Source organism: Brenneria sp. L4-2C (assembly GCF_040240335.1).
GTDB lineage: Bacteria > Pseudomonadota > Gammaproteobacteria > Enterobacterales > Enterobacteriaceae > Brenneria.
In genome coordinates this window covers 173,015-230,685 of record NZ_JBEIAC010000007.1, presented here as the reverse complement: position 1 = coordinate 230,685, position 57,671 = coordinate 173,015, and the positions used below count along the sequence as shown (strand labels likewise).

The 57,671-nt window shown below is 55.0% G+C and carries 49 protein-coding genes and 1 pseudogene (2 of these 50 running past the window's edge); 12 read left to right on the top strand and 38 right to left on the bottom strand.

Going from position 1 to position 57,671, the window contains the following annotated elements; translation table 11 throughout:
• From metN to proS, 6 genes are all read left to right on the top strand, one after another.
• On the top strand, positions 1 to 140 hold the final stretch of the coding sequence (gene metN / locus ABRZ26_RS13080; RefSeq protein ID WP_319604568.1) for a methionine ABC transporter ATP-binding protein MetN. The gene continues 892 nt to the left of window position 1, outside the view; 140 of the gene's 1,032 nt are visible here — the last part of the coding sequence; its start codon lies off the left edge, out of view; its stop codon occupies positions 138 to 140.
• A complete protein-coding gene (locus ABRZ26_RS13075; protein ID WP_319604567.1) occupies positions 133 to 786 on the top strand; it encodes a methionine ABC transporter permease MetI in 654 nt (217 codons plus the stop codon). Before metN ends, ABRZ26_RS13075 begins: the two co-directional genes overlap by 8 nt.
• A gap of 72 nt (positions 787 to 858) precedes the next feature.
• Positions 859 to 1,674 (top strand): MetQ/NlpA family lipoprotein, encoded by an 816-nt coding sequence (locus ABRZ26_RS13070; protein WP_319604566.1) that lies wholly within the window; start codon positions 859 to 861, stop codon positions 1,672 to 1,674.
• Between the two features lie 115 nt (positions 1,675 to 1,789).
• The gene (gene rcsF, locus ABRZ26_RS13065; protein WP_319604565.1) at positions 1,790 to 2,200 is read left to right on the top strand and encodes an envelope stress sensor lipoprotein RcsF; all 411 of its coding nucleotides are present in this window, start codon (positions 1,790 to 1,792) and stop codon (positions 2,198 to 2,200) included.
• Complete coding sequence (gene tsaA / locus ABRZ26_RS13060; RefSeq protein ID WP_319604564.1) at positions 2,197 to 2,904, top strand: tRNA (N6-threonylcarbamoyladenosine(37)-N6)-methyltransferase TrmO; 708 nt, start codon at positions 2,197 to 2,199, stop codon at positions 2,902 to 2,904. The genes rcsF and tsaA overlap by 4 nt, the downstream gene beginning before the upstream one ends.
• Positions 2,905 to 3,090: 186 nt before the next feature.
• A complete protein-coding gene (gene proS / locus ABRZ26_RS13055) occupies positions 3,091 to 4,809 on the top strand; it encodes a proline--tRNA ligase (protein WP_319604563.1) in 1,719 nt (572 codons plus the stop codon).
• A 134-nt stretch (positions 4,810 to 4,943) separates the two neighbouring features.
• Here proS and rpoS read toward each other — a convergent pair whose 3' ends face one another.
• The 17 genes and pseudogenes from rpoS to cysJ form a co-directional block, all read right to left on the bottom strand.
• A complete protein-coding gene (rpoS, locus tag ABRZ26_RS13050; RefSeq protein WP_319604562.1) occupies positions 4,944 to 5,936 on the bottom strand; it encodes an RNA polymerase sigma factor RpoS in 993 nt (330 codons plus the stop codon).
• A gap of 53 nt (positions 5,937 to 5,989) precedes the next feature.
• Positions 5,990 to 7,018: a murein hydrolase activator NlpD gene (gene nlpD, locus ABRZ26_RS13045; protein WP_319604581.1), complete on the bottom strand. Its 1,029-nt coding sequence runs from the start codon at positions 7,016 to 7,018 to the stop codon at positions 5,990 to 5,992.
• 273 nt (positions 7,019 to 7,291) lie between these two features.
• On the bottom strand, positions 7,292 to 7,918 hold the full coding sequence (locus ABRZ26_RS13040) for a protein-L-isoaspartate(D-aspartate) O-methyltransferase (protein ID WP_319604561.1): 627 nt from the start codon (positions 7,916 to 7,918) through the stop codon (positions 7,292 to 7,294).
• Positions 7,919 to 8,046: 128 nt separating this feature from the next.
• Positions 8,047 to 9,093 (bottom strand): tRNA pseudouridine(13) synthase TruD, encoded by a 1,047-nt coding sequence (gene truD, locus ABRZ26_RS13035; protein WP_319604580.1) that lies wholly within the window; start codon positions 9,091 to 9,093, stop codon positions 8,047 to 8,049.
• Between the two features lie 2 nt (positions 9,094 to 9,095).
• On the bottom strand, positions 9,096 to 9,593 hold the full coding sequence (gene ispF, locus ABRZ26_RS13030) for a 2-C-methyl-D-erythritol 2,4-cyclodiphosphate synthase (RefSeq protein ID WP_319604579.1): 498 nt from the start codon (positions 9,591 to 9,593) through the stop codon (positions 9,096 to 9,098).
• A gap of 40 nt (positions 9,594 to 9,633) precedes the next feature.
• The gene (ispD, locus tag ABRZ26_RS13025) at positions 9,634 to 10,350 is read right to left on the bottom strand and encodes a 2-C-methyl-D-erythritol 4-phosphate cytidylyltransferase (RefSeq protein WP_319604559.1); all 717 of its coding nucleotides are present in this window, start codon (positions 10,348 to 10,350) and stop codon (positions 9,634 to 9,636) included.
• Positions 10,351 to 10,353: 3 nt separating this feature from the next.
• Positions 10,354 to 10,683 carry a cell division protein FtsB gene (ftsB, locus tag ABRZ26_RS13020; protein WP_319604558.1) on the bottom strand — a complete coding sequence of 110 codons (330 nt, stop codon included), beginning with the start codon at positions 10,681 to 10,683 and terminating at the stop codon, positions 10,354 to 10,356.
• 160 nt (positions 10,684 to 10,843) lie between these two features.
• The gene (locus tag ABRZ26_RS13015) at positions 10,844 to 11,446 is read right to left on the bottom strand and encodes a hypothetical protein (protein WP_319604557.1); all 603 of its coding nucleotides are present in this window, start codon (positions 11,444 to 11,446) and stop codon (positions 10,844 to 10,846) included.
• A 10-nt stretch (positions 11,447 to 11,456) separates the two neighbouring features.
• A pseudogene (locus tag ABRZ26_RS13010) lies at positions 11,457 to 11,744 on the bottom strand (hypothetical protein); the annotation flags it as partial.
• 68 nt (positions 11,745 to 11,812) lie between these two features.
• On the bottom strand, positions 11,813 to 12,142 hold the full coding sequence (locus ABRZ26_RS13005; RefSeq protein ID WP_319604556.1) for a DUF3561 family protein: 330 nt from the start codon (positions 12,140 to 12,142) through the stop codon (positions 11,813 to 11,815).
• A 52-nt stretch (positions 12,143 to 12,194) separates the two neighbouring features.
• Entirely contained in the window at positions 12,195 to 12,824 is a 630-nt protein-coding gene (cysC, locus tag ABRZ26_RS13000; RefSeq protein ID WP_413556217.1) for an adenylyl-sulfate kinase, read from the bottom strand.
• A 1-nt stretch (position 12,825) separates the two neighbouring features.
• On the bottom strand, positions 12,826 to 14,271 hold the full coding sequence (gene cysN, locus ABRZ26_RS12995; protein ID WP_319604553.1) for a sulfate adenylyltransferase subunit CysN: 1,446 nt from the start codon (positions 14,269 to 14,271) through the stop codon (positions 12,826 to 12,828).
• Between the two features lie 11 nt (positions 14,272 to 14,282).
• Positions 14,283 to 15,191: a sulfate adenylyltransferase subunit CysD gene (gene cysD / locus ABRZ26_RS12990; RefSeq protein ID WP_319604552.1), complete on the bottom strand. Its 909-nt coding sequence runs from the start codon at positions 15,189 to 15,191 to the stop codon at positions 14,283 to 14,285.
• A gap of 9 nt (positions 15,192 to 15,200) precedes the next feature.
• Positions 15,201 to 16,643 carry a siroheme synthase CysG gene (cysG, locus tag ABRZ26_RS12985; protein ID WP_319604551.1) on the bottom strand — a complete coding sequence of 481 codons (1,443 nt, stop codon included), beginning with the start codon at positions 16,641 to 16,643 and terminating at the stop codon, positions 15,201 to 15,203.
• A gap of 138 nt (positions 16,644 to 16,781) precedes the next feature.
• Positions 16,782 to 17,516 carry a phosphoadenylyl-sulfate reductase gene (locus tag ABRZ26_RS12980; protein ID WP_319604550.1) on the bottom strand — a complete coding sequence of 245 codons (735 nt, stop codon included), beginning with the start codon at positions 17,514 to 17,516 and terminating at the stop codon, positions 16,782 to 16,784.
• Between the two features lie 12 nt (positions 17,517 to 17,528).
• Entirely contained in the window at positions 17,529 to 19,280 is a 1,752-nt protein-coding gene (gene cysI, locus ABRZ26_RS12975; RefSeq protein WP_319604549.1) for an assimilatory sulfite reductase (NADPH) hemoprotein subunit, read from the bottom strand.
• Entirely contained in the window at positions 19,280 to 21,118 is a 1,839-nt protein-coding gene (gene cysJ / locus ABRZ26_RS12970; protein WP_319604548.1) for an NADPH-dependent assimilatory sulfite reductase flavoprotein subunit, read from the bottom strand. The genes cysI and cysJ overlap by 1 nt, the downstream gene beginning before the upstream one ends.
• Positions 21,119 to 21,466: 348 nt before the next feature.
• On the opposite strand from cysJ, the gene queD reads away from it, so the two are divergent.
• On the top strand, positions 21,467 to 21,829 hold the full coding sequence (gene queD, locus ABRZ26_RS12965) for a 6-carboxytetrahydropterin synthase QueD (protein WP_319604578.1): 363 nt from the start codon (positions 21,467 to 21,469) through the stop codon (positions 21,827 to 21,829).
• Positions 21,830 to 22,271: 442 nt separating this feature from the next.
• On the opposite strand, the gene queE is transcribed toward queD, so the two are convergent.
• The 11 genes from queE to rlmD form a co-directional block, all read right to left on the bottom strand.
• Positions 22,272 to 22,943, bottom strand: a complete 672-nt coding sequence (queE, locus tag ABRZ26_RS12960; RefSeq protein WP_319604547.1) for a 7-carboxy-7-deazaguanine synthase QueE — start codon at positions 22,941 to 22,943, stop codon at positions 22,272 to 22,274.
• 189 nt (positions 22,944 to 23,132) lie between these two features.
• Positions 23,133 to 24,272, bottom strand: coding sequence for a beta-galactosidase BglB (gene bglB / locus ABRZ26_RS12955; protein ID WP_319604546.1), 1,140 nt, complete (start codon positions 24,270 to 24,272; stop codon positions 23,133 to 23,135).
• A gap of 43 nt (positions 24,273 to 24,315) precedes the next feature.
• Positions 24,316 to 25,872 carry an MFS transporter gene (locus ABRZ26_RS12950; RefSeq protein WP_319604545.1) on the bottom strand — a complete coding sequence of 519 codons (1,557 nt, stop codon included), beginning with the start codon at positions 25,870 to 25,872 and terminating at the stop codon, positions 24,316 to 24,318.
• A 359-nt stretch (positions 25,873 to 26,231) separates the two neighbouring features.
• Positions 26,232 to 27,539: a TRAP transporter large permease gene (locus tag ABRZ26_RS12945; RefSeq protein WP_319604544.1), complete on the bottom strand. Its 1,308-nt coding sequence runs from the start codon at positions 27,537 to 27,539 to the stop codon at positions 26,232 to 26,234.
• Positions 27,532 to 28,059 carry a TRAP transporter small permease gene (locus tag ABRZ26_RS12940; RefSeq protein WP_319604543.1) on the bottom strand — a complete coding sequence of 176 codons (528 nt, stop codon included), beginning with the start codon at positions 28,057 to 28,059 and terminating at the stop codon, positions 27,532 to 27,534. The genes ABRZ26_RS12945 and ABRZ26_RS12940 overlap by 8 nt, the downstream gene beginning before the upstream one ends.
• Positions 28,060 to 28,115: 56 nt before the next feature.
• Complete coding sequence (locus tag ABRZ26_RS12935; protein ID WP_319604542.1) at positions 28,116 to 29,108, bottom strand: TRAP transporter substrate-binding protein; 993 nt, start codon at positions 29,106 to 29,108, stop codon at positions 28,116 to 28,118.
• A gap of 370 nt (positions 29,109 to 29,478) precedes the next feature.
• Entirely contained in the window at positions 29,479 to 30,780 is a 1,302-nt protein-coding gene (gene eno, locus ABRZ26_RS12930; protein WP_319604541.1) for a phosphopyruvate hydratase, read from the bottom strand.
• 79 nt (positions 30,781 to 30,859) lie between these two features.
• Positions 30,860 to 32,497, bottom strand: a complete 1,638-nt coding sequence (gene pyrG / locus ABRZ26_RS12925; RefSeq protein WP_319604540.1) for a glutamine hydrolyzing CTP synthase — start codon at positions 32,495 to 32,497, stop codon at positions 30,860 to 30,862.
• A gap of 261 nt (positions 32,498 to 32,758) precedes the next feature.
• Complete coding sequence (mazG, locus tag ABRZ26_RS12920; RefSeq protein ID WP_319604539.1) at positions 32,759 to 33,559, bottom strand: nucleoside triphosphate pyrophosphohydrolase; 801 nt, start codon at positions 33,557 to 33,559, stop codon at positions 32,759 to 32,761.
• 447 nt (positions 33,560 to 34,006) lie between these two features.
• Positions 34,007 to 36,238, bottom strand: a complete 2,232-nt coding sequence (gene relA, locus ABRZ26_RS12915; RefSeq protein ID WP_319604538.1) for a GTP diphosphokinase — start codon at positions 36,236 to 36,238, stop codon at positions 34,007 to 34,009.
• Between the two features lie 74 nt (positions 36,239 to 36,312).
• The gene (rlmD, locus tag ABRZ26_RS12910; protein WP_319604537.1) at positions 36,313 to 37,650 is read right to left on the bottom strand and encodes a 23S rRNA (uracil(1939)-C(5))-methyltransferase RlmD; all 1,338 of its coding nucleotides are present in this window, start codon (positions 37,648 to 37,650) and stop codon (positions 36,313 to 36,315) included.
• Positions 37,651 to 37,758: 108 nt separating this feature from the next.
• Here rlmD and barA point away from each other — a divergent pair, with 108 nt between their 5' ends.
• Entirely contained in the window at positions 37,759 to 40,545 is a 2,787-nt protein-coding gene (gene barA / locus ABRZ26_RS12905) for a two-component sensor histidine kinase BarA (protein WP_319604536.1), read from the top strand.
• A 30-nt stretch (positions 40,546 to 40,575) separates the two neighbouring features.
• Here barA and ABRZ26_RS12900 read toward each other — a convergent pair whose 3' ends face one another.
• The 6 genes from ABRZ26_RS12900 to ABRZ26_RS12875 all read right to left on the bottom strand — a co-directional run bounded on the left by ABRZ26_RS12900 (position 40,576) and on the right by ABRZ26_RS12875 (position 48,185).
• Entirely contained in the window at positions 40,576 to 41,724 is a 1,149-nt protein-coding gene (locus tag ABRZ26_RS12900) for a glycerate kinase (protein WP_319604535.1), read from the bottom strand.
• A 143-nt stretch (positions 41,725 to 41,867) separates the two neighbouring features.
• Positions 41,868 to 42,752, bottom strand: a complete 885-nt coding sequence (gene garR, locus ABRZ26_RS12895; protein ID WP_319604534.1) for a 2-hydroxy-3-oxopropionate reductase — start codon at positions 42,750 to 42,752, stop codon at positions 41,868 to 41,870.
• 50 nt (positions 42,753 to 42,802) lie between these two features.
• Positions 42,803 to 43,573, bottom strand: coding sequence for a 2-dehydro-3-deoxyglucarate aldolase (garL, locus tag ABRZ26_RS12890; RefSeq protein ID WP_319604533.1), 771 nt, complete (start codon positions 43,571 to 43,573; stop codon positions 42,803 to 42,805).
• A 71-nt stretch (positions 43,574 to 43,644) separates the two neighbouring features.
• Positions 43,645 to 44,985 carry a glucarate dehydratase gene (gene gudD / locus ABRZ26_RS12885; protein ID WP_319604532.1) on the bottom strand — a complete coding sequence of 447 codons (1,341 nt, stop codon included), beginning with the start codon at positions 44,983 to 44,985 and terminating at the stop codon, positions 43,645 to 43,647.
• Positions 44,986 to 45,020: 35 nt separating this feature from the next.
• On the bottom strand, positions 45,021 to 46,364 hold the full coding sequence (locus ABRZ26_RS12880; protein WP_319604531.1) for an enolase C-terminal domain-like protein: 1,344 nt from the start codon (positions 46,362 to 46,364) through the stop codon (positions 45,021 to 45,023).
• Between the two features lie 471 nt (positions 46,365 to 46,835).
• Complete coding sequence (locus ABRZ26_RS12875; protein WP_319604530.1) at positions 46,836 to 48,185, bottom strand: MFS transporter; 1,350 nt, start codon at positions 48,183 to 48,185, stop codon at positions 46,836 to 46,838.
• A 531-nt stretch (positions 48,186 to 48,716) separates the two neighbouring features.
• On the opposite strand from ABRZ26_RS12875, the gene garD reads away from it, so the two are divergent.
• The 4 genes from garD to ABRZ26_RS12855 all read left to right on the top strand — a co-directional run bounded on the left by garD (position 48,717) and on the right by ABRZ26_RS12855 (position 53,446).
• The gene (gene garD, locus ABRZ26_RS12870; protein ID WP_319604529.1) at positions 48,717 to 50,291 is read left to right on the top strand and encodes a galactarate dehydratase; all 1,575 of its coding nucleotides are present in this window, start codon (positions 48,717 to 48,719) and stop codon (positions 50,289 to 50,291) included.
• Between the two features lie 631 nt (positions 50,292 to 50,922).
• Entirely contained in the window at positions 50,923 to 52,458 is a 1,536-nt protein-coding gene (locus tag ABRZ26_RS12865; protein WP_319604528.1) for a methyl-accepting chemotaxis protein, read from the top strand.
• A gap of 87 nt (positions 52,459 to 52,545) precedes the next feature.
• Positions 52,546 to 52,887: a FlxA-like family protein gene (locus tag ABRZ26_RS12860; protein ID WP_319604527.1), complete on the top strand. Its 342-nt coding sequence runs from the start codon at positions 52,546 to 52,548 to the stop codon at positions 52,885 to 52,887.
• Positions 52,888 to 53,107: 220 nt separating this feature from the next.
• Positions 53,108 to 53,446 (top strand): FlxA-like family protein, encoded by a 339-nt coding sequence (locus tag ABRZ26_RS12855; RefSeq protein WP_319604526.1) that lies wholly within the window; start codon positions 53,108 to 53,110, stop codon positions 53,444 to 53,446.
• Between the two features lie 27 nt (positions 53,447 to 53,473).
• Here the strand turns inward: ABRZ26_RS12855 and ABRZ26_RS12850 are convergent, their stop codons facing one another.
• From ABRZ26_RS12850 to glnE, 4 genes are all read right to left on the bottom strand, one after another.
• On the bottom strand, positions 53,474 to 53,698 hold the full coding sequence (locus ABRZ26_RS12850; RefSeq protein WP_319604525.1) for a DUF3820 family protein: 225 nt from the start codon (positions 53,696 to 53,698) through the stop codon (positions 53,474 to 53,476).
• Positions 53,699 to 53,701: 3 nt separating this feature from the next.
• Complete coding sequence (gene ligA / locus ABRZ26_RS12845) at positions 53,702 to 55,756, bottom strand: NAD-dependent DNA ligase LigA (protein ID WP_319604524.1); 2,055 nt, start codon at positions 55,754 to 55,756, stop codon at positions 53,702 to 53,704.
• 15 nt (positions 55,757 to 55,771) lie between these two features.
• Positions 55,772 to 57,205 carry a bifunctional D-glycero-beta-D-manno-heptose-7-phosphate kinase/D-glycero-beta-D-manno-heptose 1-phosphate adenylyltransferase HldE gene (gene hldE, locus ABRZ26_RS12840; RefSeq protein WP_319604523.1) on the bottom strand — a complete coding sequence of 478 codons (1,434 nt, stop codon included), beginning with the start codon at positions 57,203 to 57,205 and terminating at the stop codon, positions 55,772 to 55,774.
• Between the two features lie 103 nt (positions 57,206 to 57,308).
• Positions 57,309 to 57,671: the final stretch of a bifunctional [glutamate--ammonia ligase]-adenylyl-L-tyrosine phosphorylase/[glutamate--ammonia-ligase] adenylyltransferase gene (glnE, locus tag ABRZ26_RS12835; RefSeq protein ID WP_319604522.1), read on the bottom strand. Its footprint extends 2,490 nt past the window's final position; 363 of the gene's 2,853 nt are visible here — the last part of the coding sequence; the start codon falls outside the window, past its right edge — the gene reads right to left on this strand; the stop codon is at positions 57,309 to 57,311.

Below are 57,671 nucleotides of genomic sequence, written 5' to 3'. Positions count from 1 at the left end.
GCGCGCAGATGGATTATGCAGGCGGCGTAAAATTCGGCATTATGCTGGCGGAAATGCACGGCCAGGAGGCGGATACCCAGGCAGCAATAAAATTCCTGCAAGATCACCATGCAAATATCGAGGTATTAGGTTATGTCTGAAGCCATGATGTGGCTAATGGCCCGTGGTGTATGGGAAACAGTGGCAATGACATTGGTTTCCGGCTTTTTTGGTTTTGTGTTGGGTCTACCGGTCGGAGTATTGCTTTACGTCACCCGACCGGGGCAGATTATCGCCAACCCCAAACTTTACCGGGTGCTTTCAGCACTGGTGAATATTTTCCGCTCCATTCCTTTTATTATTTTACTGGTATGGATGATCCCCTTTACCCGCATTATTGTCAGCACATCCATCGGCCTACAGGCGGCGATGGTCCCATTAACCGTCGGCGCCGCGCCCTTTATCGCCCGTATGGTGGAAAATACCCTGCTGGAAATTCCAACAGGACTGATTGAGGCTTCACGGGCCATGGGCGCGACCCCCATGCAAATCGTCAGAAAAATCCTGCTGCCGGAAGCATTACCGGGTTTGATTAATGCCGCGACCATCACGCTCATCACCCTTGTTGGCTATTCCGCCATGGGCGGGGCGGTGGGCGCCGGCGGTCTGGGTCAAATTGGTTATCAATATGGTTACATTGGTTATAACGCGACGGTAATGAATACGGTATTGGTCTTGCTGGTTATTCTGGTTTATCTGATTCAATTCTGTGGCGATCGGGCAGTAAAAGCCGTCACGCATAAGTAAGCGTTAAAAACAGGCATGAGCTTATTCCAGGCCCATGTCACGAAGACTTTTAATTATAATTAGAGGAAGGATATGGCTATCAAATTGAAATCCATCGCAGCCATCGGCGCATTGATTGGCGCACTGGCTGTAGCGGGATGTGGTCAGGAAGAAAAAGATCCTAATCATATCAAGGTAGGCATCATTGTCGGCGCAGAGCAGCAGGTTGCGGAAGTTGCGCAAAAAGTAGCGAAAGACAAATACGGTTTGGACGTTGAGTTAGTCACTTTCAATGATTATGTCTTGCCAAACGAGGCGTTGAGCAAAGGCGATATCGACCTGAACGCTTTCCAACACAAACCTTACCTGGACCAGCAAATTAAAGATCGCGGCTATAAGCTGGTCTCCGTAGGCAACACCTTCGTTTACCCGATTGCCGGTTACTCTAAGAAAATAAAGTCGCTGGATGAATTGCAGGATGGTTCTCAGGTAGCGGTGCCAAACGACCCGACCAACCTGGGCCGGACGTTACTGCTGTTGCAGAAAGTGGGGCTGATTAAACTCAAAGAAAACGTTGGCCTGCTGCCAACCGTGCTGGACGTAACGGAAAATCCGAAAAACCTGAAGCTGGTCGAACTGGAAGCGCCGCAGTTGCCGCGTTCGCTGGATGACGCCCAGATCGCTTTGGCGGTTATCAATACCACTTATGCCAGCCAAATCAACCTGACGCCGACCAAAGACGGGATTTTTATCGAAGATAAAGAGTCTCCCTATGTCAACCTGCTGGTTGCACGCGAAGACAATAAAGATGCCGACAATGTGAAAAAATTCGTCCAGGCCTATCAGTCTGAGGAAGTAAACGCCGCGGCAAATAAGATCTTTAACGGCGGTGCGGTTAAAGGCTGGTAGACCATTATTACCACCTTTACAAAATATATCGCTAAGACGGGCCTCGGCCCGTCTTGTTATTTGTGCAATAGCTTGCTTCAATATCCGCTCTTGGAGAAAGAACTGAGGAAATCATATGCGCGCCCTACCGCTTATTCTGTTGGCAATGTCGCTAACAGGATGTTCTCTATTGCAGAAGCCATCCGCTCCAAAACATCACCCCACTAGCGAAGCGAAAGTAGAACCGACGGCTAAGCCCAAGCCGACGACACGACCGCTCGCGCCGGCGGTGTTATACAAAAGCGCGGAAGAGCTGGTTGGCAGCCCATTCCGTGATATGGGAGAAGTTTCCGGCTCGTCTTGTCAGGTCAGCGCTCAGGATGCGCCGCCGAACATCGCCAACGCCCGCCGGAGAATGCAGAACCGGGCTACGGCCATTAGGGCCAATGCGGTCCTGCTGCATGACTGTCAGATTATCAGCGGCGTCGCCGGCTGTTATCGTCAGGCGGTTTGCCAAGGCACGGCATTACAAGTCTCTAATCAATGAAACCGTTTTTGTTCAATCAGATCGGCGTTATTCGCTCTCCTTATAAAGAAAAATTCGCCATTCCGCGACAACCAGGTCTGATTGAAGATGGCGGAGGCGAACTCCAGCTATTACCGCCATACAATCAGGCGGAATGCGTACGCGGGCTGTCTGACTTCAGTCATATCTGGGTTCTGTTTGTTTTCCATCAAACAATGGAAGGCGGCTGGCGCCCTACGGTTCGGCCTCCCAGATTAGGCGGAAATGCGCGCGTAGGCGTCTTCGCCACGCGTTCGACCTTTCGGCCCAATCCCATCGGCATGTCGCTGGTGGAACTGAAAGCGATTCACATCAAAGGCGATACGGTGAAGCTGGCATTGGGAAGTCTTGATTTGGTGGATGGGACGCCGGTAATGGATATCAAACCCTATCTGCCATTTGCGGAAAGTCAGCCTCATGCCCGGGCGGGTTTTGCCCAGTCGGCTCCGGAAGCCGCAATGCCGGTTGTTTTTTCACCGCAGGCTGAACAGCAAATCGCCGGGCATCAGGACAAGCATCCCCACTTAAAACGTTTTATCACCCAGGTATTAGCGCAGGATCCGCGCCCGGCCTATCGCAAAGGTGAGGACGACGAGAGAGAATATGCCGTTTTGCTGCTGGAATTTAACGTCCGCTGGCGGGTATCGGCGCAGCGAACGGAAGTGCTGTGTCTTGAAACGCGCTAAAAACGCGGCGACCTTTTCTAGCGCCAAGGATGGTCGACCATAAGCAGCGAACCGCGCTAACCGGCATAAAATTGTTCGGAGTCTCTTTTGACGAACGGCGCACACTGGTAAACTAAGCCACTTTTTATATCTTCGGCTGCATTGGCAGCCTGATGCCATTCTTTGTTCTAACGGAACTAAAACACCATGCGTACTAGCCAATACCTGCTCTCCACACTGAAGGAGACGCCTGCCGATGCGGAAGTCATCAGCCATCAGTTGATGCTTCGCGCGGGAATGATCCGCAAACTGGCCTCCGGCCTTTATACCTGGCTGCCAACCGGCTTACGGGTTTTGAAAAAAGTTGAAAACATCGTTCGGGAAGAAATGAACAACGCGGGCGCGATCGAAGTGTCCATGCCCGTTGTGCAACCCGCCGATCTCTGGGTTGAAAGCGGTCGCTGGGAGCAGTATGGTCCGGAATTACTGCGTTTCGTCGATCGCGGCGAACGCCCATTCGTCCTCGGCCCGACGCATGAGGAAGTCATTACCGATTTGATTCGTAATGAAATCAGCTCATATAAACAGCTGCCGTTGAACTTCTTTCAGATTCAAACCAAATTCCGGGATGAAGTGCGCCCTCGCTTCGGCGTAATGCGCTCGCGCGAGTTCCTGATGAAAGATGCCTATTCTTTCCATACGTCCCAGGAATCATTGCAGGCAACGTACGATACGATGTACGCCGCCTATAGCAAGATCTTCAGCCGCATGGGGTTGGATTTCAGAGCGGTTCAGGCGGATACCGGCTCTATCGGCGGGAACGCCTCCCATGAGTTCCAGGTGCTGGCGGCCAGTGGCGAAGACGATATCGTTTTCTCTACCGGATCCGACTATGCGGCGAACATTGAGTTTGCAGAGGCCGTTGCGCCTGAATTAGGCCGGGCCGAAGCAACCGAAGAACTGCGTCTGGTTGATACGCCAAATGCCAAAACCATCGCGGAGCTGATTGAGCAATTCAAACTGCCGGTTGAGAAAACCGTTAAAACGTTGCTGGTGAAAGCCACCGAGGAAAGCGGCCATAAGCTGGTTGCACTGCTGGTTCGCGGCGATCACGAACTGAATGAAGTTAAAGCCGAAAAACTTGAACTGGTCGCCAGTCCGCTGACGTTTGCCGCTGAAGAAGAGATCCGTGCCATTGTCGGCGCAGGCCCCGGCTCGCTGGGTCCGGTTAACCTGCCGATCCCGGTCGTAGTCGATCGCTCCGTTGCGGCGATGAGTGATTTCGGCGCCGGCGCCAACGTTGACGGCAAACACTACTTTGGCATCAACTGGGAGCGCGACGTCGCGCTGCCGCTGGTTGCCGATATTCGTAATGTGATGGAAGGCGATGCCAGCCCCGATGGAAAAGGCACGCTGCAAATCAAGCGCGGTATTGAAGTCGGCCATATTTTCCAATTGGGCAGCAAGTACTCCGAAGCCCTGAAGGCAACCGTCCAGGGTGAAGACGGACGTAATCAGATTCTGACGATGGGTTGCTATGGTATCGGCGTGACCCGCGTGGTGGCGGCGGCTATTGAACAGAACCATGACGACCGCGGCATTATCTGGCCTGACGCTATCGCGCCTTTCCACGTCGCTATTCTGCCGATGAATATGCACAAATCTTTCCGCGTGAAAGAAGTTGCTGAAGATATCTATCAGCAATTACGGGCGAAAGGTATCGAAGTGCTGCTGGATGACCGTAAAGAGCGTCCGGGCGTGATGTTCGCCGATATGGAACTGATTGGCGTACCGCACACCATCGTCATTGGCGATCGCAATCTGGATAATGAAGAGATTGAATATAAAAGTCGTCGCGGCGGTGAGAAACAGATGATCAAAACCAGCGAAATCGTTGATTTCCTGGCGGCGAACGTTGTTCGCTAATCGTCTGTGGGCTGTCCTTTCCGCATAGGGAAGGACGCTGTGCGTCGTAACGTCATCGTCTGGCGCTAAAGCGACATAAAAAAATGGTGGGGCGACCCCACCATTTTTTGTTCCATTAAACTCTGCCAGCGGCATTATTCACGGAACAATTCTTCAATATCCAGCCCTTGCACCTGTAGGATTTCCCGCAGACGACGCAAGCCTTCCACCTGAATCTGACGAACACGCTCGCGTGTCAGGCCGATTTCCCGGCCGACATCTTCCAGCGTGGCCGCTTCATATCCCAACAGACCGAAACGACGAGCCAACACTTCACGCTGCTTAGCGTTAAGTTCAAACAGCCACTTAACAATATTCTGTTTCATATCGTTGTTTTGAGTGGTGTCTTCCGGCCCATTGTCTTTTTCATCCGCCAGGATATCCAACAGCGCTTTTTCCGAATCACCCCCTAACGGGGTATCAACCGAGGTTATGCGCTCATTCAGGCGCAACATGCGATTGACATCGTCGACAGGCTTATCAAGCTGTTCGGCGATCTCTTCCGCACTCGGTTCGTGATCCAGTTTATGAGAAAGTTCGCGCGCGGTACGCAGATAGACATTGAGTTCTTTAACGATATGGATCGGCAGTCGAATAGTACGGGTCTGGTTCATGATCGCCCGTTCTATCGTCTGTCGAATCCACCATGTGGCATACGTTGAAAAACGAAACCCCTTCTCAGGATCGAATTTCTCAACGGCACGAATCAGACCAAGATTACCTTCTTCAATCAGATCCAATAGCGCCAGACCACGATTGTTGTAACGGCGAGCGATCTTGACCACCAACCGCAGGTTACTCTCGATCATCCGGCGGCGCGACGGCAAATCGCCACGCAACGCGCGCCGGGCAAAATAGACTTCTTCTTCGGCAGTTAAAAGCGGTGAATAACCAATTTCTCCCAAATAGAGCTGAGTCGCATCTAAAACACGCTGCGGAACCCCTTGTGATAATAACTCTTCTTCTGTTGAGTCATTATCACTGGTTTCTTCCTCTACCAGCGCCTTGTCTTCAAAAACGCCAAGTCCATTCTCTTCAAAATCAGCATCTTCATGTAACTCGTTAACTTTCAGCGTATTTTGGCTCATAAGTGGCTCCTACCCGTGATCCCAAGGCAGAATACCGAAATACTCCGCCCGATTTATCGCTGCGGAAGAAAACGCAGCGGGTTTACGGATTTCCCCTTGTAACGAATTTCAAAATGCAAACGAACTGAACTGGTGCCGGTGCTACCCATGGTAGCTATTTTCTGCCCCGCCGTGACCTCTTGTTGCTCCCGGACCAGCATACTTTCATTATGAGCGTAGGCACTTAGGTAGTCATCATTATGCTTGATGATTATCAGATTACCGTAACCTCGCAAAGCGTTGCCCGCATACACTACACGCCCACCGGCGGTAGCAACAACGGATTGTCCACGAGAGCCGGCGATATCAATCCCTTTATTTCCCCCTTCCGAATCGGAGAAACTATCAATGACTTTCCCATCTGTGGGCCAACGCCAACTGCCGACAGCAACAGTGGCACTGCTGCTGGCAACAGCCGCTGGTGCGGTAACAGGAGCGGTCGTAGCAGCCCCTGCCGTAGGTAACATCTTACCTACATTCTGTTTACCCGAGTTATCAGAATACGCGTTAGTCGACTGAGAAGCAACCGGCATAGTTTGCATTTGATTAGTTTGGATTTGACTATTAGACGGCGGAACCGGCACGCCCCCCCCGGCAGCGCCCGTCGTCGCCAGCATTCCGCCGCCTGACGAGCCGCCGGTGTTCACGCTGGTGCCCAACGCCAGCGTCTGACCGACATTCAGACTATACGGCTCAGGAATATGGTTACGCTGAGCCAGGTCCCGATAATCGTTGCCGGTGATCCAGGCGATATAAAAGAGCGTGTCGCCACGCTTGACCGTATAGGTATTCCCGCCGTTATAACTCCCTTTCGGGATATTGTCATAGCTGCGGTTATAAACGATTCGACCATCGCGCGTGGCCACTTTCGACTCGGAGGATGTCGTGATCTGCGACGGAGGGGGAGTCGACACGCCGCTTCTGCCGCCGCCCGAATTTCCGCCGACGCTGCTGATCGGCGCGGATTGGGTATTATCGTGAGAACATCCGGCTAACCCTAAGACAACAAACGTACAAGCAGCGATCTGACGCAAATTCATCATTCGGCTTCCCATGCGCCTTACTCCCCTATAACTATAAAATTCAGTAATCAGTTCAGACATTTGTGGCTCATATCCATTGTAGCGTAGCTGAGTTCAGGTATTTTTCGTCAGTCAGAATGAGAAAGATCGCCATTTCTTCATCTCTGACGCATAAGCGGCATCGGAGAGACAAAATCCTTATCTGATGCTAGCAATATCAGCACGTTCATACCATAAACCCGTTGTATTGAAATCTTCAATTCCCGACGACTAGCTGGAGTCGTCGCCACCGTATCAGGCTAATTCGCCTTTGACTAGCGGAACAAACCGAACTGCTTCAACCGTTTGGATAATGAACTCACCCGCGAGACGCTTTACCACCTGTAACGTTTGTGATTGCTCGCCGACCGGCAGCACCATCACGCCCCCTTCATCCAACTGTTCCAGCAAGGCGCGGGGGATCTCCGGCGGCGCGGCCGTGACAATAATGGCATCAAAAGGGCCGCGCGACGCCCAGCCCTGCCAGCCATCGCCATGGCGGGTAGAAACATTATGCAAATCAAGCTGTTTAAGACGGCGCTTAGCCTGCCACTGGAGTCCTTTAATACGCTCGACGGAGCAGACGTGCTTAACCAAATTCGCCAGAATCGCCGTTTGATAGCCCGAACCGGTGCCTATCTCCAGGACGCGGGAAACCGGCGTCAAATGTAGCAATTCCGTCATTTTCGCCACCATGTAAGGCTGCGAAATCGTTTGGCCGGAACCTATCGGCAACGCCGTATTCTCATAGGCTTTATGCTCAAAAGCCTCATCGACAAAACGTTCTCTGGGTACGGCGGCTATCGCCTGTAGCAGGCGCTCATCCTGTATTCCCTGCTGACGCAATAGCGCCAGCAGCGTTTGCACGCGTTTATTTACCATACCCCGCTAACCTCAGCTTTGGTTAACCTCGTCGTCGATACACTCATTTTCCCCCGCGGGGTGAAAATTGCAGCCACAGTCATTATTGTCACAGGCGTCCGTTCAAGAAAAAAAGAAACCGCGGTACATCAGGCGCTGATGTCCACGTCCTGCTGCGGGTTTAGTATTTCACGCACGACGCTGGTGGCGTAACTTCCCGCCGGCAGCCAGAATTTCAGTTCAACCGTCGCGTCATCCCGCCAGTCCCAGCTCATCTGCTGCGGATACAATAATATCGAACGACGGGCCGACTCGACCCGCTCACGCTGCAATAAAGACAGCAACGTTTCCTGGCCGATAAGATTCTCTTGTTCAAAAACCAGCGCGGCATCCTGCGTGCCTAACGCGCCATCCCCCGGCAACGGCGCCGTTACCTGAAGCTCGCCGCCATCCAGACGCGCCTGTAAAACAGACAGCTCATCGGGCCTGGCGACAAACCAACTGCCCCGCCCCGTCAATTGTAATGCATCGCCGCATAACACGGTTTTAGCCGACTGCTGCGCCAGACGCGCGCTGGCGACCTGATTAAACAGCGCGCTGCGGCTGGCGGAAAGATAAAAGCTTCGCTTATTGCGCGCCTTAACCTGAATTTCATTATTAGCCCAAAGACGCGCCTGTTCCAGATTATTGCCGTTTTTACCAAATCGCTGGCTGCCGAAATAATTGGGTACGCCGTCTTGCGCAATCCGCTGCAAACGGGCATTCACCTCTTCCCGATCGCTGATTTCACGCAACACCAGCGTAAACGCGTTCCCCTGCAATGCGCCAATACGCAATTTACGGCGATGGCGGGCAAATTCAAGCACCTCACAACCTTCCAGTGAGAAATCGTTTAAGTCAGGGGCGGTTTTACCCGGAATATGCAGGCAAAACCATTGCTCGGTAACCGCATGGCGGTCCTTCAGACCCGCATAACTCACCGCGCGTTGCGGCAGACGGGCAAATTTCGCCAGCGCCTCCGCCACAAATTGCGTGTTGCAGCCGCGCTTACGGATGCGCGCCAGGATATGCTCGCCTTCGCCGTCCGGCTGAAAACCCAAATCCTCGATAACGCTGAAATCTTCCGCGCTGGACTTCAGTACGCCCGACGCCCGAGGTTCGCCATGCAGCCAGGTCAGCGACGCCTGCTTTTCCATCCCTACCATGCGACGATCCCGCCCGCGTCATTTTTCACCAGGAGCGCGACGGATTCACAGGCGATGCCCTCGCCGCGCCCGGTAAATCCGAGTTGTTCGGTTGTGGTGGCCTTAACGTTCACATCATCCATGTGACATTGCAGATCTTCGGCCAGATTGACGCGCATTTGCGGAATGTGGGAAGCCATCTTCGGCGCCTGAGCAATAATCGTGACATCCAGATTGCCCAGTCGATAGCCTTTTTCGGTGACGCGCCGCCACGCCTCTCGCAGCAACACGCGGCTGTCGGCCCCTTTAAATGCCGGATCGGTATCGGGAAACAGCTTGCCGATATCGCCCAGCGCGGCGGCGCCCAGCAGCGCATCCGTTACCGCATGTAGAACAACATCGCCATCAGAATGAGCAAGCAGCCCCTGAGAATAAGGAATGCGCACCCCACCGATCACCAGCGGACCTTCGCCACCAAATTTATGAACATCAAAACCGTGACCGATACGCATCATGCGTTCTCCTTATGACTTATGTCGTTAGAATATAGGTTTACTCAATTGAACGGCTATGCCGTAAATTCGTTAAATAAAATGCCGCCAATGCCAGATCTTCCGGACGGGTAACTTTGATATTGTCTGCTCGTCCGCTGACCAACTGTGGATGATAACCACAATACTCCAGTGCGGAGGCTTCGTCCGTCACTGTCGCCCCATCGCGCAGCGCCTGCTGTAAACAGGTTTTCAATAACGCGAGCGGAAACAGCTGCGGCGTCAGGGCATGCCACAGTTCGTTACGTTCCACCGTGTGCTCAATCGCCGTTCCCGCGCTGCGTTTCATGGTATCACGGACGGGAGACGCCAGAATTCCGCCCACATCGCTCCGCGAGGTAATGCTCAGTAACCGTTCAAGATCGTCCTGATGCAGGCAAGGACGCGCCGCGTCATGCACCAGCACCCATTCGGCATCCTCCACGCTATCGAGCCCCGCCAATACGGAATCAGCCCGTTGTTTACCGCCGATCGCCACACTGACGCGAGGATCGGCGGCAATAGGCAAGGAATGGAAGCGGGTATCGTCGGCACTGACGACGACGATCGCGCGGCGAATGCGGGGATGGGACAACAGCGCGTTAATCGCGTGCTCCAGAATGGTTTTATTATCGATAGTTAAATACTGCTTGGGGCAAGCGCTTTGCATTCTGCTGCCGTTGCCGGCGGCAGGTAAGACAGCAACAACCTCTGGCAGGGAAGCAATTTGTTTTCGCATTCGTTAGTGTGACGTATTGTTAGGTAAAGATGACGGGCTGGTTGTGCTGCTACGGACCCCGGACTCAGGAACCAGGCGATAGAAGCTTTCACCGGGTTTAATCATGCCCAGCTCATTGCGCGCGCGCTCTTCAATCGCTTCCTGTCCGCCGTCCAGATCGTCGATTTCCGCAAACAGTTGTTCGTTTCGGGCTTTCAGCTTGGCATTATTCCCTTGCTGAACGACAACGTCGTCTTTTACCCGAACATAATCATGAACACCATTCTTGCCCAGCCACAGCGAATACTGAAGCCAGCCAAGTATTACCAATAATAACAGCGTAAGCTTTCCCATCCCGCCCCCTGAAAAACCGCCTAATCATCCCATAACTTTTGCTTCGACTCCACACTGTCTAACGAGATCCTTTCAGGTATAAAGACGAATTATTTGTAACGAGGAGAAATCATGACGTTGTCAAAAAGTATGTTCTCCACTTAATTGATGAGTATAGAGATTAGCGTGACGAGGTGGCGTGTTGATTCAACTTCAATAATTTTCGCCATACCCGGTTATGCAGCATGTAACTCAACATCGAAAAAAAAGCTTTCGAGTTGATGCAACGAAAACTGATACTGATAGACGCCATCCCCGCAAGCGAACTCAACAAATAGATCCCCGAAGAAGGCTCATAATTAAAATAGCCAATCAATGATTTTATAAAATAGATTGCCGAGCAAAGAAATGTTACCTGCGCCAAGAAAATGTGCGCTGTTACCGCGCGCATGGAGCCACGCGCTATCATAAAAACGATAACGCTATTCGCTCCCGCGAAAACAAGCGCTGCGGGGACGATATAAGCAAACAGGGTATAAGCGGGCAGCGATAGCCAAGACAGAATTGTCGACCATAAAGACAATTGCGGTATGGAGAAGCTCAAAATCATGAACAATACGCTAAGAATAAGCGGAACACCGAGGGTGTGCATGCCGATTGGCATCCCCATGTCCGCCATTAGACGATCTTTAAGCATCACCAACTCATCCCGGCTGACACTCTTGATCGCCGCTTCAGCCTCTTTACAATGTTGAAGGCGCGCTTTGCATGCTTTAGTTAACATTTTTTCGTCCTTAGTTAGCAGAGAAGGATTGGATCGTACCAATCACATATTTCCCCCCCTGTGCTAAATTTTGCGGATGACGAATTGTACCCGTTAATGCACTACCAGCGAATGCTGAGGTGTTAACCACTGCACGAACAAGTTCCCTTTGCAATTCCTTCTGAAGCATTTCAGTTGGAAATCGTTTCGGATAGGCGCCAGCTCTCATTGAGGCCTTAATATCCGCATTAGAAATGCCAGGATTCTGTGCGCGAATAATCTCCTCGGTGATCCGTTTACGCCCCGCACGATTAAGCCCCTGAAACCACGCTGTGACTTTTTTGGGAGAGGTTCAACACCAAAAACCACGCGCTTTTCGATCTCGTATCACCAGCCGGTAAGAAACGAGAAAACCAGCCAGACCAGGGAAAAAACCGTCAGCGCGGTTGCCGACAAGGCGTACCAGATATGTGAGTAAAATAGATAAGAGAACCCGGCGCCGATAATGAGCGACAGCGGCATTAACGCCAAAAAGAACGGCCAGGTGTAAAGCAGCAGGAAAAACGCGGCATTCGCGTTATAAACCAGAAAAGGAAGGATGAACGCCAGGCAATAAAAACAAAAACCGGCGCCGGTTCCCAGCAGGAAAGGGGAGACGCCGTCATCGTCCCGCACTGCGTCAGTATTGGCGGCTGTTAGCCGAGTGACATTCTGCATCGTTTTCCCCTGCAATTTCCTCGCCCCGCACGAACGCGGGACGAGAAAGCGATCAGAGGTTGATAATAGCTCGCCGGCGGAGCAGATCTAACAGTTGATCCGTCAAATTTGTTACCAATTGTTCACCGTCCAGATGAACATCCGGCGCGTCCGGCGCTTCATAGACGGAATCGATGCCGGTGAAATTACGCAGTTCTCCGGCCCGCGCTTTTTTGTAGAGTCCTTTCGGATCGCGCGCTTCGCAGGTCGCCAAAGGCGTATCGACGAATACTTCGATAAATTGCCCGTCGTCCAGCAGATCCTGCACCATTTTCCGCTCGGCGCGATGGGGCGAGATAAAGGCCGTCAGCACCACCAGACCGGCATCGACCATCAATTTGGCCACCTCGCCGACGCGGCGGATATTTTCCCGCCGATCGTCGTCGGTAAAGCCTAAATCGCGGCACAGTCCGTGACGGACATTGTCGCCATCCAGCAGATAGGTGCTGACCCCCAGTCGATGCAGCGCCTGTTCCAGCGCGCCGGCCAGGGTCGATTTACCCGAGCCCGAAAGCCCGGTAAACCAGATGACGACGCCCTGATGACCATGCAGGCGCTCGCGCTCCCGACGAGACACCACATGCGAGTGCCACACTACATTTTCATCGTCCGGCAGCGGCGACGAGGGATGGCGTTGAGACACGTTATTTCCCTCCCAGCAGGTCACGCGCGCCCCAATGCGGGAAGTGACGACGAATCAGCGTATTCAGCTCCAGTTCAAATGCGCTGTAAGCGCCGGGTTCCTGATAGTTCCGTTCGACCACTTCCCGTACCAGTCCGGCGCCCACGGTGACATTGCTCAGGCGATCGATAAAGATCATGCCGCCGGTGACATGGTGTTGCTGATAATTATCCAGCACCAGCGGTTCATCAAACGTCAGCTCAACCAGGCCGATGCCGTTCAACGGCAGGCTTTCCGTTACCCGTTGCGTCAGGGTATTGATCTCAACCTGATACTGAATGTTCTCCACCCGGGCGCGGGCTTTCTTTCCGGCGATCTTGATGTCATAGCTCTGGCCCGGCACCAGCGGTTGTTCCGCCATCCACACCACGTCGACCAGCGCATTCTGCGCCGGTTTCAGGGTTTCCGCGCCGTCGACCAGCAGATCGCCGCGGCTGATATCGATCTCATCGGCCAATACCAGCGTAATCGCTTCGCCGGCCTGCGCCTGTTGCAGATCGCCGTCAAAGGTGACGATGCGGCTAACGGTGGACTCCACGCCCGACGGCAACACTTTCACCCGCTGTCCGACGCTGACCACGCCTGACGCCAGCGTACCGGCATAGCCGCGGAAATCGAGGTTGGGCCGGTTTACATACTGTACCGGGAAGCGCATCGGCAGCGTCAGGCTGCGCTGCGCCACGTTGACGTTTTCCAGCACATCCAGCAGCGTCGGCCCGTCATACCAGCCCATGGCGTCGCTCGGTCTGGCGACGTTATCACCGTCCAGCGCGGAAATCGGCACAAAGGTAATATTCAGATCGGTAGGCAACTGCTGGGCGAAATCCAGATAATCCTGTTTAAACTGCTCAAACACCGACTGCTGATAGCCCACCAGATCCATTTTATTGACGGCCACCACCAAATGACGGATCCCCAGCAGCGTTGCAATAAAGCTGTGGCGTCGCGTCTGATCCAAAACGCCTTTACGCGCATCGATCAGCAGGATCGCCAGCTCGCAGGTGGAAGCCCCGGTCGCCATATTGCGGGTATACTGCTCATGCCCCGGCGTATCCGCGATAATGAATTTGCGCTTTTCCGTCGAGAAATAGCGGTAAGCCACATCGATAGTGATGCCCTGCTCGCGCTCGGCCTGAAGGCCATCGACCAGCAAAGCCAGATCCAGTTTTTCCCCCTGCGTACCCAGCCGTTTGCTATCGCTGTGCAGCGTGGTTAACTGATCCTCATAAATCTGACGGGTATCGTGCAGCAAGCGGCCAATCAGCGTACTTTTACCGTCGTCGACGCTGCCGCAGGTCAGAAAACGCAGCAGGGTTTTATCCTGCTGGGCGCGCAGATAGGCTTCCACGCCCCCTTGTTCCGCAATCTGCTTGGCGATCACATTCTGTTGTTCAACAAACTGGTTCATTCGACGACTCCTTAGAAATACCCTTGACGCTTTTTCAGCTCCATTGAACCGGACTGATCGCGATCGATCATCCGTCCCTGACGTTCGCTGGTAGTGGAAATCAACATCTCTTCGATGATTTCCGGCAGCGTTTGCGCCTGTGACTCAACCGCGCCGGTCAGCGGCCAGCAGCCCAATGTGCGGAAACGCACCATACGCTGCTCAATCACTTCACCCGGTTGCAGATCGATACGATCGTCATCCACCATCAGCAGCATGCCGTCGCGCTCCAGCACCGGCCGTTCGGCGGCCAGATACAGCGGCACAATATCGATATTTTCCAGATAGATGTACTGCCAGATATCCAGTTCGGTCCAGTTGGACAGCGGGAAGACGCGGATGCTTTCGCCCTTGTTGATTTGGCCGTTATAGTTATGCCACAGCTCCGGACGCTGACTCTTCGGATCCCAGCGGTGGAAGCGGTCGCGGAACGAATAAATACGTTCTTTGGCGCGCGATTTTTCTTCATCGCGCCGCGCGCCGCCGAATGCGGCGTCAAAACCGTATTTATCCAGCGCCTGCTTCAGGCCCTCGGTTTTCATGATATCGGTATGCTTGGCGCTGCCGTGAATAAACGGGTTGATGCCGAGCGCCTCGCCCTGCGGGTTGCGGTGAACCAGCAGCTCGCATCCGTAGGCCTTCGCCGTGCGATCGCGGAATTCGTACATTTCGCGAAACTTCCAGCCGGTATCCACGTGCAGCAACGGAAACGGCAGCGATCCCGGGAAGAACGCTTTGCGCGCCAGATGCAGCATGACCGAGGAATCCTTACCGATGGAATACATCATCACCGGGTTGCCGAATTCCGCCGCCACTTCGCGGATGATATGAATACTCTCGGCTTCTAACTGCCGTAAATGAGTGAGTCGTTTCTCGTCCATAATTCTTCCTTAAGCCAAATTCACTACCGCCGGACGGCTATCGTGCCGCGCCGTCAGCGCTTGCTGACCAAACCAGGCGATCTGATGGTGCAGATTCACCACTTCGCCAATCACCAGCAACGCCGGCGTCGGCGCCTGCCGGGCCAATTGTTCCAACTGTCGCAACGTGCCAATCAGCACCTGCTGGTCGTGCCGGGTTCCCCGACCGATCACCGCCACCGGCGTATCGGCGGAACGACCATGGGCGAGCAGTTGCCGGGCGATATCCGCCGATTTAACCGTTCCCATATAAATCGCCAGCGTCTGGCGACTGCGCGCCAGCGTCGCCCACTCCAGCGCCTGACCGTCAGGGCGGCAGTGGCCGGTAATAAATACCGCGCTCTGGGCGTAATCCCGGTGCGTCAGGGGGATGCCGGCATAAGCCGTGGCCCCGGCGGCGGCGGTAATCCCCGGTACGACCTGAAAGGAAATGCCGGCCTGCGCCGCCTGTTGCAACTCTTCGCCGCCGCGGCCGAAAATAAACGGATCGCCCCCTTTCAGACGCACCACCCGCTTGCCTTGCTGCGCCAGCGAAACGATTAATCGATTAATGTCATCCTGAGAGGCCGAACAGCCGCCGGCGCGCTTGCCGACGCAGATCCGTTCAGCGTCGCGCCGCACCAGATCCAGCACCTCATCGCTCACCAGACTGTCGTACAGCACCACATCCGCCTGCTGAATAACCTGCAAGCCGCGCAGCGTCAGCAGCCCCGCATCGCCGGGACCCGCGCCGACCAGCGCGACCTCGCCCCGGTCAGCGGGCGTTTTTTGCTGATCGTCTTGCTGCTGTTCCAGCTCGCGCTGCAATTCTTCTTCCGCCTGCGCTACCTGTCCCGCCGCCACCAGACTGGAAAAGCGTCCGTAAAAAAGACGTTCCCAGAAACGGCGGCGCTCGCCGGAAGAATGCAGACGCTGCTTGATGCGCTCGCGCCAGCCGCCCGCCAACTGGGCCATCGTCCCCAGCGTGAGCGGCAACAAAGCTTCGAGCTTTTCACGCAGCAACCGCGCCAGTACCGGCGCCTGTCCGCCGGACGAGATCGCCACCACCAGCGGCGAACGATCGACGATGGAAGGAAAAATAAAAGAACACTTCGGCTGATCGTCCACCACGTTCACCAACAGATGGCGTTGATTCGCGGCGTCGAAAACGGCGGCGTTCAGTTGGCTATCGTCGGTTGCCGCGATAACCAGAAACACCGCCGACAATTGCTCAGGCATAAAGCGCTGAGCTATCCAATCAAGCCGGCCGGCCTGATGCTGCGCGGCTAACGGTTCTGACAGCGACTGAGCGACCACCTTTATTTCGGCGCCGGCGCGTTGCAGCAGGTCGATTTTGCGCGTGGCGACATCGCCGCCGCCGACCACCAGCACCGGACGGCCTCGTAGGTCCGCAAATAAGGGAAGATAGTTCACAATCGCCTTAGTAAAGTTAAAAAATAGATAAAGTGACTATACGGTGTGGGTGGAACACTTATGAAATGCCGAATTGGAATGACAAGTTCCGTAATGGAATAACCCGAAAAAAGCCGGGAAAACGCCCGGCGCCGCCATTCACCCCTCATGCAGACCACACTCTCGCTTCAAACCGAAAAAGCGGGTTTCTTCCTCGCTCATGCCGGGTTCCCATTTACGGGTGGTGTGGGTGTCGCCCACCGAGAGATAGCCCTGATCCCACAGCGGGTGATAGCCCAGACCGTGTTGTTTCAGATATTGATAAACCTGCTTGTTATCCCAATCGATAACCGGCAGGAATTTGAACACGCCGCGCTGGATGGCCAGCACCGGCAGATGCCCGCGGCTGCCGGATTGCTCGCGCCGCAGGCCGGCGAACCAGGTTTTCGCCTTAAGTTCGCTCAACGCCCGGTTCATCGGCTCCACCTTGTTGATCTGGTTGTAACGCTCGATACCTTCAACCCCCTGCTCCCACAGTTTACCGTAGCGCGCTTCCTGCCAGGCGGGCGTCAGTTCGGCGCGGTAGACCTGAAGGTTGAGTTTCAGTTGTTCGGTCAGGGCGTCGATAAACTGGTAGGTTTCCGGGAAAAGATAGCCGGTATCGGTCAAAATGACCGGAATATCCGGCCGTTGCTGCGTCAGCAGATGCAGGGATAACGCCGCCTGGATGCCAAAGCTGGAGGTCAGCACATATTCTCCCGGCAGATTTTCCAGCGCCCAGCTTATCCGCGCCTGCGCGGATAGCGATTCCAGGCGCTGGTTAACATCCGCCAGCGCCGCGGCCTGTTCCGCTTTGGGTAACGCATTAAGCGCTTCAAGATTAAGCTCGGACATCAGGGTCTCCTGTCAGTCATAGAAGTCGCGCGCGGGATCCAGCACCGGTCTGATAATGTTGGCGCGAATGGTGAAATCGCCAAAACCTTCATTATCCTGACGCTCTTTCGCCCAACGCCCGATTAGCTGGTCTATCTCATTGAGGATTTCCGCCTCGGTAATATTTTCTCGGTACATGCGCGGAATACGCGTGCCTTCACGATTCCCCCCCAGATGCAGGTTATAGCGCCCGATGGCTTTCCCCACCAGACCGATCTCCGCCAGCAGCGCGCGGCCACAGCCGTTAGGACACCCGGTCACGCGCAGGATGATATGCTCGTCGCCCACGCCATGCTGCTGCATGATGTTTTCAACCTTGGTGACAAAGTCCGGCAGGAAACGTTCCGCTTCCGCCATCGCCAGCGGACAGGTCGGGTAAGACACGCAGGCCATGGAGTTTTTGCGTTGATCCGTCACCGCGTCGTCAATCAATCCGTGCTGGCGCGCCAGCGCTTCAATCTTCGCCTTGCTGCGCGCAGGCACCCCGGCGACGATCAGGTTCTGGTTGGCGGTCAGACGGAAGTCGCCTTTATGGATTTTAGCAATTTCCGCCAGCCCGGTTTTCAACGGTCGGCCGGGATAATCCAGTATACGGCCATTTTCGATAAACAGCGTCAGATGCCATTTATTATCGATGCCTTTCACCCAGCCGATGCGATCGCCGCGGCCGGTGAACTCATACGGACGAATGGCTTCAAACGCCACGCCGGCGCGTCTTTCCACTTCCTTCTTGAAGGTCTCGACGCCTACCCGTTCCAGCGTATATTTGGTTTTCGCATTCTTACGGTTGGTGCGGTTGCCCCAGTCGCGCTGGGTGGTCACCACCGCTTCGGCGATCGTCAGCGTATGTTCCACCGGAATATAACCCAGTTCGCTGGCGGTACGCGCATAGGTCGCCTTATCGCCGTGTGCGATCGACAGCCCGCCGCCCACCAGCACGTTGAAGCCGACCAGCCGGCCATTGTCGGCGATAGCGACAAAATTCAGATCGTTGGCATGCAGATCCACATCGTTCTGCGGCGGAATAACCACGGTGGTCTTAAACTTACGCGGCAGGTAGGTCGCCCCCAGAATCGGCTCTTCGTCCGTGGTTTCTACCTTCTCCTGATCCAGCCAGATCTCGGCATAGGCGCGCGTACGCGGCAAAAGATGTTCCGAAATTTTCTTCGCCCACGCATACGCCTGCTGATGCAGTTCGGATTCCACCGGATTCGAGGTACACATCACGTTGCGGTTGACGTCGTTGGCCGTCGCCAGCGAGTCCAGACCCAGGCTGTTCAGCAGCTTATGCGCCGGTTTCACATTCGGTTTCAGAATGCCGTGAAACTGGAACGTCTGACGGTTGGTCAAGCGGATACTGCCGTACAAGGTATTTTCGGCGGCGAACTTATCGATGCCGAGCCACTGCTGAGGCGTGATGACTCCGCCCGGCAAACGGCAGCGCAGCATCATGGCGTGACGCGGCTCCAGCTTTTGCTCGGCGCGTTCGGCGCGGATATCGCGGTCATCCTGCTGATACATGCCGTGAAAACGAATCAGTAAAAAGTTGTCGCCGTGGAAACCGCCGGTCAGGCCGTCCTGCAAATCATCGGCGATAGTGCCGCGCAGAAAGTTGCTTTCTTTCTTCAAGCGCTCGGCGTCAGCGAGTTTCCCTTCGACGACTAATGGGCCGGGATGTTTTTCACTCGCGGCGAGTTCTTCATTGAATAATGGTTTTTTGCTCATTAGTACACATCTCGCTGATAACGGCGCGCAAGGCGCAAATCACTCAAAAACTCATCGGCCTGCTCGGCATCCAGTCCACCGTGCTCGGCCACCACGTCCAATAACGCCTGTTCGACATCTTTCGCCATGCGATTGGCGTCGCCGCAAACATAAAGATGCGCGCCATCTTGCAGCCAGCGCCACACTTCGGCGCCTTTCTCCCGCAATTTGTCCTGAACGTAAATCTTGTGCGCCTGATCGCGCGACCAGGCCAGATCGATATGGGTCAGCAGACCGTCTTTCACATAACGCTGCCACTCAACCTGATAGAGAAAATCCTCGGTAAAATGCGGGTTGCCGAAGAACAACCAGTTTTTACCGCCGGCCCCGTCGGCCTCGCGCTGTTGCATAAAGGCGCGAAACGGCGCAATCCCGGTACCGGGTCCAATCATGATGACCGGCGCATCCGGGTCGGCGGGCAAACGGAAATTGTCGTTATGTTCGATAAACACCCGGATTTCATCATCTTCATTCAGACGATCGGCCAGATAGCTGGAGGCGCCGCCGGCGCGCGCGCGGCCGTCGACGTCATAACGCACCACGCCCACGGTGATATGCACTTCGCTTTCCACTTCAGCCTGTGACGAGGCGATGGAATACAGACGCGGCGTCAACGGACGCAATAGGCCGATAAGCTGTTCCGCCGTCAGTTCAACCGGCGCCTGGCGAACCATATCCACCAGCGGCGTCTGCTGAACGAATCGCTGCAAAGCCGGTTTATCCGCCAATAGCGACAGCAGGGTTTCATCGCGCGACAGCGCCGCGTACTTCTCAGCGATAGGCGCGGTATTCTGCGTCAGTTCAAAATGGCTGCGCAGCGCCTGCGACAACGGCAGCGATTTTCCGTCCACCGTCACGGTCTCGTCGCCTTTCAGCCACAGGAGGTCGAGCAACTCCCGCACCAGCGCCGGATCGTTTTCAAACCATACGCCCAGCGCATCGCCCGGCTGATAACGCAAGCCGGAATCGCCCAGATCGATTTCAATATGACGCACGTCCTTTTGCGAATTGCGCCCGGTGATTTTCTGATTCACCGCCAGCGCAGCCTGCAACGGCGATTCTTTGCTGTAAGGGCTGCTGGTGATTTCATCCAGCGCGCCGCTCGCGCTGGCCGTCGCCACCGCCGTTCCCTGCACCGGCACGCGGGCCTGAAGAATATCCACCAGTTGCCGGCGCCACTGCTCCGCCGAGGCCTGATAGTCGACATCCGCGTCAACGCGATCCAACAAACGTTCCGCGCCCAGTTCGGCCAGCCGGCTATCGATATCTTTGCCGGCTTTACAGAAGAATTCGTATGAGGAGTCGCCCAGTCCCAATACCGCAAACGCGGTATCCTTCAACTGCGGCGCTTTTTTGGAAAACAGGTATTTGTTCAGCGCGATCGCTTCTTCCGGCGGCTCGCCTTCTCCCTGCGTCGAAGTGACGACCAGCAGCAGTTTTTCCTGCGCGATCTGCTTGAATTTGTAATCGCCGGCGTTCACCAGATTCACCGCCAGTTTGGCGTTCAGCAAGTCATCGCGCAGTTGCTCCGCGACCCGACGCGCGTTGCCGGTTTGGGAAGCGGAAATCAACGTGATGCTCTGAACCGGAACAGAGAGAGCCGCCGAGGATTCTGGATTCGCGGCGATGGCCGCGGAACCCGGTTGCGGCTGGGCTGTCGGCTGTTGCAATACGCCCCAAAAATAACCGGACAACCAGGCAAGCTGCATGGGTGAAAAATCACCGGTTGCCGCCTGTAGACGCGTTAATTGCTCCGCACTCAACGGGAGCAACGAAGTCGGAGAAACCGGAGTTGTCATTGGATCTCTATTTCCTTGTGCTTGTGACCAGGCTAATACAAATTCATACAATAAAAAGATGAATGGAATATAAGGGTAACCATCCGTATCTTAACAATTAAAGAAATGATGGACATATCAAATAACCAAAATGACTAAATGGTTTTTCTGATAATCCTTATTGATAAAAGTGTTATAGGCCGGCGTATTGGCCAAAATTTCAGATATCAACCCCATGCCTGATATCAACGCATCGGCGACTAAACGTGCTTCGCGCCGCGATTTCCGGTAGTATGCGGCGGTTTTAAAGACATTAGTTTGAAAGCGATTTATTAAAGCTATTCTGTGAAAGAACCTGAGAGCATCGTCATGGCAACCACGCTATTTAAAGATTTTCAGTTTGAGGCCGCTCACCGTCTGCCTCATGTTCCGGCCGGACATAAATGCGGGCGCCTGCATGGGCATTCGTTTATGGTTCGTCTGGAGATTACCGGCGAGGTTGATGCGTATACCGGTTGGGTGATGGATTTTGCTGAATTAAAAGCCGCGTTTAAGCCGACGTGGGAAAAGTTGGATCATCATTACCTGAATGACATTCCCGGTCTGGAGAATCCGACCAGCGAAGTGCTGGCGCAGTGGATCTGGCAACAGGTAAAACCCTTATTGCCTGAACTGAGCGCGGTGATGGTAAAAGAAACCTGCACCGCGGGCTGCGTGTATAAAGGCGAGTAGCCGTATCTCAAACCACGCGAACCGTCGCCAGCATTCCTCCCTCCCCTGCTAAGGGCTGTCTCTTAGTCACAAATGCTGAGGCTTATGCCGGGTTTTGCCGTTACCCGGCGTAAAAAATTATGCAGCGGTGGACTTGACCGCCGAGTGAGCCGCATGGATGCGGCGAAAGCCAGTGCCGCGTTGGGAACGCGTCACTGGCGGCTCGAATAGCGGTCAAGAACACCGATGGCACCGCGCAGCGGCATAATTTAGCCGGAAGCCCGGGTTCATAGGGGGCTGGCGTTTGAGCCCCCTATGTCGGGCGCGTGCTACGACGTAGCATGGAAATGGCGGCATTGTGGCGCACGAAACTGCCTCTGAGTCCGCATAAAAATGTGACTAAGAGACAGTGCTAAGGGGAAGGCCGGGGTGGGGTCATATTAAGGATGAGGCGTTGGCAACACTAGGCGATATGCAAATATTTATGCGTTTGCATCGACAGCCGCCAGTTACGGGCGATACAGGTGGCGATGCAGAGTTTGGTGGCGCTTTCTTTCTGGCTGATCGGCTGTAGCGCCACAATACGCGGCTTGTCATCCTCCAGCCGGGCCAGCAGGGCATCCAGATCGTCGATATCACGCTCGCGGGCGACCGGATGCTTGATTTCATCCGCCCGTTGCAGCGCCTGATCGATCACCTTCATCCCGCCGCGCATATTCACCTTCGGGGAAACCGTCACCCAGGTTTTGGGCGAACAGAGAACGTCGTGCGTGCCGCTGGTTTCTATCTGACAACTGAAGCCGTGCTTTTCCAGCAGCAGCGTCAACGGCGCCAGATCGTGAATACAAGGCTCTCCCCCGGTGATCACAATGTGGCGCGCGGTATAGCCTTCCCGTTCGATCAGCGCCAGAATGTCCTCAGCGCCGGCGGCGCCCCAGCCATCGCTTTCCTGCGTTTTAACCAGCACCTGATCCAGCGGCATTTCCCGCTCGGCCAGTTTGTCCCAGGTATGCTTGGTATCGCACCAGCTACAGCCGACCGGACAACCTTGCAGGCGCACAAACACCGCCGGCACGCCGGTAAAATAGCCTTCGCCCTGCAACGTCTGAAACATTTCATTAATCGGGTACTGCATGTTTTTCACTATACCTGTAACGTAAAAACGCATTATCGCAGATCGCCGGCGGCGCGCCAAACCCGGTACGAATCGGCGTTCTGAATAATGTCAGGGTATCGTGATTAATCGACAGGCAGACAAGATGAGCGAGGTCGTAACCCCGATATCGATAAGGCGGACACCCGCTTCGGGATGTCCGCCCGATGATTACAGATAAACCCGCAGATACTCCGCCAGACAGAGGATCGCCATCGCCTGGCCGTACGGCATGGAGGTCAGCGCGATTTCACGGTAAAAATCGAGATCGTTGCCCATCGCGGTGCCGAAGGAAACCTGGGTCAGTTCGCCATCCGCGTTAACGTGATTGATAACGCCGCGAATCGCTTTTTCCGCCACCGGCGCATAGCGTTTATCCACATAGCGCTTACGCACCGCTTTTAAGATGCCGTAGGCGAAACCCGCGGTCGCCGAGCTTTCCAGGTAGGATTGCGGATCGTCAATCAGCGTGTGCCATAGACCGCTGTCATCCTGATATTTCGCCAGCGCCTCAATCTGGCTTTCCAGCACCTGCAACAGGAAACGGCGCGTGGCGTTGTGCTCCGGCAGATCCAGCAGTTCGATAAACTCGGGGATCGCCACCGTCAGCCAGCTATTGCCCCGCGCCCAGCGCGCTTTGGCGAAGTTATGTTGTCCTTCGAACGTCCAGCCGTGGAACCACAGACCGCTCTCGCGATCCATCAGATATTGAACGTGCAGCAGGAACTGGTAGGTGGCCTCTTCCACAAACTCCGGACGGTTCAACAGCTTGCCGATCTTCGCCAGCGGCAACACGCTCATCATCAGCGTGTCGTCCCACATTTGCTCGGTGTTTTCACTGTTATAAACAATGTGCTGCAATCCCTGCTTGCGGGTGCGCGGCATTTCGTACATCACCCACTCCGCCCAACGCTCCAGATACGGCAGCCAGCGGGCATCGCGCGTTTCCTCATAGCGATAAGCCAGCGTCAGGAAAGGACAGACGGTATTCACATTTTTGGTCGGCGTGCCTTCCGCCAAACGCGCGCTAAACCAGTCGTCGATGATGGCCCGCATCTGCTCGTCGCCGGTTTGCTGGTAATACTGATAGATGCCATACAACCCGATGCCGTGCGTCCATTCCCAACCGGCCCAGCCTTTGGTATCAATCACCCGGCCATCGTCCAGTCGTAACAGGAACTCGCCGGTTTTATCTTCAATATTCACCAGATTATCAGTGATACGACGAATCAGCGCCTTCAGATCCTCACGGGAGATGAAGCGTTCTGGCTGACACAAAAGCGGGCTATGTTTTACACTGAATACGGTCATAGTAAATCATCCAATTGAGTTATCATTTAACAATTCGCAACGTTCAAGACTGCGTCACTTGCGTTATGGGTTTCACCTTATTCCGGTTCAGGTAGCCGACATTGTTGTTGCCCCACAGCGACTCGTAAGGCATGCCGGCCAGCATTTCGACGGTCGCCCTGGCCTGCGGCGTGATTTGTTCAGGCACCGGCCGACCGGCTTCGCGCATCTTCTGCGTTTCTTCGCGTAATACGCTGTGCGTCTGAAGGTTGAGTTTGAAACGCAGGGAAACCAGGAAGCCCAGCGCCAGCACCCCGACGGTGCCGAAGCTCAGGATCATCAGGATGGTATGGCTGACGCCCGGCGTCTGTACGCTCTGCCCGGAGACAAAACCGGAAAGCTGCAACACAATCCCCACCAGCATCACCGCGCCGGCCTGGGAAGCTTTGCGGGTCAGGGTCATAATGCCGGCGAAGATCCCTTCGCGGCGCTGAGCGGTAATCACTTCATCGACGTCGGCGATATAGGTGTAGGTGTTCCACGGCACGTAGTTAATGCCGCCGCGGCCCAAACCCGCCAGCGCGGAAATCAGCAGCAGCAGCGAGAACGCATCGTGCATATTGCTGTACCAGAGGAAGGCATAAGAGAGCGCGCTTAGCCCGAACAGACACACCACCAGACGATAGGACGGCGCGGGTCCGAAGCGGATGCACAGCGGGATCATGCCGATAACCGAGATAAATTGCAGGATCGCCATGGTGCCCATCAGGTTGGAGGCCATCGTCGGGCTCTGCATCAACACAAAGACCACGTAATAGGTAAACACGGCGTTGAACACGTCCTGCGCGATATAGCCGCCCAGATACATGCCCAGATGCTGACGGAAAATACGGATACGCAGCGTCGACAACAGCTCGACGTTCAGTCGTTTCAGGCTATCCACCAGCGACAGGGACTGGCGCTCTTTTTCCGCCCGCAGCGAAGCCTCGGACATTTGATCCCGCGGCCGCTCCCAGGTGAATAAATACACCAGCGTCAACACCAGCGCGCAGATCACGGAAAACACCAGACTGGCGTAGAAGAAGGAAACCGCATTGTCCTTACCCAGGTAACCCAACAGAATGCCGGGCAGGAAAGCGGCCAGAATGGCGGAAAGCTGAGCTAACGCGATACGGGCGCCGGAGAATTTGGTTTTCTGTTTGAAATCGTCGGTCATTTCCGGCACCAGCGTTTCATACGGCACCAGCACCATAGTATAAATCACATCAAACAGCAGGTAAGTCAGCAGGTAGTACCAATATCCCATGTCGCCCACCCACATAAAGCTGTAGCTGAATACGCAAGGGATACCGAGCAGGATAAAGAACTTACGACGGCCGAAGCGTTTGCCCAGCCAGGTGGAACCGAAGTTATCGGTCAGGAAACCCATTAACGGACTGACGACGGCATCCAGAACGCGCGCCATCGCAAAAATAAAGGTCGCCTCAATCGGCGTTAAACCACAAAACGTGGTGTAGAAATAAAGTAACCAGGCGGCGGTCAGTGCGGTGGTGCCTGCGCCAAGAAAGTCGCCCGAGCCGTAGGCTAAATAATTAGCCAACCCGATCTTACGTGTTTTCATTACCATCCTTCCCCGGTCATTTTATTTATAAACGTTGCGCGGCAGGGCCCCCTTACCGCTATTTCCATAACGTAGCGCCCGACCAACCGGAAAACCTTCGTCCTTTTGCCACCCCCCGTGATGCGCTGGCAGCCGAAAGAAGAACATGGCGATCGGCTTCAAAGTTTTTATAAAAAGGCATTTTATATTTTAGAAACCGCGAGTCCGATTAATGTAGTGAGCAACGAAACGGAATGCACGCCTGAGGGCGGCGTTTTGCGAACGAGAGCAATATTTGGGGATTGGAATCGAGAAAACGGCCCGTTTCAGGGCCGTTAAAACAGCCGCGGGAAGAGGAATATTCCCGCGTGGTCAGGTCATTACATCACGCCGAGCAAGCGCGGCAAAAACAGGGTCAACTCAGGCAGGTAAGTGATCAGCAGCAGTACCGCGATAATGGCGACGTAAAACGGAATCAACGCCTTGATCAACGCCTCCACCTTCACTTGCCCTACGCTGGCGCCGACATACAGACCGCTGCCGGTTGGCGGCGTGATGGTGCCGATGGCCAGGTTATAAACCAGCAGGATGCCGAAATGCACCGGATCAACCCCGAGTTGCTGCACTATCGGCAATAGGATCGGCGTAAAAATCAGAATGCCGGGTCCGATATCCATAAACATGCCGATGATCAACAAGAAAATCATCACCACCAGCAGGATCACTTCCGGGCTTTCGGATATCCCCAGTATCATGGCGCTGAGCGCCGCCGGAATGCCGGTCATCGACATGGCGAACGACATCGCGGAAGAGGTCGCCAGCAGAAACATGATGACGCCCGTCATCGAGAAGGTCTGAACCAGCACCCTGGGTACATCTTTCCAGGACAGCGTCTTATACAGGAACAGCGTCAGCCAGGCGGTATAAACCACGGCGACCGCGGAAGCTTCGATGGCGGTGAAGATCCCCCAGACGATACCGCCGATAATGATGAACACCAGCAGCAGGCTGGGCAGCGCATCGCGCGTGACCTTCCAGGCCACGCCCTTTTGCAGCACGAAGAAGCTGGTGTAGTTATGGCGTTTGGCTATCACATAGGTCACCAGCATACAGCCGACGCCCCACAAAACGCCCGCCACCAGCCCGGCGGCGAACAGCGCGGCGATGGAGGTTCCGCCGCTGGCCAGCGCATACAGAATGAAGCCGGTGCTGGGCGGGGTCAGCATCCCGGTCGGCGCGGAGGCGGTATTGACGGCGGAAGCGAAATTGCGGTTATACCCCTCGCGGGCGCTCATCGGCACCATCACGCCGCCGATGGATATCGAGGCCGCAATCGCCGAACTGGAAACCGCGCCGAACATCATGTTGCCGACGATATTGGTGTAGGAGTGCGAACCGGGAATACGGCCGGTAAAAAGCTTGGCGAAATTCACCAGCCGGGCGGCAATGCCGCCGTTATTCATGATCACCCCGGAGAGAATAAAAAACGGCACGGCGAGCAGCGCAAAGCTGTCCAGACTGGAAAACATCTTTTGCGCGGTGGCGAACATCGCGATATCAAACGGCAACACCAGCATAATGGTGGCGCCGGAAGCGATAACGATGCACAGCCCGATGGGCGTTCCCAAGGCAAGCAAGAGCACAAAAATCCCCACCAGCACGCTGGCCGCGATCATCGGATCAATCATGCCGATCTCCTTCTATCTCGTGGACCGGTTCCGCCGCCTGCGTCTTGCCGGGCGGCGCGCCTTTAAGCATGTCGAAAATATTCAACAGGCAATAAATAATCGTCAGCACGCCGGACAGCGGCAGGGCGTAATACACCTTCCCCATCGAAATCTGCAAGCTGGGGGAGATCTGCATCATGGCGGTGGCCGATACGCGCCAGCCGCCGATAATCATGATGTAGACGGCAAACAGAATGAACACCGTCTGAATGACGATGTTCCAGCCGACGGCCAGTTTTCTGGGACATTTGTCCAGCAACAGCGTCAGGCTGATATGCTCATGCTTGCCCGCGACGTAAGCGATGCCGATCACCGACAGCCAGACCAGGGAGAAACGCAGAAACTCTTCGGAGAAGGTGCTGGGCGCGTTGAATATATAACGGCTGACCACCTGCCAGCAGGCGATCGCCACCATGACGATAATCAAACAGCAGCCAAAAACTTCAATGATCTTATCCAGCCATTTTCGAATGATATTCATAAGATCCTCAACCATCATGCCGTAACGGAGAAGGAGAACCTTCCCCATGGGGAAATTTATTGACTCGCCTGGCTGATTTTCTGATACAGCTCATAAACCTGCGGCTTGCTTTTCAGTTTTTCATAAATGGGTTGCACCGCGGCTTTGAAGGGTTCGGTATCAATATCGAAAAACTCGACGCCAAATTGTGTTTGCGCCTGTACCCGCGCTTTCTCTATCTCTTCGCGCCAGGCTTTTTTCTCCACGTTGATTGATTCATCAATCGCCTCCTGCAACGCCTGCAACTGCTCCGGCGTTAACTTGGTTTTGGTCAGGTTGCTCATGATGACGATATCGGGAATGCGGGTGTGCATGTCATAGGTATAATATTTGGCGACTTCGCCGTGGCGGGCGATGGTCAGGGCGAATTCATTATTCTCCGCGCCGTCGATAATGCCCTGCTGCAAGGAGGTATACACTTCCCCCTGACTCATGGCGATGGCGGAAGCGCCAAGCAGTTTGATGGTCTCGATGGAGGTTTCGCTTTGCATCACGCGAATCTTCTTGCCTTTCAAATCGCTGACGCTCTTAATCGGAGCCTTGCCGGTATAAAAGCTGCGCGCGCCCGAGTCATACCAGGCGACGCCGGTAAAACCCTGCGCTTCCGTGGCGCGATACACCGGCTCCATGATTTGCGGGTTATCCATCACCTGATAGAAACTCTCCTGATCCTTAAAGAGATAGGGTAAGGAAAAGACGCCGTACAGCGGCGAAAAACTTTCCAGCAGACCCGACGACACTTTCGTCAAATCGATCGCGCCGACCTGCGTCATCTCAACCAGCTCGCGTTCGCCGCCGAGCTGGCTGTCGGGGAAATACTGAATCTTCACTTCGCCATTGGTTTTTTGCTCAACGGCTTTGCCGATGTATTGCAGCGCCTGCTTCACCGGTTCGCTGTTTTCCGCATAGGCCAGTTTAAGCAGGGTTGCTGCGTAAGCGCCATGACTCAGCGAGAAGATCAACGCGGCAGAGGCCAGTTTTATCAGCACAGAGGTTTTAGCTATTTTCATCGCCTTCTTTCTCCTGTTGTTTTCTTTATTATGTCGTCGCCACGGCAAACGCCGCTTGCCGCTGGGCCAGCGTAACCGTCGCATACAGGGGAAACCTTTGCGTTTTTGCCACCTTCCGTCTGACGCTGTCACCACGGAAAAGAATTAACCGATCGGCATCAAACATTTTACAAAAGAGCATTTTGTTTTCAGACAGGCGACACGCTTATTCAGATCGTTCCGGCGGCGCATTACCGCATGCGGGAAGAAGGATTTACCGCGGAGTACGTTTTTTATGGCGGGGCTCTTCTCATACGAAGAGGCAAAAAATGGCGATAAAAAAACGGCTCCCGCAGGAGCCGTTATAAGCAAACAGGAAAGGACTAAAAAATTAAGCCTGACCTTTCACTTCTTTCAGACCGTTGAACGGTGCTTTGGCGCCCAGCGCTTCTTCGATACGAATCAGCTGGTTGTATTTAGCAACACGGTCAGAACGGCTCATGGAACCGGTTTTGATCTGGCCGGCCGCAGTACCTACCGCCAGGTCGGCGATGGTGGCGTCTTCGGTTTCGCCGGAACGGTGAGAGATAACGGCGGTGTAGCCGGCGTCTTTCGCCATCTTGATAGCAGCCAGAGTTTCGGTCAGAGAACCGATCTGGTTGAATTTGATCAGGATGGAGTTGGCGATACCTTTATCGATACCTTCTTTCAGGATCTTGGTGTTGGTGACGAACAGATCGTCGCCGACCAGCTGGATTTTGTCGCCCAGGACTTTAGTCTGGTAAGCAAAACCGTCCCAGTCGGATTCATTCAGACCGTCTTCGATGGACACGATCGGATATTCTTTGGTCAGGCCTTCCAGGTAATGCGTGAATTCCTGAGAAGTGAAGGTTTTGCCTTCACCTTTCAGTTCATAGTTACCGGTTTCTTTGTTGTAGAATTCGGAAGCCGCGCAGTCCATCGCCAGCGTCACATCTTTACCCAGCACATAACCGGCTTTTTCTACCGCTTCTTTGATAGCGGCCAGCGCGGCGGCGTTGGATTCCAGGTTAGGGGCATAGCCGCCTTCGTCGCCGACTGCGGTGCTCATGCCTTTGGCTTTCAGCACTTTCGCCAGGTTGTGGAACACTTCGGAACCGATGCGGATCGCTTCTTTCACGGTTTTCGCGCCGACAGGCTGAATCATGAATTCCTGGATGTCGACGTTGTTGTCGGCATGTTCGCCGCCGTTGATGATGTTCATCATCGGCAGAGGCATAGAGTACTGACCCGGAGTGCCGTTCAGCTCGGCGATGTGCGCGTACAGCGGCAGGCCTTTGGAAGCGGCGGCAGCTTTAGCCGCAGCCAGAGAAACCGCCAGAATGGCGTTGGCGCCGAATTTGGATTTGTTTTCAGTCCCGTCCAGGTCGATCATGATTTTATCGATGTTCGCCTGATCTTTCGCGTCTTTACCCAGGATAGCCTGAGCCAGCGGGCCGTTTACCGCGGCAACGGCTTTCGTTACGCCCTTGCCCAGGAAACGGGATTTGTCACCGTCACGCAGTTCCAGCGCTTCACGAGAACCGGTGGAAGCCCCTGAAGGCGCGGCAGCCAGACCAACGAAACCGCCTTCCAGATGCACTTCAGCTTCAACAGTTGGATTTCCGCGTGAGTCGATGATTTCACGACCGATGACTTTAACAATTTTGGACATTAGATTTTCCTCAGTACAGTTAAACTAAAACCTCAGACGAACACCGCGCGATCATGAGACCACGCGGCGCTGGCAAAACTTACTTCACCTGACGCTTTTGATACGCGCCAGCGGCTTTTACAAAGCCAGCAAACAATGGATGTCCATCACGCGGCGTCGATGTGAATTCCGGGTGGAACTGACAGGCCACGAACCATGGATGATCGGGTAATTCAATGATCTCCACCAGCTTGCGATCGGCGGAGAGACCGGCTACGCGCAATCCCGCCGCTTCAATCTGTTTCAACAACATGTTGTTGACTTCATAACGATGACGGTGACGTTCGATGATCGTCGGTTCACCGTAGAGTTGCCGCACCAGGCTGCCTTCGGCCAGATGACATTGCTGTCCGCCGACGCGCATGGTGCCGCCCAGGTCGCTATCTTCACTACGAACTTCGATATTGCCGTCTTCATCACGCCATTCCGTAATGAGCGCAATCACCGGGTACTTACAGTCTGGCACAAACTCCGTCGAATTCGCCCCTTCCATACCGACGACGTCGCGGGCAAATTCCATTAATGCGACCTGCATGCCAAGACAAATGCCCAGGTAAGGGACATTGTTTTCACGGGCGTAACGCGCCGCCATCACCTTACCTTCAACGCCACGATAGCCGAATCCGCCGGGGATCAGGATAGCGTCCAAATCTTTCAGAATATCGACGCCGCGGGTTTCCACATCCTGCGAGTCGATAAGCTTGATGTTCACCGTCAGGCGATTTTTCAAGCCGCCGTGCTTCAGCGCTTCAATGACGGACTTATAGGCGTCAGGCAACGCCACGTATTTGCCGATCATCCCGATGGTCACTTCGCCGCCCGGATTGGCTTCTTCGTACACCACCTGTTCCCACTCTGACAGGTTCGCTTCCTGACAGTTCAAGCTGAATCGTTTACAAATATAATCGTCCAGGCCCTGAGATTTCAATAGCGCCGGGATTTTATAAATGGAATCAATGTCTTTAAGGGAGATTACCGCTTTTTCCGGTACATTACAGAATAAAGCAATCTTTGCCCGCTCATTGGCCGGGACGGTACGGTCGGAACGGCAGATAAGAACGTCGGGCTGAATACCGATGGAAAGCAGCTCTTTTACCGAGTGCTGCGTTGGCTTGGTTTTTACCTCACCGGCGGCGGCCAGGTAAGGCACCAGCGTCAGGTGCATAAACAACGTATGCTCACGGCCCACTTCAACCGCCATCTGACGAATCGCTTCAAGGAACGGCAGGGATTCGATATCGCCGACGGTGCCGCCGATTTCAACCAGCACCACGTCATGTCCTTCGCCGCCTTCCAGGATACGCTCTTTAATCGCATTGGTGATATGCGGGATAACCTGAATCGTCGCGCCCAGATAGTCGCCCCGGCGCTCTTTACGCAGAACGTCGGAGTAGATGCGGCCGGTGGTGAAGTTATTACGGCGAGACATTTTGGTGCGGATGAAGCGCTCGTAGTGTCCCAGATCGAGATCGGTTTCCGCCCCATCTTCGGTGACGAACACTTCACCGTGCTGAGTCGGGCTCATCGTCCCCGGATCCACGTTGATATACGGGTCCAGTTTCATGATGGTAACGTTGAGGCCACGGGCTTCGAGAATAGCCGCCAGAGAGGCTGCGGCAATGCCTTTACCCAGAGAGGATACGACCCCGCCGGTCACAAAAATATAATTAGTTGTCATGCTGAACCTGAGAGTTTAGGTTTAAAGACGATGGAAAGACCAAGACGGGAAAGTAGTATACCGGAACCTGCCGGGCGCCACAATTGTTCGTTTTGCCCGTCGCGGCAAGCGCGACGGCGCGGAGGCGTAAACGGCCTATGTCCGACCGGCGGGCGGCGTTCGGGCTTTCCGCCGTCGTTGCCGGCATGTCGCTCTGGCCGGGGGTTTCATTGCGAAGGCGCAGGGACGGGGAACGTTCGCCAGTCGTTCGAATGATTGCGCTCACCCTTGTTTTTCCAGGTTTTTCACCTGTTGCCACGCCGCTTCCATCTGTTCCAGCGTCGCTTGATCCAGGGTGCCGCCGGCTTGGCTGATAATCTGTTCCACCTGACGGAAACGGCGGCAGAATTTGCGATTGGCCTCTTGCAAGGCGCGCTCGGCCTTATGCCCCAGATGACGCGAAAGATTGACGGTCGCAAACAGTAAATCGCCGATTTCCTCACCCAGTTTTTCTTCATCAATGACGGCCTGCCGGGCTTCATGCAGCACTTCATCAATTTCTTCGTAAACCTTGTCGACGACCGGCCCCAGGCTGTTCCAGTCAAAACCGACGGCGGCGCAGCGCTGCTGAATTTTTTGCGCTTTCATTAACGCCGGCAGCGCATCGGGAATATCATCCACCAGCGAGTGACGATCTTTTTCAGACCTTTCCTGCGCTTTGGTCTGCTCCCAACTTGCCAGCGCGGCTTTACTGTCCGCCGGCGTCGCCGCATCGGCGAAAATGTGCGGATGACGGCGTTCCAGCTTGTCGCTGATGGCGTCGCAAACGTCGGAAAAATCAAACAGCCCCTGTTCCTGCGCCATTTGCGCGTAAAATACCACCTGGAACAGCAGGTCGCCCAACTCGCCGCGCAGGTCGTCAAAGTCTTTACGGCTGATGGCGTCCAGCACTTCGTAAGTCTCTTCCAGCGTGTAAGGAGTAATGGAATCAAACGTCTGTTTGCGATCCCACGGACAGCCGTTTTGCGGATCGCGCAGGGTTTTCATAATGGCGAGCAGGCGCTCAATAGCGGGTGAAGTCATTGGGTATCTCAATTTAAAAATTGGGTAAATAACATGCTTCGGATAGTGACATACGGATAGTAATTAAATAAAAGGCTCTTTATATGGCAGGCCAGTGAAAAATTTCGTGCGTGAAAAATATCCGTATTCCTCTGGCGCATTGCGCCACGCCCGACAAAGGGATGCTCAAACGCCGCATCCCTTTGAACCCAGGCTGTTGGCTGAAATCACGCCGCTAACGCGGTTCCTTCGGTGTTCGCCCTCTTTTCCGAACCGCCAGTGACGGAATACTCGTCTCATCCCTGAGACTCGCCCTAGCGGGCCAGCGCAAGCGCTGTTTAAAAACGCTCCTGGCGTTTTTGTCCGACGCGGCACTGGCTTTCGCCGCATCCTGCGGCTCATTCGCGGGGTCGCCCGCCTCAGCGTAATTTCTTACGCCATTGTAAAAGCCAAAAAACAACCCCCCATTTATCCCCCCTGCTGGCGGCGGGCGTCGATCACATCCGGCAGTTGGTTGAGCTTGGCCAGCACGCGTCCCAGCACCTGCAAGTTATAGATCTCGATGTCCATATCAATGGTGGCCAACTGCTGCCGGGTGTCGCTGCGGCTGGATACCCCCAGCACATTGACTTTTTCGTTCGCCAGAATGGTGGTGATATCGCGCAGTAAACCGCTGCGATCGTTGGCCGTCACCCTCACCACCAGCGAATAGCCGCTGGAATAACTTTCGCCCCACACCGCGTCGACAATGCGTTCCGGCGCATGACTACGCAGTTCTTCCAACTGCTCGCAGTCCGAACGGTGGATGGAGATCCCCCGTCCGCGGGTGATAAACCCGGTGATATCGTCGCCGGGGATCGGCTGGCAGCAACGGGCGATATGGTGCATCAGGTTGCCGACGCCCTCCACCACGACGCGCCCGTTATCCTTGTTGCGCGGCGCCGGCGGCTGGGATTTCTGCGTCAGCTGACGCAGCGCTTCACGATCCTGCTCTTCCGCGCTGGGTTGCTTAAGCTGGGATTGCAGGAAATTCACCATCTGATTAAGGCGAATATCCCCGCCGCCAATCGCCGCCAGCAGTTCATCCAGCGAATTGACGTTATAACGCGGCAACAGCAGTTTCTCCGCCGTTTTCAGACCGATCCCCAGATGCTCCAACTCATCGTCCAGGATCTGACGCCCGGCCAGAATGTTCTTGTCGCGATCCTGCTTGCGGAACCAGTTATGAATTTTAGAACGCCCGCGGCTGGTGGTGATGTAGCCCAGATTGGGGTTCAGCCAGTCGCGACTGGGGTTTGGCTGTTTCTGGGTGATCACCTCTATCTGATCGCCCATCTGTAGCTGGTAGGTGAACGGCACGATGCGGCCGCCGATTTTGGCGCCGATGCAACGATGGCCGATATCGCTGTGAATATGGTAGGCGAAATCCAGCGGCGTCGAGCCGGCGGGCAGATCGACCACGTCGCCTTTCGGCGTAAAGACGTAAACCCGATCGTCGAACACCTGACTACGCACTTCATCCAGCACTTCGTCCGAATCCGCCATCTCTTCCTGCCAGGCGATCAGCTTACGCAGCCAGGCGATCCGCCCCTCGTAACCCGCGCGACCGCCGGCCACCGTGCCTTCTTTATATTTCCAGTGCGCCGCCACGCCCAGCTCGGCATCTTCATGCATCTGCCGGGTGCGGATCTGGATTTCGAGCGTTTTGCCTTTCGGCCCCAGCACCACCGTATGAATGGACTGGTAGCCGTTCGGTTTCGGGTTGGCGACGTAGTCGTCAAACTCGTCCGGCAGATGCCGATAATGGGTATGCACAATCCCCAGCGCGCCGTAGCAATCCTGCAAGCGCTCCACCACAATCCGCACCGCGCGCACGTCGAACAGTTCGTCAAACGACAGCGATTTTTTCTGCATCTTGCGCCAGATGCTGTAGATGTGTTTGGGGCGACCGTAGATCTCCGCCTGCACCCCTTCTTCCTTCATGGCGGCGCGCAGCGTTTTCACGAAATCGTCGATGTACTGTTCGCGATCGATGCGGCGCTCATGCAGCAGCGTCGCAATGCGTTTGTACTCTTCCGGATGCAGATAGCGGAAACAGAAGTCTTCCAACTCCCATTTGAGCTGCCCGATCCCCAGCCGGTTGGCGAGCGGCGCATAAATATTGGTACACTCTTTCGCCGCCAGCACCCGTTCTTCTTCCGGGGCGTCCTTCACTTCACGCAGGTGGGCGATGCGCTCCGCCAGCTTGATCACGACGCAGCGAAAATCCTCCACCATCGCCAGCAGCATGCGGCGGATGTTATCGACCTGCTCGGAGGCGACGGAGTCCGTCTGGGTGGCTTTGAGCTGGCGAATCGCATCCATATCGCGCACGCCATGCACCAGATCGGCGATGTTTTTGCCAAACGTTTCGCCCAGCGTGGCTTCATCCACGACATTGGCGTTGGCGAGCGGGAACAGCAGCGCCGCGCGCATGCTGTCATTGTCCATGCTCAGCGTGGACAGAATTTCGACCATCTCGATCCCCCGCCACAGCAGCAGCATGGCATCGGGATGATCCTGGGTTTGTTGTTCACAGTAACGCAAGGTTTCGGCTAAACGTTCACACGACTGCTGACTGGTTATTCCAAGCGAAGCAATCCACGCGTCAGCTACGAATTCGCCAGCCGTATTCAAATGCGCACTTCTTACCGCAACCATAATTTCTCCCTACTTATACCCTTCATCTTTTTTCAAATTGCAGAAGCGTCGGCCGCCTGCCTGCGTTTCGAAATCTATGGGGTATCCGCCTCACCGGAATCGCGCAAAAACAACGCCATCGATTCAAGATGTCCGGTATGTGGAAACATATCCAACATAGTAACATTCGCCAGCCGATAACCGGCCGCGAGTAATATTTTACTGTCGCGCGCCAGCGTGGTCGGGTTACAGGAAACATACACCACACGCCGGGGAGACAGCCTGACAATCTGTGCCATGACGCCCGCGGCGCCGGCACGCGCCGGATCGAGTAATATTTTATCAAAACCCTGAGCGGCCCAGGGCTGTCGCGTAACGTCATCCTCAAGATTTTGGTGAAAAAAGGTGACATTCGCCAGGCCGTTGCGCCGGGCGTTCTCGCGCCCTTTTTCCACTAACGCCGCCACGCCTTCCACGCCGACAACGCCGGCCGCCCGCTGCGCCATTGGGAGGGTGAAATTTCCCATCCCGCAGAACAGGTCCAATATCCGGTCCTCGGGCTGAATATCCAGCCAGGCCAACGCCTGAGCGACCATTTGCTGATTGACCGTATCATTGACCTGAATAAAATCCCGCGGACTGAACGCCAGCGTAAGCCCTGCGACACGGTAGACCGGCGCTTCGCCGTGCAGGCAAATCAGGGATTGCGCATCCGCCGCCAGATAGACCGACACCGCATGCCGCTGCGCAAAGTCGCGTAATGCCTGACCATCGGCGGCGCTCAGCGGATCGAGATGGCGTAATACCAGCAACGGACCGTTATCGGCCAGCACCAGTTCAACGTGTCCCAGGCGTTTCACCGCCTGCAAGCCGGCCAGGCAATCGCGCAACGGCGCCAACAGCGCGTCCAGCTCCGGCCGTAATATCGGGCAGGTTCGGACATCGGCCAAATCATGCGATCCGGCCTGACGATATCCCATCAGCAGGCGTTGCTGTTTTGCCTGATAGTATAACGCAAGCCGCGCGCGTCGCCGGTATGCGTACGCCGGCCCGCAAATAGGATCGCCGACGGTTGCGGACGCCCCCGTTTCCCGCGCCATCAGACGCGCCAGCGCCGATGATTTGCTGCCCTGCTGTAACGCAATATCGGCATGTTGCTGCTGGCAACCGCCGCAGACGTTAAAGTGCGGACAGCGCGGCGCCACACGTTGCGGGCTGCGCGTCAGTAAACGTTTAAGTTTAGCATGCGCAAACTGGCGCTTTTCGTCCGTCAGTTGCACTTCCGCCCGCTCTCCCGGCAACGCGCCGGTGACGAAAATGGTTTTACCCTGATGGCGAGCCACCCCCTGACCAAACGGGTCAAGGGAATCTACCGCGACGGTTATTATTTGCCGGGTCGTCACGCGCCGGTTTGGAGAGTAGAATTGCGCCATAATTTACAATTGGTTTATAAAAACCCTAATTTTTAAGCTGAATGTTTATTGATACCCAATTGATGTCAAGATACCGGGTAAGGCTGAATTCTCCCACATTGGAGCCCCATGACCAAATACAGTCTGCGTGCGCGCATGTTAATACTGGTTTTAGCGCCGACATTATTAATCGGGCTGTTGCTCAGTATTTTTTTCGGCATCACCCGCTATAACCAATTGCAGTCGCAATTGGCCGACACGGGAGCCAGTATTATTGAGCCGCTGGCGGTCGCCAGCGCTTATGCTATTACGAAAAATCAATTAGATACGCTTCAGCCGCTGATCAATACCCTGCACCGCCGCCATTCCGACGTCATCAGGGCCATCAGCATTTTCGACGCGCAGGATCGGCTGATTGTCACGACCAATATTCGCCATGAAGCGGTGTCTGAACACCTGGCGGAAGAGGCGCACGATTACGGCGTGCTGCACCTCTACCATACCGGCGACTTACTGATCCTGCATATGCCCATCATGGCGGATAGCGAATTCACCCATGACGCCAGGCCGGCGCGGCCCGGCGTCATGAAACCCATCGCCTATCTGGCGGTCGAGCTGGATATCAACGCCCTCAAACTTCAGCAATATCAGGAAATGCTGATCGCCGGTCTGCTGCTGCTGCTTTGCATGGGCGTGGCCTTTCTGTTTGCCTATCGTCTGATGCGGGACGTCACCGCGCCAATCCGCAACATGGTGGAAACGGTCGACCGCATCCGCCGCGGACAGCTGGACAGCCGGGTTGAGGGCCACATGCTGGGCGAGCTGGATATGCTGAAAAACGGCATCAACTCAATGGCCATGTCGTTGACCGCCTATCACGAAGAGATGCAGCAGAACATCGATCAGGCCACTTACGATCTGCGGGAAACGCTTGAACAGATGGAGATCCAGAACGTGGAGCTGGATCTGGCGAAAAAACGGGCGCAGGAAGCGGCGCGCATCAAGTCCGAGTTTTTGGCCAATATGTCGCACGAATTAAGAACGCCGCTCAACGGCGTCATCGGTTTTACCCGCCAGACGTTGAAAACCTCGCTGAATCCGACGCAAACCGACTACCTGCTGACCATCGAACGTTCCGCCAACAACCTGCTGAATATCATTAATGACGTGCTGGATTTCTCCAAACTGGAGGCCGGCAAGCTGGTACTGGAAAATATCCCCTTCTCGTTGCATAACACGCTGGACGAAGTGGTCATGCTGCTGGCTCACACCGCGCACGAAAAAGGGCTGGAGCTCACCCTCGATATTCAAAACGACGTGCCGGAACAATTCGTCGGCGATCCGATGCGGCTCCAGCAAATCATCACCAACCTGCTGGGGAACGCCATCAAGTTTACCGAGCAGGGCAACATCGATATCCGGGTGGAAAAACGCCGACAGGAACAGCATCACGTTCAGTTGGAAATTCAAATCCGCGATACCGGCATCGGCATTGCGGAACGGCAGCAGTCGCATCTGTTTCAGGCTTTCCGCCAGGCCGACACCAGTATCTCGCGACGCCACGGGGGAACCGGGCTGGGCCTGGTGATCACCCAGCGGCTGATCAAAGAGATGGGCGGCGATATCAGCTTTCACAGTCAGTTGAATAAAGGTTCCACCTTCTGGTTCCATATCAGCCTGCCGTTGAACCCCCACGCCGCGCCGGCGCACAATATGTACCGGATGCTGCAAGGCAAAAGCCTGGCGTATATCGAATCCAATCCGGCGGCGGCGCAGGCGACGCTGGATATTCTCAGTCAAACGCCGCTGACGGTCAGCTACAGCGCCACGCTGGAACAACTCCCCGATACGCCTTTCGATATCCTGCTGCTGGGCATTCCGGTTCACTACCGCAACACGCTGCTCGACTATACGCCCAAGCTGCGAGACGTTTGCCGACGCGCGCCCTGCGTGATATTAGCGCTGCCCAGCCTCGCGCAAATGGATGCGGAACAGCTGAAATTGTTCGGCGTTCACGCCTGCCTGAGCAAACCGATCTCCGCGCCCCGGCTGCTGCCGCTGCTGCAAGACAACCCGTTTATCGAGCTGCCTTTTCTGCCGGAAGACATCAAGGCGGCGCAACCGCCGCAGGCAACGACCGAACGGCTGGCGCTGTGCGTGATGGCGGTGGACGATAACCCGGCCAACCTGAAATTGATCGGCACGCTGCTGGAAGAACAGGTCGAAAAAGTCATTCTGTGCGAAAACGGCGCGGAAGCCATCCACCAGGCCAGAGAGCAGGATATTCATATCATCCTGATGGATATTCAGATGCCGGGGATGGACGGCATCCGCACCAGTGAGTTAATCCGCCAGCTTCCTCATCACGCGGAAACGCCGATTATCGCCGTGACCGCCCATACCATGGGCGATGAGCGCGACCATATGCTCCAGGCGGGGATGGATGATTATCTGGCAAAACCGATTGACGAGCAGATGCTGAACAAAGTGCTGTCCCGCTATTCCCATATGAATATGAAAGCGGCACCCGCGCCCGCGGATGAACCACAGGATAGCCCATGCTCCCTGGACTGGACGCTGGCGCAACGGCAGGCGGCCAATAAGCCGGAACTGGCGCGCGAACTGCTCCAGATGCTGCTGGACTTTCTGCCGGAGGTCAGCCAACAGGTTGAAAACATGATGAATGGCCAACCGAGCGATAACATCCTCGATCTGATCCACAAACTGCACGGCAGTTGCAGCTACAGCGGGGTGCCGCGCCTGAAGCAAATCTGCTGTTATCTGGAACAGCAGTTGCGCAAAGGGATCGATGCCGGCGAACTGGAGCCGGAATGGCTGGAACTGCTGGATGAAATCGATAATGTCGGCAAGGCGGCGGCGGCGCACCTAAACCCGAGCGCGGTTCAGCAGGCCTGACGGGCCTTATGACCGCGTCCGCCTCGCGCCTCAGTCATCCGGCAATCCCTGCGCCAGTTTGATGGTGGCGGCGATATTGCGCGCCGTCATGCGTACATTGTCCGCCGCGTTATCCAGCGCGTCTTCCAGCGAACAGATGTTGTACAGCACGCTGAATACCGCATCCAGACCGTGTTCATGCACCACCCCGACATCCGCGGTCAGGCTGCCGGCGATACCGATGACCGGTATATGGTAGCGTTTGGCCACTCTGGCGACGCCAATCGGCACTTTGCCGTGGATCGTCTGGCTATCGATGCGCCCTTCGCCGGTAATCACCAACGACGCGTCCCGCACCAGCGCATCCAGCCCCAGCGCTTCAGTGACGATCTCGATCCCCTGGCGCAAATCGGCGGCGCAAAACGCCAGTAACGCGGCGCCCATTCCCCCCGCCGCGCCCGCGCCGGGAACACGTTCGACGTCGGTATCCAAATCACGGCGGATGACCGCCGCATAATGCCTGAGGGCGTTATCCAACTGTTCAATCATCTGGTCGGTCGCCCCTTTTTGCGGGCCGAAAATCGCCGACGCGCCTTGCTTACCGGTCAACGGATTGGTGACATCGCACGCGACTTCAAAACGACAGGTTTTTATGCGCGCATCCAGCTCGCCGATATCAATACTGGCCAGTTGATCAAGCTTGCCGCCGCCGAAACCGATCTGCTCGCCGGAGGCATCCAGCAGCTTCGCGCCCAGCGCCTGCGCCATGCCCGCGCCGCCATCATTGGTGGCGCTGCCGCCGATGCCGATGATGCAATGCTTGACGCCATGATCCAGCGCGCAGCGAATCAGCTCGCCCGTGCCGTAGCTGGTGGTCAGCAACGGATTGCGCCGATGTGTCGGAACCTGCTCCAGACCGCTGGCGGCGGCCATTTCAATAAACGCCGTTTTTTCATCGCCCGACAGGCCAAAAAACGCCTCGATGTTATCGCCTAACGGCCCGGTGACCTGAACATTGACCCGCTTTCCGCCGGTAGCCGCCACCATCGCCTCAACGGTGCCTTCGCCGCCATCGGCAACCGGCAATTTGACGTAGCAGGCATGGGGAAACACATCAAGAAACCCCAGCTCAATTTGCGTGGCGACGTCTTGCGCCGACAGACTTTCTTTATAAGAATCCGGTGCGATAACTATTTTCATAAACGATCCGATTTCATAAACGATCCGATTGCATCAATAGTCCGCACTGCTGAACCGGCGTTTATCAGAATGATTACCCCGACGACCGCCGCGGCATACCACAATGTACGCCGCGGCGACAATCATCACGTAATGCGTAATGTCTACCGCGTTATTTCAACTTTAGCCAATTTTTCATAATAGCAAGCCAATGCGCTGTGATCGGCCGTACCCAGACCGTCCGCTTTCAACGCCTGCATCATTTCCATCACCGCGGCGGTCAACGGCAGCTGCGCGCCGACGCCGTGTGAAGTATCCAGCGCGTTGGCCAAATCCTTAATGTGCAAATCGATGCGGAAACCCGGTTTGAAGTTACGATCCAGCACCATCGGCGTTTTGGCGTCCAGCACCGTGCTGCCCGCCAGGCCGCCGCGAATCGCCTGATAAACCAACTCCGGGTTGACGCCGGCTTTGGTCGCCAGCGTCAGCGCTTCCGACATGGCGGCGATATTCAGCGCCACAATCACCTGATTCGCCAGTTTGGTGACATTGCCCGCGCCGATATCGCCGGTATGCACCACCGAACCGGCCATCGTTTTCATGATGTCGAAACAGCGCTCGAACAGCGCTTTATCGCCGCCGACCATCACGGACAGCGTGCCGTCAATCGCTTTCGGTTCGCCGCCGCTGACGGGCGCATCCAGCATGCCGATCTCTTTTTCCGCCAATGCCGCGGCGATTTCGCGACTGGCCAGCGGCGCAATCGAACTCATATCAATCACCACGCCGCCGGCGCGGACGCCCTCTATCACCCCGCCCTCGCCCAGCACCACCTCTTTTACCTGCGGAGAGTTCGGCAACATGGTGATAATGATGTCGCACTGTTCCGCCACCTGTTTCGGCAGCGCGGCCGGCTCCGCGCCGGCGGCGACCACCTCCGCGACGGCCGCGCTGTTACGGTCCATCACGACCAATGAATAACCTGCCTTCAGCAGATTTTTACTCATCGGTTTTCCCATAATGCCCAGTCCGATAAAACCAATTTTCATTGTGATAACCCCATTGTCCGGTGTATTGACCACGCGCATTAGCGCTGACATCACTGCTTAAATTTGTCGTTCAGCGCCTGAGTCGCGCTACGAAACAGGCCTAAATCGCTGCCTACCGCCACAAAGCTCGCGCCCCATTCCAGGTAGCGACGGGCGTCGGCCTCGACCGGCGCCAGAATGCCGGCAGGCTTGCCGTGGGCGGCGGCGCGTTCAAAGATATGGCGGATGACGCGCTGAACCTCAGGATGATTAGGCTGGCCTAAATAACCCAGCGCGGCGGAGAGATCGCCCGGTCCGACAAAAATACCGTCTACGCCGTCAACGGCGGCGATGGCATCCAGATTGTCGACGCCCTGCCGGCTTTCGATCTGAACCAGAACGGTGATGTTGTCGTTGATGGTGGCGAAATAGTCAGGCTCTGTGCCATAGGCATTGCTGCGATGCGCGACGGAAACGCCGCGGATGCCCGCCGGCGGATAACGCGTCGACGCGACGGCGCCGATGGCCTCTTCCTCGCTTTCCACAAAAGGGATCAGGAAGTTATTAAAACCGATATCCAGCAATCGCTTGATAATCACCGGTTCATTACAGGGAGGGCGAACGACCGGCGCGCTGCGGCTGCCTTGCAGCGCCATGAGTTGCGGAATAAAAGTACTGATGTCGTTCGGCGCGTGCTCGCCATCCAGAACCAGCCAGTCAAACCCCGCCAGCCCCAGCACTTCGGTGGAAATAGGATTTGCCAGCGCGCACCAGCAGCCAATCAGTTTTTTTCCCTGGCGTAGATTTTGACGAAAATGGTTAGGCAACAACGTAGTTTTCATTTTTTATCCTCGGCAAGTCCGGCGCCGCCTCGTCTGAAACGGCGCCCTTAAACAGCTAGATAATCAAACGGTTAACGCACCAGGCACGGACGTTTATTGTCGAATGCCCAACCAGGAATGAGATATTGCATCCCCACCGCGTCGTTGCGGGCGCCCAGCCCCATGTTTTTGTACAGCTCATGCGCTTTCAGCACCTGCTCCCAATCCAGCTCGATGCCCAGTCCCGGCTTCTTCGGCACCTCGACCATGCCGCCCACGATCGGTAATGGCGCTTTGGTTAAACGCTGATTGCCTTCCTGCCAGATCCAATGCGTATCAATGGCCGTGATTTTGCCCGGCGCAGCCGCCGCCACGTGGGTGAACATCGCCAGTGAAATATCAAAGTGATTATTAGAGTGAGAGCCCCAGGTCAGTCCCCATTCGTGACACATCTGCGCCACGCGAACGGAGCCGTTCATCGTCCAGAAATGGGGGTCTGCCAGCGGGATATCGACAGACTGTAGCGAAATAGTGTGTCCCATCTGACGCCAGTCGGTGGCAATCATGTTGGTGGCGGTCGGCAGACCGGTGGCGCGGCGAAACTCCGCCATGATTTCACGCCCGGAGAACCCCTGTTCCGCGCCACAGGGATCTTCCGCATACGCCAGTACGCCGCGCAGTTGTTTGCCCAGACCGATGGCTTCGTCCAGAGACCAGGCGCCATTGGGATCCAGGGTGATCCGCGCCTGAGGGAAACGTTCAGCGAGCGCCGTCACCGCTTCCGCTTCTTCACTGCCGGCCAGAACCCCGCCCTTCAGTTTGAAATCATTAAAACCGTATTTTTCGTAAGAGGCCTCGGCCAAACGGACAATGGTTTCCGGCGTGAGCGCTTCTTCATGGCGCAGACGATACCAGTCGCATTTTTCATCCGGCTGGCTCTGATAAGGCAGATCGGTTTTGTTGCGATCGCCGATGTAAAACAGGTAACCCAGCATTTCAACCGCATCGCGCTGTTGTCCATCGCCCAGCAGCGACGCCACCGAAACATTCAGGAACTGGCCCAACAGGTCGAGCATGGCGGCCTCAATCGCCGTCACCACATGAATCGTGGTGCGCAAATCAAACGTCTGTAACCCGCGGCCGGCCGCATCGCGATCGGCGAACTGATTACGCACCGCCGTCATCACGTTCTTATACTCGCCAAGCGTTTTACCGATGACCAATACGCCGGCGTCTTCCAGCGTCTGACGTATTTTCTCGCCGCCGGGGACTTCCCCGACCCCGGTATGACCGGCGTTGTCCTTCAGGATCACGATATTACGGGTAAAGTAAGGCGCATGCGCGCCGCTAAGATTCAGCAGCATGCTGTCATACCCGGCGACGGGGATAACCTGCATGTCGGTAATAACCGGTGTTGAATGTTGCAAAGTCATGGTTTTTATCCTTATTGAAGTAGGGGTACGGATAATTAACGACCAAAGACCGGGCGTTTACGATCGAATGTCCAGCCGGGGATCAGGTACTGCATCGCGGCGGCGTCATTACGTGCGCCGCTGGGCAATTTTTTATATAATTCATGCGCTTTCATTACCCGATCCCTATCCAGTTCAATTCCCAGTCCCGGACGATCCGGCACCTTGATTTTGCCATTGACGATCGGTAGCGGATCTTTGGTCAGATATTGGCCTTCCTGCCAGATCCAGTGCGTATCAATGGCGGTCGGATTGCCCGGCGCCGCCGCGCCGACGTGCGTAAACATCGCCAGCGAAATATCAAAATGGTTATTGGAGTGACAGCCCCACGTCAGCCCCCACTCATCGCACATTTGCGCGACGCGCACCGCGCCGCGCATCGTCCAGAAATGCGGGTCGGCCAGCGGAATATCGACGGCCTGCAACATCACGGCGTGATTCATTTCACGCCAGTTGGTGGCGATCATATTGGTTGCCACCGGTAAGCCGGTGGCGCGGCGAAACTCCGCCATGATTTCACGCCCGGAGAATCCTTGTTCCGCGCCGCAGGGATCTTCCGCATAGGCCAGAATGCCCTGCATGTCTTTGCACAGGCGAACCGCTTCATCCAATAACCAGGCGCCGTTCGGATCGATGGTGATGCGGGCATCGGGAAAGCGTGTTGCCAGTGCGCGGACCGCATCGATTTCCTGTTCGCCCGGCAATACGCCGCCTTTCAGTTTGAAATCTTTGAAGCCGTAACGGTCGGCGGCCGCTTCGGCCAGACGAACGATGGCGTCGCTATCCATCGCTTTCTCATGACGCAGGCGATACCACTCATGTTTCCCCGTTTCGCCCGCCAGGTACGGCAGGTCGGTTTTCAGGCGATCGCCGATGTAGAACAGATAGCCAAGCACCGTGACCTCATCACGCTGTTGTCCATGCCCCAACAGTTCGGACACCGGCACGCCGAGGAACTGGCCCTGAAGATCAAGCAAGGCGGCTTCCAGCGCGGCCACCGCATTGACCCGTAATTCAAACGTCCAGGCGCCTTTGCCGAACGAATCGAAATCCGAGGATTGGTTGCCGACATGGATGTCATGCACCAGGCGGTTCATGCGCGCCAGATGTTCGCCTTTGACGCGCGGTATCGCCGCCAGCAGCGTGTTGTAAATCACTTCGCCGCCCGGCGCTTCGCCGAGCCCGGTATGCCCGGCGCTGTCGGTCAGAATGACGATATTGCGCGTGAAATAAGCCCCGTGCGCGCCGCCGATGTTCAGCAACATGCTGTCATACCCGGCAACCGGAATAACCTGCATATCGGTAATGACGGGAGAGGATGAAAAAGAATGATTGTTCATGACCTGCTCCTGATTTCAGATAAATGCGTGGCGGAGAATTAATTCAGATACTGGCGATAACCGTTCGATAAGCGGAATAGCGGATACATCAATCAATGATTTCATACTCTTTTCCTGCTTTATTTTCGCCTGCCTATTTTTCGCCGAAAAATAGGCGGCACGAGAGGAATATTAAAATAACAAGCTGATTATGATTAAGATCATTCTTTGGAAAAACCGACTAAGGCACGCGTCTCGTCGTTAATTCATCCCATCGACTTCAGCTCAAGTATAATTTTTTTCGTTTGCTAACTCACTGTGCAACCGCCCAGTTTTTCAGCGCATAAAAAAGATTAAATAAGTCATCAGCCCAAACTATTGAGAGATATTTCACGAAAACATCTCTCGCCGATGACATATTCACTGCGCGTTATTTATGACGTTATCGGGCGCCGGATATCCTCGTGTAAAAATACCCGACTCAGGTGGTTGTTATTGTTTAAAGGGCGTTAATTCAATACGTTTTATTTCGCCCACGATGAACAGATAACTAACGATGGCGACCAGCGCATGAATACCGACATAAATCAGACCGCCGTTGAAAGAGCCCGTCATGCCAATGATGTAACCAATGGCGATCGGCGTCACAATTCCCGAAACGTTGCCGAACATATTAAACAGACCGCCGCTGAGTCCGCTGATTTCCTTCGGCGCGGTATCCGCCATGACCGCCCAGCCCAATGCGCCGATACCTTTGCCAAAGAAAGCCGCCGCCATTACCGCCACAACTATCCATTCGGTTTCGACATAGTTGCAAATCACCATCGACATGGAGAGAAACATGCCGAGAACGATGGGGGTTTTACGCGCAAAGGTCAGGGAGTTGGTGCGGCGCATCAGAAAATCAGAAATCACGCCGCCCAGAACGCCGCCGACAAAGCCGCAGATAGCGGGAACGGAGGCAACGAATCCGGCCTTAAGGATCGACATGCCGCGGGCCTGCACCAGGTAAACCGGGAACCAGGTGATGAAAAAGTAGGTTAAGGCATTAATGCAATACTGTCCGATGTAAACGCCGATCATCATGCGTGATTGCAGCAACTGCTTAATCTGATGCCATTTTTCACCTTTTTCTGTGGTTTTTTTGACGCCTTGCGCATCCATGTTAGTCAGCGCGCCGCCCGCTTCAATGTAATCAAGCTCAGCCTGATTGACGCCCGGGTGATCTTTCGGATCGTGAATCACTTTCAGCCAGACAAAGCTGAGAATGATGCCGAGACCGCCCATAAACCAGAATACATGAGCCCAACCCACCGCATGGGTCAGCCAGCCCATGATCGGGGCAAAAATCACCGTGGCGAAATATTGTGCGGAGTTAAATATCGCCACCGCCGTACCCCGTTCCTGAGCGGGAAACCAGGCGGCGACAATACGACTGTTCCCCGGGAAGGAAGGCGATTCACAGAGCCCCACCATAAAACGCAGCAGGAACAAGGAAATAACAATACCAGCGCCGCTGAATAGATCGACAAACCCCTGTAATAAAGTAAAAAGCGACCAGGTGAAAATGCTATAGAAATACACTTTCTTGGAGCCGAATTTGTCCAGCAGCCAGCCGCCCGGGATCTGCCCGATGACGTATGCCCATGAAAACGCGGAGAAGATATAGCCCATGCCGACGGCATCAAGACCAATTTCTTTGGACATGGCCGAACCGGCAATGGACAACGTGGCGCGATCGCCATAGTTAAACGAGGTGACAATAAATAACATCACGACAATCCAGTAGCGGGCGTTTGTTCTCTTTTGCATCGCGCCGGCTGCTGAGCTTACTGTATTCATTATGAACTCCTGCTTTATCGCGGTTAGCTCATTCATTCCGAATAACAAATGACATTGTAGGGTTATCAGAATGAAGATATGTGGATATTGAATTCGCGTTCTTATTTTTCGCTAATAGCCCGGCTATATAGCAGCGAAATAATTAATAGACAGCTTTCACTCGCTGTACGAGTATAATTTTTAATTCTCTGCCGCTCACTAGGGAAAAGCACAACATTAAAAATTTCATTTTTGATATATTGGTGCATTTGCCCTATATAATGGGAGATGGTTCACGAAAACAGCATTTTACTCATCATAATTCAGCGCCGACTTATTTCCTCAGCCGTTAAAAAACAGACGCGTAAACATTGTGATCGACCTCACCAATGGCTGGACATTCGCCCGATAAACGAGAGGTCAAATAATAACATTTCATTCAATTGCATAATGTGTAGGCCACGGGCGTTGACGTATACTGATCAGTGAGCGATGTCGTAAATCATAAAAACCCATGTCATAGGTGATATATTAATCACAAAGGCTTGCATCATGTCATATAAATCAAAGAATAATGCGGTAATCGAGCGACCACTTTATATTAAGGTTCATGCATCCGATAACGTCGCCATTGTCGTTAATAACGATGGCTTATGCGCCGGCACGCAATTTGATACGGGATTGAAACTAATTGAGCATATCCCTCAGGGACACAAAGTCGCGTTGGTTAATATTGCCAAATCCGGCCCTATTATCCGCTATGGCGAAATCATTGGCTATGCGTTAAAGGATATTCCGCAGGGCAGCTGGATTGACGAATCCCTGGTCGAACTGCCCCAGCCCCCGGCGTTAAACGCGCTGCCGTTGGCAACCAACGTTCCCGCCGCGCTTCCTCCACTCGAGGGCTATACTTTTGCAGGCTACCGAAACCCGGACGGCAGCGTCGGCACGAAAAATCTGCTTGGCATTACCACCAGCGTCCATTGCGTAGCGGGGGTGGTTGATTACGTGGTCAAAATTATTGAACGCGATCTCCTGCCTAAATACCCGAATGTGGACGGCGTAGTCGCGCTGAATCACCTGTATGGCTGCGGCGTCGCCATTAATGCGCCGGCGGCGGTCGTGCCGATCCGCACCATTCACAACCTGGCGTTGAACCCTAACTTTGGCGGGGAGATCCTGGTTGTCGGCTTAGGTTGTGAAAAGTTGCAACCGGAACGCCTGTTGGAAGGAACGCCTGATGTACAGGCTATTTCACTCGATGAGAGCAGCATTGTCCGTTTACAGGATGAACATCATATCGGCTTCAAATCAATGGTGGATGATATCCTGGCCATGGCCGATCGACATCTGCAACAATTGAACCAACGCCAGCGTGAAACTTGCCCGGCCTCTGAATTGGTGGTCGGTATGCAGTGTGGCGGCAGCGATGCCTTCTCCGGCGTAACGGCGAATCCGGCGGTGGGTTTTGCATCCGATCTGCTGGTACGTTGCGGCGCTACCGTGATGTTTTCAGAAGTGACCGAAGTGCGCGATGCGATTCATCTGCTCACCCCCAGAGCGATTAACCAAGAGGTTGGCAAACGTCTGCTGGAAGAAATGGCCTGGTATGATAATTACCTCGATAGCGGCCAGACCGATCGCAGCGCCAATCCCTCGCCGGGCAACAAAAAAGGCGGGCTGGCTAACGTGGTGGAAAAAGCGCTGGGTTCTATCGCCAAATCCGGCACCAGCGCTATCGTTGAAGTGCTGTCTCCGGGACAGCGTCCCAGCAAACGCGGCCTGATTTATGCCGCAACGCCAGCCAGCGATTTCGTTTGCGGCACGCAGCAGTTGGCTTCCGGTATTACCGTTCAGGTGTTTACCACCGGCCGCGGCACGCCTTACGGCTTGCTGGCCGTTCCCGTCATCAAAATGGCGACCCGAACGGAACTGGCTAATCGCTGGTACGATCTTATGGATATTGACGCAGGCACCATCGCCACCGGCGAAGCAACCATTGAAGATGTGGGTTGGCAGCTTTTCCATTTTATTCTGGATATTGCCAGCGGTCATAAGAAAACCTGGTCCGATCAATGGGGTCTGCATAACGCGCTGGCCGTTTTCAACCCGGCGCCAGTCACCTGACTGTTATTGCCTATAATATGGCCGGATATATTCCGGCCATAATGCTTATTTTCATTTTCCGGTGAAATATCAATTTTACCGCCATCATCTTTAGATATATGAGTAAATAATCCACACAAACCTCATAATGAGCAACATCCAAGATAATATTTTGATAACAAATTAAAAACGGTCGCCTCATTTAACACAGGCCGACGTTTTTACTGCCGATGCTTATCACTTCCTGTCACGCGCGGGTAATAACGATTTTTCACCAGCCGATTTTTTAATAATTAAACGAATGCATTGACATCAGGATCCCCGTCGTCATAAATTTACAATACTTGACATGCCGATGAATATATTCCGACATTGATCTTAAAAAAAGATCGCAGTCTGGATAGCAAGGCGCGATAAAAATCAGCGACGCCTTTATTACAATAACGGCATATATTCCCCATAAATTTCACGACGCGCCAACATAATAGTAACGTGAATAATGGAAATATAAGTTTATTTAATGCATTTCAGCAGATTAAGCGGCGAAATTTCAGCTTATGGCGATGAAATATTGACTAATTTACACAGCAAAATACCCAAAACGACGTTGCGGCTTTAAAGCCGTATGGGTATGCACATTCTGGGGTTTTCGATGAGATTAAATACGCCTGTTACACAGCAGGAGTATCTGTTGGATATGGATACCATCTTGATGTCCACAACGGATACAAAGAGCCATATTACCTACGCCAATTCCGCATTTATCAACGTCAGTGGTTTCTCTGAATCCGAATTACTCAATCAGCCACATAATATCGTGCGTCACCCGGATATGCCGGTCGAAGCATTTGCAGACATGTGGTTTACCTTAAAGCAAGGCGATAGCTGGACCGGGCTGGTAAAAAACCGGCGCAATAATGGCGATTATTATTGGGTTAGAGCGAACGTCACGCCGGTTTATCATCAAAATCAACTTACGGGGTATATCTCGGTGCGCAATACGCCGAGCGCGGATGAAATCAAACTGGTTGAACCCCTCTATGCCGCAATGAAGAAAAAGCAGGCCGGGAAACGTAAATTTTATAAAGGATTAGTGATTCGAAGCGGTATCTTCTCCCCGCTCTCGCTCTTACAAAAATTATCCGTCCGCTGGCGCCTGCGTCTGGCGGTGCTGACCGCCGGCATTATTCCCGCGCTACTCGCGCTGGTCGGCATTAATCCGCTATGGCTGGCCGCGCTGACGCTGCCGTTGATTCTGCTGCTGGACGCTTTCCTGCAACAGCAGATCGCACGACCGCTGAAAACCATCCTGAAACAGGCTCAGGATGTGGTCTCCGGCCGTAAAGGAAAAACCATACGCCTGAATCGGGTTGATGAGATCGGCCTATTGATGCGGGCAGTCAACCAGTTCGGGCTCAATCTGCACTCGCTGGTCGATGATGTCGGCACGCAGGTAAAAGGCATGACGGAAGTCAGCCACCGGCTGGCGGAAAACAATATCGCGCTGAATACCCGCACGGAGGAGACATCCGCCAACCTGCAACAGACGGCGGCGGCCATTGAGCAAATTACCGCCGCGGTACAGCAGAGTTCCGAAACGGCCGCACAGGCGACGCAGATGGCGGAAACCGCCAGCCGGTCGGCCATCAAAGGCGGAGAAATCATGAAAGAAGCCATCGGTATGATGGATTCCATTTCCACGACCAGTAATAAAATCGTCGATATCATCAGCGTGATCGACAGCATCGCCTTTCAGACCAATATCCTGGCTCTGAATGCCGCCGTAGAAGCGGCGCGGGCCGGCGTGCAAGGCAAGGGATTTGCCGTGGTGGCGACGGAAGTCCGCAATTTGGCCCAGCATTCGGCATCCGCCGCGAAAGAGATTAAAGCGCTGATTAACGATAATGTTAAAAGCGTGAAGTCCGGGGAAGAGAGGGTGGAAAATGCCGGCAGACATATCAGCGATATTGTGAATGAGGCGCTGCAAGTCGCGACGATGATCAAAGAGATCAGCCATGCCGCCCAAGAGCAAACCTCGGCGCTGGGATTGATCAATACCTCGATAGCCCATATCGAGGAGATGACGCAACGTAATACGGATATGGTGGCGCAATCAACGGAAACCGCCGAAGGCTTGAACAATCAGGCGAAACGCTTAAACAGCGCGATTAATGTTTATGGACGTTAATTAATATTTCCAAACATTAAAGCTGGGGAAAATTTGACCGATACTAATAAGGTTGCCATCAGGAATTTTTACGTTGAGGATAAAACGATGTCTACCTATTCCAATTCTCTGGCTTTAGTTTCTGCTATCGCGCCGATAACATCCAGCACAGCTAATGATGTCGACCAACAGGTTACACAGCTAAATCAACGCATTAATCACCTTAACGATAAGCTGTCGCAACTCAGCGTCCCTGCCGCCAGTGGCGATAACAGCATCCAGGAGCAGAAACAGATTATTCAGGCTCAGTTGGTCGCGCTCCAGTCGCAGATAGCCGCCTTGCAGCAGGGACAGCAAGTTACGCCGACGACAACGGACACCAGCGCGTCGGCAGCCCAAGACACGGTCGCGGCGCCCTCGGGAAATAACCGGCTCGATCTTTACGTGTAATGTCGCGATTCGCTATGCGGATAGGCGGCGGAAATACCACTGACAGTAAAAAATGGCGCGGCAGCAAAGGGGCGGCAATCCGGCAGGAAACATGTTTTGTTACATGTATTACGCAATACTGACGACAACCATGCGCCTTGACAACCTAATTCTCCTCAATGCTTACAGGTAGTTACCGATAATAAACTCACACTATGCGTGATCTTTATTAGGAGGAAAAATGTCCGGCATCAGTGCAATTTCATCAGCGACTTCATCTGCGGGCGGCGCGTCGCAGAGCTATACCCAGAAGATTAATCAGCTCAACCGGCAGCTTGAAAAGTTGACCGAGCAGCTTAAAGACGTCGCGCAATCATCGGAAGACGCAGAAACGACCGCAACCAAAAGCGAGGCACTACAGGCGCAGATCCAGGCGATTGCAGCGCAGATCGCGCAGCTTGAAGCACAGCAGGCGCAACAATCCGCAGAGGACTCGAATGGCGGTGCGGCCGCGGTTTCCGCCAAGGGCGACGGCGTTAACCGTCCGACGGACGAAAACCAGATTAACGTCTATGTCTAACGATCGCTAGCAGGCAAGGCATGACGCTCATGCCTTGCCATTTTTCTTCAACGGTTTAACCAACCCTTGCAGACCCTCTATTTTGATCGCCAGCGTAACTTGCATCAACTCGCCCAGACGCCCTTGCGGAAATTCGCCTTTACGGGCAAACCACAGCAGATACTCTTCCGGGAGATCGATAAGCGCACGCCCCTGGTATTTACCAAACGGCATAGGCATATTGGCAATCTCGATCAGGTCTTCTTTTTCCACGGGTCAGGCTCCCAGCAAACGGATCATTTCGGCCTCATCGATCACCGGGATCCCCAGTTCCTGCGCTTTGGTCAGCTTGGATCCCGCCGCTTCGCCCGCAATCACCATATCCGTTTTCTTCGATACGCTGCCGCTGACCTTCGCGCCCAACGCCGTTAGCCGATCTTTGGCTTCATCGCGGGACAGAATACTCAGCGACCCGGTCAGCACCAGGGTCTTGCCGGCAAACGGGCTGTCAATCTCATCAACCTTGACCACCGTCGGCGCCGGCCAGTGAACGTTTATGCCATCGGGATCGGTTAACTCGCGGATCACGTTTTGGTTGTGCTCTTCCTCAAGGAAATGACGCACATGCGTCGCCACCACCGTTCCCACATCGGGAACCGCCAGCAACGCCTCTTCATCCGCGGCGGATAGCGCCTCAAGCGAACCAAAATGCGCCGCAAGGTTGGCCGCCGTCGCTTCCCCGACATCACGGATCCCCAGGGCGTACAGAAAGCGCGCCAGCGTGGTGCTTTTCGCTTTTTCCAGCGCGCCGACCAGGTTTTGCGCCGACTTCGGCCCCATACGATCGAGACCGGTCAAGATGCCGGCGCTCAGTCGGAAAAGATCCGCCGGCGTTTTGACGTACTCTTTCTCCACCAGTTGATCGATAATCTTGTCTCCCATGCCGTCGACATCCAGCGCCCGGCGGGAAACAAAATGCTTCAGGGATTCTTTGCGCTGCGCCCCGCAAATCAGTCCCGCGGTGCAGCGGGTGACGGCTTCGCCTTCAACACGCTCGACGTCAGACCCGCACACCGGACACGCGGCGGGGAACAGGATCGGCCGGGTATTTTCAGGACGCTCCGACTCCACCACGCCGACAATCTGCGGGATCACATCGCCGGCCCGGCGTACAATCACCCGATCGCCAATCTGTAGACCAAGACGTTCAATTTCATCCGCGTTGTGCAACGTCGCATTACTGACCATCACCCCGGCCACCGCCACCGGCTCCAGACGCGCCACCGGCGTAATCGCCCCGGTACGGCCCACCTGAAACTCAACGTCACGAACCCAGGTCAGTTGTTCCTGGGCCGGGAATTTATACGCCACCGCCCAGCGCGGCGCGCGGGCGACGAATCCCAGCCGAGCCTGCAAGGCCAGATCGTCGACCTTGACCACCACGCCGTCGATATCAAAGCCCAGCGAGGCGCGCTGCTGCTCGACGTGGCGGTAAAAGTCCAGCACTTCGCCGCTGCCGGTGCAAAGCTTGATACGATCGCTGACGGGAAGCCCCCAGGCTTTGAATTGCATCAAACGCCGCCAGTGGCTGGCGGGCAACTCGCCCCCTTCCAGCAGGCCCACGCCGTAACAGAAAAAGGTCAGCGGGCGTTTGGCCGTAATGCGGGGATCGAGCTGACGCAGCGAGCCCGCCGCCGCATTGCGCGGATTGGCGAAAACTTTGCCGCCGGTGCGGCGCGCTTCTTCGTTCAGTTGTTCGAAACCGCGGTGTTTCATGAAAACTTCACCGCGCACTTCCAGACGACGTGGAATGTTGTCCCCGCGCAAACGCAGCGGGATCGCCTTAACGGTGCGAATGTTGGCGGTGATGTTCTCACCGGTCGTGCCGTCGCCGCGCGTTGCCGCCTGCACCAGCACGCCATCCTCATACAGCAGACTGACCGCCAGACCGTCCAGTTTCAGTTCACAGCAGAACGTCAGGTCTTCGGCATTTTTCAGCCGATCGCCAATACGTTTGCTGAACGCCAGATAGCTGTCTTCATCAAAGACGTTGTCCAGCGACAGCATCGGCACTTCATGGCGCACCTGCTCGAACGCCGCCAGCGGCGCGGCCCCGACGCGCTGAGTCGGCGAGTCGCTGGTCACCAGTTGGGGATAGGCCTGTTCCAGACTTTTCAGCTCTTGCATCAGCCGGTCGTATTCGGCATCGGGAATTTCCGGCGCATCTTCCACGTGATACTTGTATTCGTGATGGCGCAGCAATGCGCGCAGTTCTGCTATCCGTGAGGTTGCCTCACGTACTTCGGCTGACTCTAAATTCAATGGATTCATACCTGTTTCAGTCAGTTACTCAGACTTACCGGCTTTAATGGCGTTAATAATATTGGTGGTGGAACAGCCGTCTTCAAAATTCAGCACTTTGACTTCGCCGCCATTGGCCCACACTTCTTCGCTGCCTGCGATTTCATGCGGCTGATAATCGCCGCCTTTTACCAGAATATCCGGCAATACCTCGGCAATCAGACGCTGCGGGGTATCTTCCTCGAACGCCACCACCCAGTCGACGGACTCCAACGCGCCCAGCACGATCATGCGCTGCGGCAACGGATTTACCGGTCGGGTCGGCCCTTTCAGGCGCTTGGTCGAGGCATCGCTGTTGACGGCGACAATCAGGCGATCGCCCAGTTTACGGGCGTTGGCAAGGTAGGAGACGTGTCCCGCATGTAAAATATCGAAACAGCCGTTGGTCATGACGATCTTCTCGCCACGCTGACGCGCGCGCGCCACGGCGTCCTTCAGTTGCTCCTCGCTCATCACGCCGAAACCGCTATCCGAGCGGCCGCGAATGGCATTTTCCAGTTCGATGGGCGTTACCGTCGAGGTGCCCAGCTTGCCGACCACCACGCCCGCGGCGGCATTCGCCAGGAAACAGGCCTCTTCCAGCGGGTTGCCGGCGGCCAGCGCCGCGGCCAAAACGCCGATAACCGTATCGCCGGCCCCGGTCACGTCATACACTTCCTGCGCCTGCGTCGGTAAATTCAACGGCGCTTTACCCGGTTGCAACAGCGTCATACCCTGCTCGGAACGGGTGATCAACAGCGCGGAAAGCTGGTAATCAGCCACCAGTCGCATACCGCGCTCCACCAGTTCCTGTTCATTTTTACAGCGCCCGACCACCGCCTCGAACTCAGACAGGTTGGGCGTCAGCAACGTCGCGCCCCGGTAACGGGAAAAATCGGTGCCTTTCGGATCGATCAGCACCGGCACGCCCGCCGCCTTCGCCGTCTGGATCATCGTCTGTACGTGGGTAAGCGCCCCTTTTGCGTAATCCGACAAAACCAGCGCGCCGATGTTAGGCAGCGCCTGCTGGATACGCTCAATCATCGGCTGCGGATCGACGCCGTCGAAACCTTCTTCAAAGTCCAGTCGAATCAACTGCTGATTACGCGACAACACGCGCAGTTTGGTGATGGTCGGATGCGTAGGCACCGAAACAAAATCGCACCTGACGTTGACTTCGTTCAGTTTGGCGCTCAACGCCCGCGCGGCGTCATCGATTCCCGTCAGGCCGACCAGGCGTGAAACCGCGCCCAGGGAGGCGATATTCATCGCCACGTTGGCTGCGCCGCCCGGACGTTCCTCAATCGTATCCACCTTCACCACCGGCACCGGCGCCTCAGGTGAAATCCGGTTGGTCGGGCCATACCAGTAGCGGTCCAGCATCACATCCCCAACCACCAATACGCCCGCACGGCGGAAATCAGGCAGCGTAACTTTCATTCCATACTCCAAGCTCATTTCGCATAATGCGCGTCATAATATCACAGGACGGATTATTACCATTAAAAAGCGAATCCAGGCTCCACGGAATGCGAAGCGCTTCTCAACCCAGCCATTGGTTCCAGCTTTGCTGAACCTGTTGCCGCTCGGCCATAAACTTATCCGGCCCCACCCGTCCTGATATTTCCTGCAACGCCAGATGGTGCAGCTCATTGCGCATCGCGACGTAGGCCCGCTTCAAGGCATCGGCCTCGCGCTCCTCCATCACGCCATACTGCGCCATCATGTCCAGTATGCGCACATTATCCGACCAGCGGGTCAGGCGCGGCTCCTGCGACGCATAGCGCAGCACCAGATACTGGACGATAAATTCAATGTCGGTGATCCCGCCGGCGTCCGTCTTCAGGTCGAACAGGCTCTTATCCTTATTCGCCAGATGCTGGCGCATTTTTTCACGCATCTCGCG

Coding starts and splice junctions, on each gene's coding strand:
- ABRZ26_RS13075 (WP_319604567.1), top strand. CDS start 133: ATGTCTGAAGCCATGATGTGGCTAATGGCCCGTGGTGTATGGGAAACA.
- ABRZ26_RS13070 (WP_319604566.1), top strand. CDS start 859: ATGGCTATCAAATTGAAATCCATCGCAGCCATCGGCGCATTGATTGGC.
- rcsF (WP_319604565.1), top strand. CDS start 1,790: ATGCGCGCCCTACCGCTTATTCTGTTGGCAATGTCGCTAACAGGATGT.
- tsaA (WP_319604564.1), top strand. CDS start 2,197: ATGAAACCGTTTTTGTTCAATCAGATCGGCGTTATTCGCTCTCCTTAT.
- proS (WP_319604563.1), top strand. CDS start 3,091: ATGCGTACTAGCCAATACCTGCTCTCCACACTGAAGGAGACGCCTGCC.
- rpoS (WP_319604562.1), bottom strand. CDS start 5,936: ATGAGCCAAAATACGCTGAAAGTTAACGAGTTACATGAAGATGCTGAT.
- nlpD (WP_319604581.1), bottom strand. CDS start 7,018: ATGATGAATTTGCGTCAGATCGCTGCTTGTACGTTTGTTGTCTTAGGG.
- ABRZ26_RS13040 (WP_319604561.1), bottom strand. CDS start 7,918: ATGGTAAATAAACGCGTGCAAACGCTGCTGGCGCTATTGCGTCAGCAG.
- truD (WP_319604580.1), bottom strand. CDS start 9,093: ATGGAAAAGCAGGCGTCGCTGACCTGGCTGCATGGCGAACCTCGGGCG.
- ispF (WP_319604579.1), bottom strand. CDS start 9,593: ATGCGTATCGGTCACGGTTTTGATGTTCATAAATTTGGTGGCGAAGGT.
- ispD (WP_319604559.1), bottom strand. CDS start 10,350: ATGCGAAAACAAATTGCTTCCCTGCCAGAGGTTGTTGCTGTCTTACCT.
- ftsB (WP_319604558.1), bottom strand. CDS start 10,683: ATGGGAAAGCTTACGCTGTTATTATTGGTAATACTTGGCTGGCTTCAG.
- ABRZ26_RS13015 (WP_319604557.1), bottom strand. CDS start 11,446: ATGTTAACTAAAGCATGCAAAGCGCGCCTTCAACATTGTAAAGAGGCT.
- ABRZ26_RS13005 (WP_319604556.1), bottom strand. CDS start 12,142: ATGCAGAATGTCACTCGGCTAACAGCCGCCAATACTGACGCAGTGCGG.
- cysN (WP_319604553.1), bottom strand. CDS start 14,271: ATGAACCAGTTTGTTGAACAACAGAATGTGATCGCCAAGCAGATTGCG.
- cysD (WP_319604552.1), bottom strand. CDS start 15,191: ATGGACGAGAAACGACTCACTCATTTACGGCAGTTAGAAGCCGAGAGT.
- ABRZ26_RS12980 (WP_319604550.1), bottom strand. CDS start 17,516: ATGTCCGAGCTTAATCTTGAAGCGCTTAATGCGTTACCCAAAGCGGAA.
- cysI (WP_319604549.1), bottom strand. CDS start 19,280: ATGAGCAAAAAACCATTATTCAATGAAGAACTCGCCGCGAGTGAAAAA.
- cysJ (WP_319604548.1), bottom strand. CDS start 21,118: ATGACAACTCCGGTTTCTCCGACTTCGTTGCTCCCGTTGAGTGCGGAG.
- queD (WP_319604578.1), top strand. CDS start 21,467: ATGGCAACCACGCTATTTAAAGATTTTCAGTTTGAGGCCGCTCACCGT.
- queE (WP_319604547.1), bottom strand. CDS start 22,943: ATGCAGTACCCGATTAATGAAATGTTTCAGACGTTGCAGGGCGAAGGC.
- bglB (WP_319604546.1), bottom strand. CDS start 24,272: ATGACCGTATTCAGTGTAAAACATAGCCCGCTTTTGTGTCAGCCAGAA.
- ABRZ26_RS12950 (WP_319604545.1), bottom strand. CDS start 25,872: ATGAAAACACGTAAGATCGGGTTGGCTAATTATTTAGCCTACGGCTCG.
- ABRZ26_RS12945 (WP_319604544.1), bottom strand. CDS start 27,539: ATGATTGATCCGATGATCGCGGCCAGCGTGCTGGTGGGGATTTTTGTG.
- ABRZ26_RS12940 (WP_319604543.1), bottom strand. CDS start 28,059: ATGAATATCATTCGAAAATGGCTGGATAAGATCATTGAAGTTTTTGGC.
- ABRZ26_RS12935 (WP_319604542.1), bottom strand. CDS start 29,108: ATGAAAATAGCTAAAACCTCTGTGCTGATAAAACTGGCCTCTGCCGCG.
- eno (WP_319604541.1), bottom strand. CDS start 30,780: ATGTCCAAAATTGTTAAAGTCATCGGTCGTGAAATCATCGACTCACGC.
- pyrG (WP_319604540.1), bottom strand. CDS start 32,497: ATGACAACTAATTATATTTTTGTGACCGGCGGGGTCGTATCCTCTCTG.
- mazG (WP_319604539.1), bottom strand. CDS start 33,559: ATGACTTCACCCGCTATTGAGCGCCTGCTCGCCATTATGAAAACCCTG.
- relA (WP_319604538.1), bottom strand. CDS start 36,238: ATGGTTGCGGTAAGAAGTGCGCATTTGAATACGGCTGGCGAATTCGTA.
- rlmD (WP_319604537.1), bottom strand. CDS start 37,650: ATGGCGCAATTCTACTCTCCAAACCGGCGCGTGACGACCCGGCAAATA.
- barA (WP_319604536.1), top strand. CDS start 37,759: ATGACCAAATACAGTCTGCGTGCGCGCATGTTAATACTGGTTTTAGCG.
- ABRZ26_RS12900 (WP_319604535.1), bottom strand. CDS start 41,724: ATGAAAATAGTTATCGCACCGGATTCTTATAAAGAAAGTCTGTCGGCG.
- garR (WP_319604534.1), bottom strand. CDS start 42,752: ATGAAAATTGGTTTTATCGGACTGGGCATTATGGGAAAACCGATGAGT.
- garL (WP_319604533.1), bottom strand. CDS start 43,573: ATGAAAACTACGTTGTTGCCTAACCATTTTCGTCAAAATCTACGCCAG.
- gudD (WP_319604532.1), bottom strand. CDS start 44,985: ATGACTTTGCAACATTCAACACCGGTTATTACCGACATGCAGGTTATC.
- ABRZ26_RS12880 (WP_319604531.1), bottom strand. CDS start 46,364: ATGAACAATCATTCTTTTTCATCCTCTCCCGTCATTACCGATATGCAG.
- ABRZ26_RS12875 (WP_319604530.1), bottom strand. CDS start 48,185: ATGAATACAGTAAGCTCAGCAGCCGGCGCGATGCAAAAGAGAACAAAC.
- garD (WP_319604529.1), top strand. CDS start 48,717: ATGTCATATAAATCAAAGAATAATGCGGTAATCGAGCGACCACTTTAT.
- ABRZ26_RS12865 (WP_319604528.1), top strand. CDS start 50,923: ATGAGATTAAATACGCCTGTTACACAGCAGGAGTATCTGTTGGATATG.
- ABRZ26_RS12860 (WP_319604527.1), top strand. CDS start 52,546: ATGTCTACCTATTCCAATTCTCTGGCTTTAGTTTCTGCTATCGCGCCG.
- ABRZ26_RS12855 (WP_319604526.1), top strand. CDS start 53,108: ATGTCCGGCATCAGTGCAATTTCATCAGCGACTTCATCTGCGGGCGGC.
- ligA (WP_319604524.1), bottom strand. CDS start 55,756: ATGAATCCATTGAATTTAGAGTCAGCCGAAGTACGTGAGGCAACCTCA.
- hldE (WP_319604523.1), bottom strand. CDS start 57,205: ATGAAAGTTACGCTGCCTGATTTCCGCCGTGCGGGCGTATTGGTGGTT.